This is a genomic window from Stutzerimonas azotifigens DSM 17556 (assembly GCF_000425625.1).
Taxonomy (GTDB): domain Bacteria; phylum Pseudomonadota; class Gammaproteobacteria; order Pseudomonadales; family Pseudomonadaceae; genus Stutzerimonas; species Stutzerimonas azotifigens.
The window spans coordinates 55,080-108,305 of record NZ_KE384412.1 but is presented as its reverse complement, the minus strand read 5'-3'; the positions used below and the strand labels follow the sequence as shown (position 1 = coordinate 108,305).

The window sequence follows — 53,226 nt, the reverse complement described above, 5'->3', positions numbered from 1 at the left end:
CGCAGGCTGCTTTGTCCTTCTCCCCTCGGGAGAAGGTGGCCCGCAGGGCCGGATGAGGGGCGCATTTGCGTGGGAGAGGGGGATGCCTGGTGCTGGTCCGCACCTATCGTACAGGCCCCGGTCGCAGGCAACGCCTGCTCTGGCCTCAGACGAGGCCGTCGAGATAGCGCTCGGCGTCCAGCGCCGCCATGCAGCCGGCGCCGGCCGAGGTGATCGCCTGGCGGTAGACGTGGTCGGCGACGTCGCCGGCAGCGAATACGCCGGGCACGCTGGTGGTGGTGGCATTGCCGTCACGGCCGCCGTTGACCACCACGTAGCCGTCCTTCAGCTCGAGCTGGCGTTCGAACAGCGCGGTGTTCGGCGTGTGGCCGATGGCGACGAACACGCCATCCACGGCGATCTCCTCGGTGCCGCCATCCTGCCGGCGCAGCCGCGCGCCGGTCACGCCTGACGCATCGCCGAGCACTTCGTCCAGTTCGGCATTGAGCTTGAGCACCACCTTGCCTTCGGCGACCCGCTCGCGCAGCTTGTCCTGCAGGATCTTCTCGGCGCGGAAGCTCTCGCGGCGATGCACGAGGGTGACCTGGCTGGCGATATTGGCCAGGTACAGCGCCTCTTCGACCGCGGTATTGCCGCCGCCGATCACCGCCACCGGGCGGTTGCGATAGAAGAAGCCGTCGCAGGTGGCGCAGGCCGATACGCCGCGCCCCATGAAGGCCTCTTCCGAGGGCAGGCCGAGGTATCGGGCGCTGGCGCCGGTGGCGACGATCAGCGCGTCGCAGGTATAGGTGCCGCTGTCGCCGCGCAGGATGAAGGGACGGCCGGCGAAGTCCACCGCATTGATGTGGTCGAACAGGATCTCGGTGTCGAAGCGCTCGGCGTGGGCCTGCATGCGCTGCATCAGGGCCGGGCCGGTGAGGCCGTGCGGATCGCCGGGCCAGTTGTCCACTTCGGTGGTGGTGGTCAGCTGGCCGCCGGCCTGCAGGCCGGTGATGAGCAGCGGCTTGAGGTTGGCGCGCGCGGCGTAGACCGCCGCGCTGTAGCCGGCCGGGCCCGAGCCGAGGATGATCAGGCGTGCATGACGGTCGGACATGGGGCCTCCAGCGGAATAAAAGGGAGTCATCCGGCACTTGGGGAAGGCTTGAGAGGTGGATGACCCCGGAAAACGATGGTTGCAGAGGATAGTGGCGCGACTGCCGCGGCGATAATTTCAATCCTGCATGCCTCCGATAGGCTGTGGCTATGCCTGACGCCGTCGGCGCTTCCGCCCGCCCGGCAAAGCCGGTAAGGTCCGAGCGTTCGTCTCGACTGGAGCTTTCGTATGCCCACCGCCGCCCTGACCGGTCCCGAATGCCTGCGCGAAGGCCTGCGCCTGGTGCTGAGCCCGGGCCTGCGGCTGTTCGTGATCCTGCCGGTGCTGGTCAACCTGATCCTGTTCGGCGGGCTGATCTACCTCGGCGTGCGGCAGTTCGACGGTTGGGTCGACGCCTTCATGCCGTCGCTGCCCGAGTGGCTGGCGTTTCTCGAATACCTGCTGTGGCCGCTGTTCGTATTGCTGGTGCTGGTCATGGTGTTCTTCTCCTTCACCCTGCTCAGCACGCTGATCGCCGCGCCCTTCAATGGCTTCCTCTCGGAGAAGGTCGAGGTGGTGGTGCGCGGCGAGGACGATTTCCCGCCGTTCAGCTGGGCCGAGCTGCTGGCGATGTTGCCGCGCACCTTCGCCCGCGAGGCGCGCAAGCTGGCCTACTACGCGCCACGCGCGTTGGCGCTGCTGGTGCTGTCGTTCATTCCCGGGCTGAACCTGGTCGCCGCGCCGCTGTGGCTGCTGTTCGGCGTCTGGATGATGGCCGTGCAGTACATCGACTACCCGGCCGACAACCACAAGATGAGCTGGCAGGACATGCTCGCCTGGCTGCGCGAGCGCCGCTGGCGCAGCCTGAGCTTCGGCGCGGTGACCTACGCCGCGCTGCTGGTCCCCGGGCTCAACCTGCTGGTGATGCCGGCGGCGGTGGCCGGCGCGACCGTGCTCTGGGTCCGCGAGGGCGGCGGGCAGGCGCTGGCCAGGCGTTGAACCCTCGCCGCGGCAGGGCTCTCTAGATGCTCACCGAACGAAGGAGCATCCCGATGGGCCTCACCGCACTGGCAATCAACTGCACGCTCAAGCGTTCTCCCGCCGAATCTTCCTGCGATCTGCTGCTGTCGCAGGTGCTCGCCGAACTGCACAAGCACGGCGTCGCGGGCGAACGCCTGCGGGTGGCGGACTACGACATCAAGCCGGGCGTCACCTCCGACGAAGGCGAGGGCGACGACTGGCCGATGTTCCGTCAGAAGGTGCTGGCCGCGGACATCCTGGTGCTGGGCACGCCGATTTGGCTCGGCCACCCGTCCAGCCTCTGCCAGCGGGTCCTGGAGCGGCTCGACGCGATGCTCGGCGAGACCGATGGGCAGGGGCGCATGATCGCCGTCGACCGGGTCGCCTGCGTGGCGGTGGTCGGCAACGAGGACGGCGCGCACAACGTCGCCGCCAACCTGTTTCAGGGTCTCAACGACGTGGGTTTCAGCATCCCGGCGGTCGGCTCGACCTATTGGGTGGGCGAGGCGATGCAGGGCACCGATTACAAGGACCTGCCGCAGACGCCGGAGAAGGTGGCGCAGACCACGGCGATGATGGCGCGCCATTGTGCGCACCTGGCCGGGCTGCTCAGGCAGGCGCGCTATCCGGCGGAGTGACCGGCCTGCGTGCGGATGGCGGCGGGTGGGCTTTAGCCCACTCTACCCGGCAGAGTCCCATGGGGCCCATCTCTGGCTGCGCCCCCGTAGGCGCGAGGGGGCGCCGAGTCGTCGCTCGCGAAGGAGCGCAGCGCCGGCATCGAATCCATTCGCGACCAAGGTCGCTCCTACATCCGGTGCCGTTTGCCCATAGGAGGCGTCGCTTCCGCCTCGTGGCCTTCAGCCCAGCGAGGCGGTTTAGCCCCGGCATGACCAGGCGACTGGCAGTGCGTGTTGGCTTCGCTTCGCTCAACCCAACCTGCGCGTCAATGGCGTACCTTCGAAGCGAACCCCGGCCAGGCCGTGGCGCATCAAGGCGCGGATGTTGCGGTGGTCATCGCCGTCGGGCGTGGCCTGCACCGCGCGGTAATGCTCGCCGAACGCCAGCAGCGCCTCTTCGTCGGACAGCCCCTCGAGCCGGGCCAGGCCCAGCGTCTTGCAGGAGCCCGCGTTCTCGCCGGCGGCGTTGTGCACGGCGCCATTGGTGAAGGCGGTGGGCTGGTAGTCGTAGTGGGCCTCGATGAAGGCGAGGGTATCGGCGAACATCGGCTGGCCGTCGCGCAGGCCCTGGCGGAATGTATCGAGCGCGCTCATGCCGGCTTGCCCTTGTCGAACGCCGCCTGCTGCTCGGGCGTGGCTTCCTTCTGGTAGCGGCTTTTCCACTCGGCATAGGGCATGCCGTAGACCGCTTCGCGCGCCTGCTCGACGCTGACGTCCAGCTCCAGGTCGTCGGCGGCGGCCTTGTACCACTTGGACAAGCAGTTGCGGCAGAAGCCGGCGAGGTTCATCAGCTCGATGTTCTGCACGTCCGGCCGGCTGCGCAGGTGCTGGACCAGGCGGCGGAAGGCGGCGGCTTCGAGTTCGGTGCGTTGTTCGTCGTTCATCTCATCGGTCTCGTTGGGCGCAGACGCGCGGATCATAACCTCGCCCATGTGACCGGACCAGCCGCGGAACTTTCCCCCGTGCATCCGCCTCCGGTAGGGAAGGGCGGCCACGCCGCAGCGAGAAGGAGCCACCGATGACGATCGGTCAACGCCACTGGGTGATCGCCGAGGGCTATTTGCCCCCGTTCGGTCCCAACCCGGACGATCCCACCCTGCGCAGCCACGAGTCGGCCTGCATCCTCAACCCCGGCGACCGCGAGGCGCAGATCGAGCTGACGCTGTATTTCAGCGACCGCGAGCCGGCCGGGCCCTACCGGTTGCGGGTGCCGCCGCGGCGCACCCTGCACATGCGCTTCGACGACCTGGCCGACCCGGCGCCGGTGCCGCGCGAGACCGACTATGCCAGCGTGTTCGTCTCGGACGTGCCGGTGGTGGTGCAGCACACCCGGCTCGACGCCCGGCCCCAGGCGCTGGCGCTGATGACCACGCTGGCCTACGGGAGCTGACGCTCAGTCGCGTCCCGCGGCGAGGGTGATCGACACCGACTCGGCGAAGCGCAGGGCGTGCGGCTTGTCGACCTCGACCTCGGCATAGCGCACGGCCGGGTACTGCATCACCAGGTCGAGGATCTCCTGGGTCAGGCGCTCGAGCAGGGCGAAGCGGTTCTCCTCGACGTGGGCGATGATCGCCTTGGTGATGGTGCGGTAGTTGAGCGCGTGCTCGATGTGGTTCTCGCGCGCCGCGTCCACCGCGGGGTAGAGGATGGTCAGGTTGATCAGCACGTCCTGCTTGTTGAGGATCTCTTCTTCCTTGATGCCGATGTAGGTGCGCAGGCTCAGGTCCTTGACGCGGATGCGGGCCATGCCGGGCTCGAGTCGGGGCATGCGGGTACTCCAGTCGATCGGTTCCAGCGGGCATCGCGCCCGCGCGTAGCGGCAGTCTACCGCCCGCGGGCGGAGCAGGCGACGGGTCAGCGCAGGTGACGGCCGCCATTGACGGCCAGGATGCTGCCGGTGAGGTAGGGGATGTCGAGCAGGTAGCGCAGGCTCTGGTAGATCACCGCGGCGCCGGGCTCGAAGCCGAGCAGCGACTTGTCCAGCGCCTTCTGCCGGTAGGCCTCGTCGTCGCCCTCGTTGAACTGGATCAGCGCCGGGGCGATGCCGTTGACCTTGACCCCCGGCGCCAGCCGCGCGGCGAAGGAGAGCGTCAGGTTGTCCAGCCCGGCCTTGCTCGCGGCGTAGGCGATGTGCCGGGTGCTGCCCTTGCGGGTGACGTCGTCGCTGATGTGCACGATGTCGGCCGGGCCGCCGTGCTGCAGCAGCTCGGCGCAATGCAGGTTGATCAGGTAGGGGGCGAGCATGTGCACCTGCACCATCTGCCGGAAGGCTTCGGCGGGGTCGGGCGCGTCCGGCAGCCAGGCCGAGGCGTTGTGCACGATGCCACGCAGGCGCGGCGCAGCGCCTTTGAGCGTGTCGATGAAGGCGAGGATGCCGGCCTCGCTGGAGAAGTCCGCCTGGATCGTCACGGCCCCGCGCTGGCGCAGGCGCTCGACGCCCTCGCGTTCGCGCCGGTAGCTGACGATCACCGGCTGGCCGTCGTCGAGCAGGCGTTCGGCGCAGTACAGGCCGATGCGCTGGCCGGCGCCGGTGATGAGCAGGGGGAGCGAATCGGGCATGAGCGACGCCAGTGTTGTGGAAACGGGCACCGTCGGCGACGGCGGCGCCCGCAGCTTACACCATGTCGTCGCTGGTTTCGGCCACCAGCTCCGGGTGCAGGCGGCGGTGCTGGCGGAACAGGAAGCGCCGCACGCGCTCGGCATCGCGCTCGTCGAAGTCCACCTCGTAGGCGCTCAGGCCGCTGTCGAGATCGCGCACCCGGTGGCCCTCCACCGGCATGGCGTCGCCGTCCGGCAGGGCCAGCATCAGATTGAAGGCTTCCGGCGGCCGGCGGCGCTGAGTGCTGCGCACCAGCACGCCGCTGGGCGAAAGCTCGTGCACGCTGAGCGAGCTCCTGGCGCCGTCGGCATCGAGCAGCGGCAGGGGCTTGTCCAGCGGCAACCGCCAGGCGCGCAACACCGGGCCGCGCTCGTAGATCACCGGGGCGGCGAGCGTCAGGTGCAGGTTGTGGAAGTCGTCCTCGGTCAGTTGCAGCGGGAAGGACAGGCTGTAGGTGTCGAACTGCGCCTGCAGGGCGAGCTCCGCATGATTGGCCATGCGCAGCAGCAGTTCGTTGGCCTGGGGGCCGCCGTCCATCAGGTAGTTCGGTGTGGTCGACGTCGGGCTGCGCCCGTTGCCCGCCATCAGGCTGTTGATGAATTCCAGCTCTTCGCTGGAGAGAATGTTGTCGTCCGCCATACGGGTATCCTTCTCGAGGGCGGTCAATGAAGACAGGCCGCTGTCGACCGATGCGTTCGGCCGACGGCCGCTCCGACATCCCCCGGGGCGGCAGGCGATAGACAACGAACGGCGGAATTGGTTTGCCGCCATGCGTGTGCGGGCGACGGCGCGCGATGCGGCATAATTCGCGCTGAACGAGAGGAGTACCGAAATGAAGATCGCCATTCTATCCGGCACCGTCTACGGCACCGCCGAGGACGTCGCCCGGCATGCGGCCAACTACCTGCGCGCGGCAGGTTTCGAGGCCTGGCACGGCCCGCGCGCCGGGCTGGTGGACATCCTGGCGTTCGCGCCCGATGCGCTGCTGGTGGTGACTTCCACCACCGGAATGGGCGAGCTGCCCGACAGCTTCCTGCCGCTGTATACCCAGATCCGCGACCGCTGCCCGGCCTGGCAGGGCATGCCGGCCGGGGTCATCGCCCTGGGCGACGCCAGCTACGGCGATACCTTCTGCGGCGGCGGCGAACTGGTGCGCGAGCTGTACGCCGAGCTCGGCCTGCGCGAGGTGCAGCCGATGCTGCGGCTGGATGCCAGCGAGACGGTGACGCCGCAGACCGATGCCGAACCCTGGCTCGACGCCTTCGCCGCGGCCGTGCGCGGCTGAGGTTGTCCCGCACGGCCATCAGGCTGGCTGGGAAGGCGACTTTCCGGCCGACGCGCGAGCGCTAGACTCGGCAGGGCACGCCACAAGAACAACACACGAGGTGCCCCATGACCGCTCAGCACAGCTTTCCCGCCGTCAAGGACCTGGTCAGCCCCGAGGAATGGCAGACCCGCGTCGATCTCGCCGCCTGTTACCGACTGGTCGCCCTGCACGGCTGGGACGACCTGGTCTTCACCCACATCTCGGCGAAGATTCCCGGTACCGAGCATTTCCTGATCAACCCCTACGGGATGACCTTCGACGAGATCACCGCCTCGAGCCTGGTGAAGATCGACCTGGTCGGCAACAAGCTGATGGACGGCCCGTACGACATCAACCCGGCCGGCTACACCATCCACAGCGCCGTGCACGAGGTGCGCCACGACGTGGCCTGCGTGCTGCACACCCATACCGCGGCCGGCATCGCCGTGTCGGCCCAGCGCCAGGGGTTGCTGCCGATCAGCCAGCAGTCGCTGTTCGTGCTTTCCAGCCTGTCGCACCACGGCTACGAAGGCGTGGCGCTGAACCATGACGAGAAGGCGCGCCTGCAGGCCGACCTCGGCGAGACCGGCTTCATGCTGCTGCACAACCACGGCCTGATGACCTGCGGCGGCAGCATCGCCGATACCTTCCTGATGATGTTCACCTTCCAGCGTGCCTGCGAGATCCAGATCATGGCGCAGGCCGGCGGCGGCGAGCTGATCCCCATTCCGCAGCCGATCCTCGACGGCGCCCGGGCCATGGCCGCCGCCGTCACCCGCAGCAAGGCCGGCATGGGCGGCGCGCTGGCCTGGCCGGCCTTGCTGCGCAGACTCGACCGGCAGAACCCGGGCTACGCCAACTGATGGCGCTGCCCGGCATCCCGCTGGCCGAATGGCGCGAAGCCGGGCGGACGTTCGCCTTCCACTGGCACCGCGTGCGTTACCGGGAGGCCGGGGAGGGTGAGCCGCTGCTGCTGATCCACGGCTTTCCGACCGCCGCCTGGGACTGGCAGTACCTCTGGCGGCCGCTGGCCGAGCGCTACCGGGTGGTGGCCTGCGACATGCTCGGCTTCGGCGACTCGGACAAGCCGCCCCGGCACGACTACCGGCTGGTCGAGCAGGCCGAGCTGCACCAGTGCCTGCTGGAGCACCTGGGCATCACCGGTCCGGTGCACCTGCTGGCGCACGACTACGGTGACAGCGTGGCGCAGGAACTGCTGGCGCGGCACCGGGAAGGCCGCAGCGCCGTGGCCAGCTGCGTGTTCCTCAACGGCGGGCTGTTTCCCGAGACGCACCGCCCGGTGCTGCTGCAGAAGCTGCTGCTCGGCCCGCTCGGTCCGCTGCTGGCCCGCGGCTTCGGTCGCCGGGGGCTGGACGACGGCCTGAGGAAGGTTTTCGCGCCGCAGCGGCCGCCTTCGGAGGAGGAACTGGAAGGATTCTGGTCGCTGCTGCAGGCCAATGATGGCCCGCAGGTCATGCACCGGCTGATCCGCTACATCCCCGAGCGCCGCCGGCAGCGCGAGCGCTGGCTGGCGGCGATGCGGCAGGCCGGCGTGCCGCTGCGGGTGATCGACGGCGCGCTCGACCCGGTGTCCGGCGCGCACATGGTCGAGCGTTACCGGCAACTGATCGACGAGCCGGACTGCGTGCTGCTCGAGGACGTCGGGCACTACCCGCAGGTGGAGGCCCCCGAGCAGGTGCTCGCGCACTACCTGGCGTTTCGTCAGCGTCTGGCGGGCTAGTCAGGCGTGGGGCCGCGCCCGGGCGAAGGCCTGCAGCTGCGGGTAGAACTGGTGGAAGTCCTCGGTCAGCGGACGGTACAGCTGCTGCAGCTCGGCGAGGCTGCCGGCCAGCCCTTCGGGGCGCGACAGCCGGCGGCTCATGCCGGCCAGCACCGCCTCCAGCACGGCGAAGTCGCGGTAGCTGCCGAGCCAGTCCTGCGCGGCCATCCGCGGCGCGATCAGCGCCAGCCGGCCGGGCAGCTCGGGCGTGTCGGCCAGGGCCCGGTAGACGCGCGCGGTGAAGCCGTCCAGGGGCTCGTCGGCATAGGCGCTCCAGTGCGCGGCCAGGCAGTGGTCGAAGAACAGGTCGACGAGGATGCCGGCGAAACGCCGCCGCCCGGCTGGAAAGCGCGCCTTGGCGCGCAGCACCAGCGGATGGGCGTCGGTGAAGGCGTCGATCCGCCGGTGCAGGCGGATGCCGGCCTCGATGCCTGGGCCCCAGCGGCCGTGCAACGGCCCTTTGACGAAGTCGCCATAGAGGCTGCCGAGCAACTCGTCCGGCCGCGAACCGCCGAGATGGAGATGGGCGAGGTAATTCATGCCGCCAGCATACTCCAAGGGGCGCAGCCGGTGGGCCCGGCGCGCTCCCCGTGGGGTGGGCTTTAGCCCACCAACTGCTGAAAGCCGTGGCCTCTCTGGTGGGCTAAAGCCCACCCTTGTATCTCGACTTGAGGCTCTTCGGAGGCGAGAGTCCCCGACTGATCATCGGGGGAGGAAGTGTAGGTCGTGCCCACCCTAAAGCTTCGAGCTTGTAACGTAGATTGCGCTGCACTCCTCCGCACTCATCCAGTAAGTCCGAACGGTATCCAGAGCCACGAGCTCGCATCGACAAGGTAGGACGGATGCAGTGACGATCAGCCACTTACAGGAGGACATGATGACTAGGGTTGTCGGCATCGACATAGCCAAGCACACCTTCGACATTGCCACCCTGCAGGCCAATGGCAAGTTCCGCACCAAGGCCAAGTTGGCCAACACCCAAAGCGGATTCGAGCTCTTGCAGCAGTGGTTGAACAAGCATGCCGAGCCCAAGGCTTGGGTCGTGATGGAGGCAACGGGTATTTACCACGAAGCCCTCGCTCAGTGGCTGCACAAGCGTGGCTACAAAGTCTGCGTGTTGAACCCGGCCCAGACTGCGCGTTATGCCGGTAGCCAGTTGCAGCGCGTGAAGACCGACAAGGTCGATGCCAAGCTGATTGCCGATTATGGCCTCAGGCATCTGGACAAGCTGCGCTCCTGGGAGCCGGAGAAGCCTGAAATTCGCCGTCTCAGAGCCCTCGTGAAACGCCTCAGGGATCTTCAGGAGTTGGAGCAGATAGAACAGAACCGCCTGGATGTCACCCATGATGCCAAAGCTGTCGCGTTGATCGAATCGATGCTCAAGCACATACGTCAACAGATCCAGGACACGCTGGATGCGATCAAAAAACACTTCGATGACAACGATGACCTCAAAGGGCAGCGAGATTTGCTTACCAGCATCGATGGTATTGCCGACAAAACGGCAGCACTGTTGCTAGCCGAGCTGGGCGATATCCGACGCTTCAAAAGCACTCGAAGCGTTACGGCATTTGCAGGCTTGAATCCCAAGCTGCAGGAGTCAGGGAAGCTCAAGGGCCATGTCTGCATATCGCGAATGGGGTCAGCTTCGTTGCGGGCAGGGCTCTACCTGCCAGCGGTCGTATCCATGACGCACAATGCGGCTATCCGGGCGATGGCCGACCGTATGCGCGCCAAGGGCAAGGCCGGCAAACAGATCGTTTGCGCGGCCATGCGCAAGTTGCTGTGCATCGCTTACGGTGTACTCAAATCCGGCCTGCCATTTGACTCCAAATTGGCCATTGCGAACTGAGATTCAAGACGGTATCTACGCGGAGCGCCGCCCGGCCCACCCTACGCCCACCCCACGCTCACCCTGCGTCGTGAGACCTGGCCGCGGTGCGTCTTCGTGGCGGAGCAGCGAAGCTCAACGGAAAGGTATCGTGCCAGCGTAGGGTGGATGACGGCGAAGCCTCATCCACGCATCGGGTGGGCCGATGCCGGAGGCGCCGTGTGCCGACCCGAATGGCGTCGCCGCGAGGGCGCACCTCCCACAGATGGCCTCCGCCTCTGCCTCAGGCCGCTTCCCGCTCCGCCTCGACCGTCGTTTCGAGGATCACCGCCTCGATCGCCGCCTGCGCCCGGCGTGCCAGGCCGCCGCGATCCAGGCCGCAGCTGTCGATCGGCGGCAGCAGGTGAATCTCCACTTCGGCCACCGGTCTGGCCAGCAGGCGCAGCAGGTGATCGGTCAGCTCGTCTTCGCCGACGAAGGGCGCGATCGGATCCAGGACGCCGTCGCGCCGGTAGCGGATGGCGACCGGCTGCACCGCGGCGCCGGTTTCTATCGCGGCGGCCATCAAGCGTGGGTGGAAGGGCTTGAGCCGGTCGCCGGCGGTGGTGGTGCCCTCGGGAAACACCAGCACGCCGTGACCGAGCCGCAGCTGCTCGGCCAGGACCTGGCAGAGCCGCACGCCGTCGCCTGCGCCACGGCGGATGAACAGGGTGCCGGCCTGCGCGGCCAGCCAGCCGATCAGCGGCCAGCCGCGTACCTCGGCCTTGGACAGGAAGGTCACCGGTGCCAGCTGCCCGAGCAGCGGGATGTCCGACCAGGACACATGGTTGGCCAGCCAGAGCATGGGCCCGGACGGCGCCTCGCCGTACACCGTCACCCGGAAGGGCAGGGCGCGGGCCAGGCGAGCCAGCCACCAGCGGGTCAGTTGGCGGCGGCTGTCATTGCCGGCGTCGAGCCGGCGATAGCGGATCGAGAGTGCCACGGCGAGCACGCCGCCAAGGGCCAGCAGCCCGGCGATGCGCAGCAACCGCCAGGTCAGGCGGAGCCGGCGCATCAGACCGCCGCCTTGAAGTGGCGGGCGTAGCGTGGGCACAGATCGGTGCGGCGCAGCAGGACGAACACGTCGGCGACCTGGAAGTCCGGGTCCCAGCTCGGTTCGCCACAGATCTTCGCGCCCAGGCGCATGTAGGCCTTGAGCAGCGGTGGAACTTCCGCGGTGACGTTGCCGGGCAACTGCAGGTCCGGCAGCGGGTTGCGCGGCACGGCGCGGACCGGGTCGGTGCACAGGTAGCGCTCGCGCAGGCGCTGCATCACCGCCTGGGCCTGCACGCCGCCGTCGCGCATCGGAATGCTGGCGCAGCCCATCAGGTAGCCGTAGCTGCCCTCGTTCAGCACCTCTGCCAGCTCGCTCCACAGCACGGCGATGGTCGCCCCGTTGCGGTAGGCCGGGTCGACGCAGGTCCGGCCGATTTCCAGCACCGGTCCGGGCAGTTGCGCCAGGCCCTGCAGGCTGAATTCCGCCTCGCTGTAGAAGCCGCCCAGCTTAAGCGCCGCCTGGTGGTCCAGCAGGCGCGTGGTGGCGACCAGGGCGCCGCTGGCCAGGTCGCGCACGCCGATGTGGCGGCAGTAGGGATCGTAGGCGTCGCGGTCGAGCTGCTGCTCCTCGCCTTCCAGGCGCGCCTGGTATTCGGCGCTGAAGACCCGGTAGCGCAGCGCCTGGGCCTCGCGCAGGGCGGCCTCGCCCAGCAGGCGCTCGGCCTGCAGCTGACGTGGCGTCGGGGTGGTGTTCGGGGCCGTGATGCTCATGCTCTCTCTCCTGTGACGCCTCGGGGCGTGGCTGGCAGTGCACCGGCGCCGACGGATTGTTATGGTGAGTCGCCGTCCGCAGGTGCAGGCTCAGGCTAGGCAGCCGCAGTGGCATGCCCATGACAGGACGGTGATGCTCTGATGACAGCCATCGAGGAGATTGCCCCATGCCCTGGCACACCCTGCTCGGCCCCGTCCAACGGCGACCGGCCGCCGCCCTCGACGACTGGTTCGACGCCCTGCTCGACGAATGTCCGGCAGCCTCGCCGCTGGAACTGGCGATAGGCGGCGGCCGCCGCGCGAGCACGCCGGGGCTGGCGTTTCTCGCCGGCTACCAGGCCGCCCTGCGTGCGCTCTGGCCGGCGGCGCCGGCCGGCCTCGGCGCCTTCTGCGCCACCGAGGGGCGGCAGTTGCGCCCGGCGCAGCTGCGGACACGGCTCGACGGCCGCCACCTCGACGGCGAGAAGGATTTCGTCACTGCCGGCCCCGCGGCGCAGTGGCTGCTGGTGCCGGCTCGCGACGAGGCGCCCGGTGCGGCCGCGCATCTCGCCGTCGCCGTGGTGCGCGTCGGCGATCCGGGCGTTCGGTTGCTGCCGGGCCCGCCACTGTCGCTGATCCCGGACATCCCGCACGCGCGGCTGCGCCTCGAGCACGCGCCCTGCGAGCGCCTGGCCGGCGACGGCTGGGACGACTACGTCAAACCCTTCCGCACCCACGAGGACCTGTACGTCCTCGCGGCGCTGGTGGCCTGGCTCTACGGCCTGGCGCTGGAGCAGCACTGGCCCGGCGAGTTGCCCCTGCGCCTGGTCGGCCTGCTGTCCGGGGTGGCGGAGGCGGCGCGGCAACCGGCGGGCGCGGCCGCCACGCACCTGCTGCTCGCCGGCCTGGAAGCGCAGCGGCGGGCGCTGGAGCCGGAGGTGGCGACGGCGCTGGCGGCCGGTTCGCCGGAACTGGGGCAACTGTGGCTGCGCGACCGCGGCCTGCTGCTGATGGCCGGCGAGGCCCGCACCCGGCGGCTGGACAAGGCGCTCGCCGAGCTGGGGATTGACCTGCATCAGTAGGCGCCGCGGTGGGCACGGCTACCATTCGGCGCTTCAGCCAGCCGAGGTAGCCATGCGACGAGAGCCCATCGTTCTGTTCGATAACGGGGACCACAAATGCCTGATGTTCGACGATCTGGTCACTGGCGACGGGGTTCAGTCCAACCAGTTCCTGATCGTCGACAACGGCCAGTACCTGCTGCTCGACCCGGGCGGCGACCTGACCTACACGCCGCTGTCGCTGGAGCTGTCCAAGCACATCCCGGTGCAGGAGCTGACCTACATCTTCGCCTCCCACCAGGATCCGGACATCATCGCCTCGTTGGACAAATGGCTGCTGCACACCCGTGCCAAGGTGATCTGCTCCAAGCTCTGGGCGCGCTTCCTGCCGCACCTGACCGCCGGCTACCTGGCGCTGAGCCACGGCATTTCCACCTATGACCGGGTGATCCCGCTCGCCGACGGCGGCGCTGCCTTCCCGCTCGGGCGCAACCGGCTGTACGCGGTGCCGGCGCACTTCCTGCACTCGGTGGGCAACTTCCAGCTCTACGATCCGGTCAGCCGCATCCTGTTCTCCGGCGACATGGGCGCCAGCCTGGTCGAGGACGCCTCGCCGGTGACCGACTTCGCCAGCCACCTGCCGCACATGGAGGGTTTCCACCGCCGCTACATGGCCGGCAACAAGGCCTGCCGGCTGTGGGCGCAGATGGTCCGCAAGATGGACGTCGAGCGCATCGTGCCGCAGCACGGCCGTCCCTTCATCGGCCCCGAGATGGTGACGACCTTCCTCGACTGGATCGAGACGCTGGAATGCGGGCTCGATCTGCTCGGCCCCGAGGACTACCAGCTGCCGCGCACCACGCGCTAGCGGCCGGCGAGTGTTATCGGCCGTTGGCGACGGGAACTCTGCCGGGCGCCGCCGGGCCTATACGCAGCGATTCGTCGCTCGCCGCCGCGCGTTGCGTCGGACGTACCGGGTTCGGCCCTGCTGTATGCTGGGCAGCGGCCATCAACTGGGGGTAACAGGGATTTCATGGATGGACGGGAGTACCGAACGCCAGCCGTTCCAGCCTGCCCGATGAGTGGATACGGGCAGGCGCCCGTGTGCTTGCCGAGCCCCGGGGCATTCTCCGGAGCGCCGTCGTGAAGCTCGCCGGGCCGGTGTATCCCTGGCGCAGCGGCAACCGGTTCCGCCTGCTGGTGGACGGCCCACAGTATTTCCCGGTGATGACCGACGCCGTGCGCGCCGCGCGGCAGCGGGTCGACATCGAACTCTACCTGGTCGAGGACGGCTACTGCGCCGACCACATGGTCGAGGTGCTGTCGGACGCGGCGCGCCGCGGCGTCCAGGTGCGCTGCCTGCTGGACGGCTTCGGCTGCCTGAACCTGAGCGACGGGAAACGCGACCTGCTCAAGGAGGCCGGCGTCGAACTGCGCATCTACAACCCGCTGTCCTGGCGGCTGCGCTTTCGCAACCTGCACCGTGACCATCGCAAGATCCTGCTGGTGGACGGGCGCGTCTGCTTCGTCGGCGGCACCGGCGTCACCGACCAGTTCTGGAACCCGCAGGAGAAGGACGGGGCCTTCTGGCACGAGGCCATGGTGGAGATCCAGGGGCCGGTGCTGCAGGACTGGCAGGAGCTGTTCGAGGCGCAGTGGATGAACTGCCTGCAGCGGCGCATCTGGCAGCTGCCGCTGCCGCAGCGGGCGCCGAACATCCCGCCGACGCCCTGGGGCGAGCGCGGCATGGGGCGCGTCGCCTATGCCGCCGCCCGGCAACACGGCGACGTGCTGCGCAGCCTGGTTCTCAGCGTGGCCCAGGCGCGCCGGCGCGTCTGGCTGACCACGCCCTACTTCCTGCCGAGCCGCAAGCTGCGGCGGATGCTCATCCGCGCGGCCCGCCGTGGCGTCGACGTGCGCCTGGTGCTCACCGGGCGCAACACCGACCATCCGCCGGTGCGCTATGCCGGCCAGCGCTTCTACCCGCGGCTGCTGCGTTCGCCGATCCGCATCTACGAGTACCAGCCGCATTTCTCGCACCTGAAGATGGTGCTGGTCGACGACTGGGTGAGCATCGGCTCCTGCAACTTCGACCACTGGAACCTGCGCTGGAACCTGGAGGCGAACCTGGAAGCGCTCGACCCGGAATTCTGCAGCCAGGTGGTGGACTGCTTCGAGCGCGACATGGCGCTGAGCGAGCGGGTCGACCTGCGGAGCTGGAAGTCGCGCCCGCTGGCCGAGCGGGTCAAGCAGTTCTTCTGGGGCCGGCTCGATCGGCTGGTGATGGGCTTCTTCAACCGCAATGGCTAGGTCTGTTGCCATTTCGTTCGCGGCCGCGCCGAAACGGCAACGGACCCTAATGGAAAAGCGCCGGGCCGCGACTATGGTTATCGGTCCGGACGCGCACATTCATGGACCCTGTGGAGGACGAACCGATGGCCGCCAAGAAGATCCTGATGCTGGTCGGCGACTACGCCGAGGACTACGAAACCATGGTGCCTTTCCAGGCACTGCTGATGGTCGGGCATACCGTGCACGCGGTCTGCCCGGACAAGAAGGCGGGCGATCACGTCCGCACGGCGATCCACGACTTCGAGGGCGACCAGACCTACAGCGAGAAGCCGGGCCACCGGTTCGCGCTCAACTTCGATTTCGATAAGGTGCGTGCCGAGGACTACGACGCCCTGGTGATCCCCGGCGGCCGCGCGCCGGAGTACCTGCGCCTGAACACCCGTGTGCTGGGCCTGGTCAGCGCCTTCGCCGAGGCCGACAAGCCGATCGCGGCGGTCTGCCACGGTGCCCAGCTGCTCGCGGCCGCCGGCGTGCTCAAGGGGCGGGCGTGCAGCGCCTACCCGGCCTGCGCGCCGGAGGTGGAGCTGGCCGGAGGGGAGTTCGTCCAGCTCGAGGTGGACCAGGCGCACACCGACGGCAACCTGGTCACGGCGCCGGCGTGGCCGGCGCATCCGGCCTGGCTGGCGCAGTTTCTCGTGCGGTTGGGGACGCGTATCGAGCCGTGAGCGGCGGCCCCGTCCATCGTTCCTCGCTCGGCGTCCATGCCTCGCGGCCCCTGCGCAACGCCTGCGCTCGGCCTCCTGACGGGGGACTGATCCTGGTTGCCTGTGGGGTTCGTGCACGATCGTAGGGTGGAAAACCGCGAAGCGCTTTTTCACCATGAGCGGCTACGGTCGAACCGCAGTCCCATAGCGGCATAGGTGAGCCGTGCGCACCGTGGAGTTTGATCCCCGGCCAACGGTGGCTTGAACCTATAAAACGAAAAACCCGGCCAAGGCCGAAATGCTGTTCACTTAAGTAATGGACCCTTGGCCTCGGACAGGCCTACGGCCTGCATCGCCGCGAGGGCGCGCCTCCCACAGGGATGTGGTGGATGCCGCAAGCCCGTCGGGAACGGACGCGGCCTCCCACGGGGCTCGGCGGACAACTCCGCTTTTGTGGGAGGCCCGACCTCGGGGCGAGCTTGCCTAAGTGAAGGGCATTACGGCCAAGGCCGGGTTTTTCGCATGGCAGCAAGACTGCTTACTGCACTTCGACCGCCAGGCTTTCGGCGATCTTCTTGCTCCACACGGCCGGGCCGGTGATGTGCACCGACTCGCCGTTGGTGTCCACGGCGACGGTGACCGGCATGTCCTTGACCTCGAACTCGTAGATCGCCTCCATGCCCAGTTCCGGGAAGGCCAGCGTCTTCGAGCCCTTGATCGCCTGGGCGACCAGGTAGGCGGCGCCGCCGACGGCCATCAGGTACACCGCCTTGTTGTCCCTGATCGCCTCGATGGCGATCGGGCCGCGCTCGGACTTGCCGATCATGCCCAACAGGCCGGTCTGCTCAAGGATCTGCCGGGTGAACTTGTCCATCCGGGTGGCGGTAGTCGGGCCGGCCGGGCCGACCACTTCGTCGCCGACCGGGTCGACCGGGCCGACGTAGTAGATGAAACGGCCCTTGAGGTCCACCGGCAGCGGCTCGCCCTTGTTCAGCATGTCCACCATGCGCTTGTGCGCGGCGTCGCGGCCGGTGAGCATCTTGCCGTTGAGCAGCAGGGTCTCGCCCGGCTTCCAGCTCTGCACTTCTTCCGGCGTGACGGTGTCGAGGTCCACGCGGCGCGCGCTCGGGCCGGCTTCCCAGACGATTTCCGGGTAGGCGTCCAGCGGCGGCGCTTCCAGCGCGGCGGGGCCGGAGCCGTCGAGCACGAAGTGCGCGTGGCGGGTGGCGGCGCAGTTGGGGATCATGCACACCGGCAGGGAGGCGGCGTGGGTCGGGTAGTCCTTGATCTTGACGTCCAGCACGGTGGTCAGGCCGCCGAGGCCCTGGGCGCCGATGCCGAGCTGGTTGACCTTCTCGAAGATCTCCAGGCGCAGCTCTTCCAGGCGGTTCTGCGGGCCGCGGGCCTTCAGCTCGTGGATGTCGATCTCGTCCATCAGCGACTCCTTGGCCAGCACCGCGGCCTTCTCCGCGGTGCCGCCGATGCCGATGCCGAGCATGCCCGGCGGGCACCAGCCGGCGCCCATGGTCGGCACGGTCTTGAGCACCCAGTCGACGATGGAGTCGGACGGGTTGAGCATGGCCATCTTCGACTTGTTCTCGGAGCCGCCGCCCTTGGCCGCGACGTCCACTTCGACCTTGTCGCCGGGGACGATCGAGTAGTGGATGACCGCCGGGGTGTTGTCTTTCGTGTTCTTCCGGGAACCTGCCGGGTCGGCGAGGATCGAAGCGCGAAGCACGTTCTCCGGCAGGTTGTAGGCCCGGCGCACGCCCTCGTTGATCATGTCGTCGACGCTCATGGTGGCGCCGTCCCAGCGCACGTCCATCCCGACCTTGATGAAGACGGTGACGATGCCGGTGTCCTGGCAGATCGGGCGATGCCCGGTGGCGCACATGCGCGAGTTGATCAGGATCTGCGCCATGGCGTCGCGCGCGGCCGGCGACTCCTCACGCAGGTAGGCCTCGTGCATGGCCTGGATGAAGTCGACCGGGTGGTAGTAGGAAATGAATTGAAGGGCATCGGCGACGCTTTGAATCAGGTCGTCTTGCTTGATCTCGGTCATGCAGCGCGTCCTCTGTCGGGGCGGAATCGGGAGGCGCGTCGAGCCTGGTCGCTGGCGCGCTCTCCAGGAAAGGGCGCGGCAGTATAGCGCGGGGCGTCGAACGGCACACCCAGCGGCACGGAAGTCAGAATCGCAGGCTAGGTTTCCATGTACAGTGACGATACAGTGATGGCTCATGGCCATATAGAGACGGACCTCATGACCCCGACGCGTGCTTCAGGACATCGGGCAGCGCTCCAGCAGTTGGTGATGAAACGCTTCGGCATGGCGGCAGGCAGCTACGCGCTGGCCCTCCTGCTCACCTGGATCACGGTGCTCGGCGGCTTCTACCAGGCGCCCGTATCCATTGCATGGACCGGCGTGGTGCTGATCGTGGCCAGCCAGTTGGGGTTCCTCTACGTGTTCGCCACCGGCCTCAACCAACGCTTCGAAGACCCCAGCCTGACCGAGGCGCAGGTGCTGGTGGGGCTGCTTTGGCTCACCTTCTTCCTGTCCAGCCTCGGTAGCGTGCGCGGGTCCTTCATGGTCCTGTACATCCTCGTGCTGCTGTTCGCCGTGTTCCTGCGCCCGGCGGTCTTCGCCCGCTACGCCACGCTGGCCTTCCTCAGTTTCGTCGGCCTGAACCTGTGGGATTTCCAGCGGGGCCATCTGCTCAAGCCGGAGATCGCCTTCCTGCAGGCCTGCATCCTGCTGGTGACGCTGGTATGGATGTGCCTGTTCGTCGGCTACGTCTATCGTTTGCGCCAGCGCATGCGGCAGCGACGCATGGCGCTGCAGGCGCACCAGGAGACCCTGCGCGGGATGATGAACCAGCTGCAGAACCTGGCCTCGACCGACGGCCTGACCGGCCTGCACAACCGCCGCCACTTCATCGCCCAGGCGCATGCCGAGCTCAAGCGCCTGCGTCGCGGCCAGCAGAGCGGCCTGGCCCTGATCGACCTGGACAACTTCAAGCGCATCAACGACCTGCACGGCCACGCCGCCGGCGACAAGGTGCTGCAGGCGTTCGCCGGGATGGCTGGCACCTGCCTGCGGGAAACCGACCTGCTGGCGCGCTACGGTGGCGAGGAGTTCGTGCTGCTGCTGCCGGACACCGACCCCGAGCAGCTGGCGACCTGCTGCGAGCGCCTGCGCGAGGCCTTCGCCACCGCCGAGCCGGCGGATGCCGGAATCAGTCGCGGACAACTCAGCCTGTCGATCGGCATGACCCTGCTGCTGCCCGAAGACGACCTCGACCTCGCCCTGCAGCGCGCCGACCAGGCGCTGTATCGCGCCAAGCGTCTCGGCCGCAATCGCTGCGAGGCGGACTGGCTCGCGCCTCGTGCCTGAACTGCGTTGCGGCACCCGTGCCTGGCCGGTCGAGGCCGGCAGCAACCTGCTCGACGCCCTCAATGGCGCCGGCCTGGGCGTGCCCTACAGCTGCCGCGCCGGCCACTGCCAGGCCTGCCTGGTGCGCTGCACGGCGGGCGAGCCGCTGGACGCGCAGCCCGAGGCGCTGACCCCGGAGCGACGCGCGGCCGGCTGGCGGCTGGCCTGCCAGTGCCGGGTGGTCGACGACCTCGCCGTGGAGACCTTCGATCCGCTCCGTGACGGTGCGCCCGCGCGGGTCGCGCGGCTCGACTGGCCGGCGGGCAGGGTGCTGCGCCTGTGGCTCGAGCCCGAGCGCCCGCTGCGCTACCGGCCCGGGCAGCACCTGCTGCTCTGGACCGCGGCAGGCGTCGCGCGGCCCTATTCGCTGGCCAGCCTGCCCGGAGAGGAGCCATGGCTGGAATTTCACATCGACTGCTCGGCGCCTGGCGCTTTCAGCCAGGCCGCGCAGGCCTTGCAGGTGGGTGATGAACTGCGCCTCGGCGCGCTGGCCAGCGGCGCGCTGCGCTACGAGCCGGAATGGGCGGCACAACCGCTCTGGCTGCTGGCCGGCGGCACCGGCCTGGCGCCGCTCTGGGCCCTGCTGCGCCAGGCGCTGGCCGCCGGGCACCAGGGGCCGCTGCGTGTGCTGCACGCCAGCCGCGAGGCACATTACCTGAGCGAGCCGCTGCAGGCGCTGGCCGCCGCTCATGACAACCTGCAGGTCGAGCTGCTGCGGCGCGAGCAACTGGATGCGGCCCTGGCCGTGCCGCGGCTGCAGGCACGCCAGCTGCGCGCACTGGTGTGCGGGCCGCCGGCCTTCGTCGAGGCCTGCAGTCGTCGTCTGTACATGCAGGGGGTGCCGCGCGGGCAGATCCTGGCGGATGCGTTTCTCACACACGCCGAGGCGGGGCAGCGCTAGCGGCGATCGCCGCCGCAGGGAAGCCGGGATGCGGGGGCATCCCGGCCGGAACGCATCAGACCAGCGGGTCGCCGACGCGCAGGATCTTCATGGTGTTGGTGCCGCCGCTGGCGTCGTGATAGCTGTCGCCCTTGGTCAGCACCACCCAGTCGCCCGGTTGCACCACGTTGCGCTTGAGCAGTTCGTCCACCGCGGCCTGGCTGACCTTGTCCGCCGGCAGGGCGGCCGGGTCGAAGGGCACGGTCTGCACGCCGCGGAACAGCGACACGCGCGCCTGCGTCTCGGTATGCGGGGTGAAGGCGTAGATCGGCACCGAGGAGCGGATGCGCGACATGATCAGGGTGGTGTAGCCGCTCTCGGTCAGGCTGATGATCGCCTTCACGCCGGGGAAGTGGTTGGCGGTGTACATCGCCGCCAGCGCGGTGCTTTCGTCGCAGCGACTGAAGCTCTGCCCCAGGCGGTGGCCGGACTTGATGCTGGTCGGGTGCTTCTCGGCGCCGACGCACACGCGCGCCATGGCCTTGATCGCCTCGACTGGGTATTCGCCGGCGGCGCTTTCCGCGGAGAGCATCACCGCGTCGGTGTAGTCGAGCACCGCGTTGGCTACATCGGACACCTCGGCGCGAGTCGGCATCGGGCTGTGGATCATCGACTCCATCATCTGGGTCGCGGTGATCACCACCTTGTTGGCGCGTCGCGAGTGCAGGATGATCTTCTTCTGGATGCCGACCAGCTCGGCGTCGCCGATTTCCACGCCGAGGTCGCCGCGGGCGACCATCACGCCGTCGCTGGCGCGGATCAGGCCGTCCAGCGCCTCGTCGTCGGCCACCGCCTCGGCACGCTCGATCTTGGCGATCAGCCAGGCCTTGGAGCCGGCCTCGTCGCGCAGGCGGCGGGCCAGGTCCATGTCGGCGGCGTCGCGCGGGAAGGAGACGGCCAGGTAGTCGAGCTCGAGGTCGGCGGCCAGCTTGATGTCGGCCTTGTCCTTGGGCGTCAGCGCCGGCGCGGTGAGGCCGCCGCCACGGCGGTTGATGCCTTTGTGGTCGGACAGCGGGCCGCCGATCAGCACCGTGCAGTGAAGCTCGTCGGCGGTGGTGGCGTCGACGCGCATGACCACGCGGCCGTCGTCGAGCAGCAGTTCGTCGCCGACGCTGCAGTCCTTGACCAGGTCCGGATAGTCGATGCCGACCACTTCCTGGGTGCCGGCGTCGCGCGGGTGGGTGACCGAGAAGCGGAAGCTGTCGCCTTCCTTCAGCTCGATGCGCTTGTCGGTGAACTTGGCGATACGGATCTTCGGCCCCTGCAGGTCGCCGAGCAGGGCGACGAAGCGGCCGTGCCTGGCGGCGAGGTCGCGCACCAGCTGGGCGCGGGCGCGGTGCTCGTCCGGCGAGCCGTGGGAGAAGTTCAGGCGGGCGACGTCCAGCCCGGCGAGAATCATCTTTTCGAGCACGTCCGGCGAGCTGCTGGCCGGGCCGAGGGTGGCTACGATCTTGGTACGACGCGAGGTCATGCAGTGACTCCTTGATCTGACTGCCGCGAGGCTACTACGGGCCGAGGGTGTAGTCATGCTCCGCCACGACTACTCTTCGCGCCCGGCGAACATTTGCGCGCGGGGCTGTAGAAGCCGGCCGCGCGGTCGATACAGCGGCAGGAGGATTTCACATGCGTGTATCGATTCTGTTGTTTCTCGCCCTGGCGCTGGCCGGCTGCAGCAGCCGCACCGCGCTCGACCGCCACCTGGATGCGGCCTACGAACGCTACGACGCCGGCGACTGCGAGCGGACCCTGCTGGCACTGTCGCAGGCCGAGCGGCACAGCCGCACCCGCAGCCAGGTGCAGCCCGAGATCTCGCTGCTGCGCGGCCAGTGCCTGGAACGCCAGGGCCTGTACGTCGACGCGGCCCAGACCTACCTGTTCATCCAGTCGCGCTACCCGGCCAGCGAATACGCCTATCGCGCCCGCGCCAGGCTGCAGACGCTGGAGCAACTGGGGCATTATCGTGCCGACGAGCCGGCGGTTGCCCGTCCGGCTAAACCCTAGGGGCTGTTGCCATTTCGTATTTGGCGCGGCAACGCGGCTCGCGACGAAACGGCAACAGACCCTAGCGGCGGAATCCGGCCGTCAAGGAGCAACGGTGCGCACATGGATATTGCTGGCGAGCCTCTGGCCCGCCCTGGCCACGGCCGAGATCTATCGCTGGACCGACGAGCAGGGGCGGGTGCATTTTTCCGAGCGGGCGGCGGCCGGCGCCGAGCGGGTGGAGGTGCGCCCGCAGGTGGTCGAGCAGGACGCGGCCCGCCAGGCGCAGGCGTCCAGGTGGTTCGAGGCGCGCCGCGAGGAACGCCAGGCCCAGGCGCAGGCGGACGCCGAACAGCGGCAGCAACGGGCGCAGGAATGCGCGCAGCTGCGCCAGCGCCTGGAGTGGCTTTCGCAGGGCGGGCGGCATTTCCGTACCGACGCTTCCGGCGAGCGCCACTACTATTCCGAGGAACAGCTGCGCGCCGCGCGCCAGGGCCTCGCCGATCGGATGAACGGTAGCTGCGGCTGACTGGCCGGAACCTCCTCGGGCGGCCATACTCGGTAGTGGCTAGGGGACAGCACGATCATGGCAGAACAGCGTCGCATCGAACGGCACCAGTTGCCGTACTACCTCAAGGTCTTCAACCGGATCACCGACAAGCCACTGGGATTCATCGGCAACCTGTCGGAGAACGGTCTGATGCTCATCAGCCCTTACCCGATGATGGTCGATGCCGTGTTCAGCATGCGGCTGAAGATTCCCGGCCAGGAAGGCCGCCTGCATTGCATCGACTTCCAGGCGCGCTGCATGTGGTCGCGCGAGGACGTGACCCCCGGCAGTTTCGACTCGGGCTTCGCCATGGTCTCGCCGCCGCCCGACATCGCCGACATGTGCACCGCGCTGCAGCACTACTTCAGCTTTCAGCCGAAGATCGTCAACGGCGCCGGCGGGCGTTCGGAATCCTCCCACGTCGGGCGCTAGCCCGCTCGCTCAGAGCGCGCCGGCTTTCTTCATGTCCAGATAGCGGCTGACCAGTTCGGGGCCAAGCGCCTGCGGGCGACTGTCCAGGACCGGGATGCCGCTGCCGGCCAGGCGCTCGAACAGCGCCGTGCGGGCCTGCAGGTAATCCAGCGTGCCGCAGTAGGCCAGGGCGTCCTCGAAGTGCTCGACCGGCTGCTGGCGCAGGCGATCGAGCACTTCCTCGCGCAGGCTCGCCAGCAGCACGCGGTGGTGACGGGCGAGACGCTGCATGGCGCCCGCCAGTTCCTCGTCGTCCTCGTCGCGCAGGTTGCTGAGCACCACCACCAGCGCCCGGCGGCGCTGCCGCGCAAGCAGCTGCGTGACGGCTTCGGTGAAATCCGCCGGCTGGCGGGAACTGTCCAGGTCATAGACGGCATTGAGCAGCGCGCGCAACTGCCCCGGCCCCTTGCCGGGCGCCAGGTAGCGCGGCGCGGGCGTGGCGAAGGTCAGCAGGCCCACCGCGTCGCCCTGGCGCAGCGCGGCGTGGGCGAGCAGCAGGCAGGCGTTGAGGGCGTGGTCGAAGTGCGAGAGTGCGTCGTCCTGGCTGCGCATGCGCCGCCCGCAGTCGAGCAGGAACAGCACCTGCTGGTCGCGCTCGTCCTGGTACTCGCGGGCGATCGGCAGCCGCGCGCGGGCGGTGGCCTTCCAGTCGATCTGGCGCAGGCTGTCGCCTTCGCGGAATTCCCGCAGCTGGTGGAATTCCAGGCCGAGCCCGCGTCGCTGCCGCTGGCGCACACCGAGGCGGTCGAGCCAGGCGTCGAGCCCCTGCAGCCCGGCGCCGTACAGGCGCGCGAAGTCGGGATAGACCCGCGTCTGCCCGGGCAGCGCCAGCAGGCGGCGGCCGCGCCACAGGCCGAGCGGGCTGGGCAGCACCAGTTCGCAGCGTTCGAAGCGGAAATGCCCGCGCGAATGCGGCTGCAGGCGATAGCCGAGGCTCGCCCGCTCGCCGGGACGCAGCGTCACCGCCTGGGGCAGCTGTTCGACCGCCATGCCCGGCGGCGCATGGTCGTGCACCTGCACGATGACCGGCCGTGCGTAGGCGTGGCGCAGTTCCAGCCTGACCTCGGTGTTGCGGCCCAGCGGCAGGTGGCCGGGCAGGTGGCGGATCACCTGGGGGCTCGGCAGCCGGCGCAGGCGCAGGGCGTCGGCCAGGGCCACGGCCAGCAGCGCCAGCAGCAGGGCCCAGCCGAGGCTGCCGAGCACGCCCGGCAGGGCGATGCCGAACGCCGAGCAGACGCCGAGCGGCAGGCCCAGGGCGGCGACGCCCAGCAGCAGGCCGATCAGGCGGGGGGACGGGCTCATGGCCGGCGGCCCGCCGCGGCGTCCGGCCGGCTCACAGGCGGGGTGCCGGGAGCTGGTCGAGCAGTTGCAGCAGGGTCTGGTCGACGCTCCGCCCCTCGATCTCCAGCTCCGGCGCCAGCCGCACGCGGTGCCGAAGCACGGCCAGCGCGCCGCCCTTGACGTCGTCCGGCACCACGAAGTCGCCGCCGCGCAGCAGCGCCCGCGCCCGCGCGCAGCGGATCAGCGCGATGGACGCGCGCGGCCCGGCGCCGAGGGTCAGCCCCGGCCAGTCCCGGGTGGCGCGGACCAGCCGCACGGCGTAGTCGAGCACCTGGTCGTCCACCGGCAGGTCGCTGGCGGCCTGTTGCAGCATCGCCACGTCCTGCGGCTGCAGCAGGTTGCGCAGGGGCGTGACTTCGAGCATGTCGGCGCTGGCCGAGCGGGTCACCTGGCGCACCAGTTCTCGTTCGTCGTCCTGCTCCGGGTAGTCCATGCGCAGCATCAGCATGAAGCGGTCGAGCTCGGCTTCCGGCAGCGGGTAGGTGCCTTCCTGCTCGATGGGGTTCTGCGTGGCCAGCACCATGAAAGGCTGCGGTACCGGCAGCGCGCGGCCCTCGAGGGTGACCTGGCGCTCCTGCATGACCTCCAGCAGCGCCGCCTGGGTCTTGGCCGGTGCGCGGTTGATCTCGTCGGCCAGCAGCAGGTGGGTGAACACCGGGCCGCGGCGCAGTTTGAAGCGTTCGCTCTTGACGTCGTAGACGGCATGCCCGGTGAGGTCGCTCGGCATCAGGTCGGGGGTGAACTGGATGCGCGCGAATTCGCCGTCGAAGCAGCGCGCCAGGGCACGCACCAGCAGGGTCTTGCCGAGCCCCGGCACGCCTTCGAGCAGGACATGGCCGCCGGCGACCAGGGCCGTCAGCACGCCGTCGACCACCGCGCCCTGGCCGATCACCGCCTTGCGCAGTTCCTGGCGCAGTGCCTGGACCAGCTGGATCGCGCGCGGCCGCTGGGCGCCCGGCTCGGAGGGCACGGTTGTGCCTGTGGGTGGGTTCCTTTCGCTCATAGGGCGTTCCTGAGGGTTTGCAGTTGGGCGACCTGGCGGGTGAATTCCACCATGCCGAGCGGTTTGGCGCCGGGCGGGCGCATGGCCTGACCGACGGATGTGGCCGGCAAGCGGCTGAGCCGGGTCAGCGCCTCGAGCCGCGCATCGGCAGGCAGGCGCTCGAAGCCGGGGTGGTGCCGGCGCGCACACTGGGCGATGTCCCGTTGCAGGGTTTCGATCAGGCGCTGCTGCGCGCCGCGTCGGAACAGGAAATCGGCGCTGCCGCGCAGGTGTTCGAACAGCTGCCGGCGCGCCGCCGGCGCCGGCGGATGCACCGGCCCCCGGCGCTGGGCCAGGTGCCAGAGCAGCAGGAGCAGGGCCAGCGAGGCAGCGGCCAGCGCCTGCGGGAAGTGCTCGAGCAGCAGCGAGAGCAGGCTTTCGCGGTCGATTCGGTGCACCAGGCTGACCGCCGTGCCTCGGGTGAGGTAGCCGAGCAGCCAGGCGTGGTCGTAATCGCCGATCTGGTCGTTCCGCCAGATCCAGGCATCGGTCAGCACGGTGATCACGCCTTGCCCGTGCCTGAGCTGCAGCAGGTGGGTCGCGTTGGCGCTGTTGGCCCAGGCATGCGCGCGGCCGTTCGCGTCATAGAGGTGGAAGCCGGTATCGAAGGCGAGGTAGGCCGGCAACTGCTCGCCCTGCCGGTAAAAGCGGGCCAGCTCCGGATAGCGTTCGGGCTTGTTGGTGGCGTCTTCGGGCGGGCCGGCCGTATCGCCTTCGTCGCTGCTCTCGAACTGCTGGATGCCCAGTCGATCGAGCAGCAGGTCGCCGCTGTGGCCCTGGCGTTCGTCCCACAGCCGCTCGGCGACGAAGACCAGCCGGCCGCCGCGTCGCACCCAGTCGAGGACCTGCTCGGTGCGTGCCGGGCCGAGGCCGTCGCGTTCGCCGAGCAGCAGCAGTGTGTGGCCGTCGGCCTGCTCGGGCAGCAGCAGGTCGGGGTGGCGCTCGACGCTCGTCTGCAGGCCGGCGAGAAAGCGCTCCGCCGCGAGGTAGGGGTTCTGCCGCGCTTCCGGCGCCGGGCCGTGATCGACCTGCTGCTCGTAAGGCTGCAGCCGGCCGAGCAGGAACAGCAGCAGCCCGGCGAGGGTGGCCAGGGCGAGGAGGCCGAGCCAGAGGTCGCGCCTCATGCCTGCACGCCCCGGCCGAACAGCCGTGTCCATTCGCTGCAGAGCGGCTCGCGCAGGGCCGTCGGCGGCGCCCGGTGGCCGTAGGCGAGGTTTTGCCAGAGCGTGGTCAGCCGGCCGGCGAAGGCCTGCAGGTCCGGCTCCCGCAATTGCTCCAGGCGGCGCAGCACCTCGCCTTCGGTATCCGACGCGCGCAGCACCACCCGGCGCTGCCGCAGCAGTTCGCTGAGCATGCCGCGGTAGAGCAGGCCCAGGGCCGCGCGCGGGTCGCTGTCCCACAGCCGCGCCGCCTCGGCCGCCGGGTCGGCGGGCAGGCTCTCCGGCGCCAGCTCCAGGCCGAACAGCTGGGCTGGCGGCCGCCCGGCGGCGGGTGCCTGCGCCCGGCGGCGTAGACCGAAGGCCTGTAGCCAGGCGCGGTAGCGCCACAGCAGCCAGCCGACCGACAGCAGCAGCCCGGTCCAGAGCAGCACCTCCAGCGCGAGCGCGACGCCGTCGAGCGACTGCCACAGCCGGTGCAGCCTGCCCAGGCGTTCCAGCAGGCCGGAGCCGTCGTGCTCGTCCTCGGCAGCGGACTCCAGGCGCCAGCGGGTGACGGTCTCGCGGTTCTGAAAGGGCGGCTGTTGCAGCAGTTCGCCGATCCGCTCGCGTGCCTGCGCGCGGCTGAACGCGGGCGCCGCCGCGGACTCGGTGGCGAACGGCGGCTCGCTCTCGGCGGCCTGCAGCAGGCCCGTGCCGCCCGGGCCGGGCAGCAGCAGGCAGAGCGAAGCCAGCAGGATCGGCAGCGCCGCGGCCAGGCGGTCACGCAGGCGGCGGAAGCTCAGCTCGATGTCCCAGGCCTCCAGCTGCGTGCGGCGGTTGAGGTAGAGGCTGAACCCGCAGGCCACGTAGACCGGTTCCCAGACGATCAGCACCAGCACGTAGAGCAGGTTGGACAGGTGCTCGATCCACAGCCAGTCGCTGGTGAGGCCGAGCAGGTCCTGCCAGCTCCAGGCGAGTTCGACCTGCGCCGGCAGCATCAGGTACAGCAGGCCCAGCAGGCCAAGCCAGAGTGCCATCTCCAGGTGCATGCCGACGATCGTCAGCCAGCTGGCCGGGGCGCCGTCGCGTTGCAGCAGCAGCGCCAGCCGTTCGCGCCTGGCCTGGCCGGACAGCTTCTCCAGCTGCTGCACCGGCAGGGCGAAGCTGCGTACCGGGCTGAAGCGCCGCCAGAGCAGGCTCGGCAACAGCTGCGCCTTCAGCTCGCCCGGCAGCGCGCGCAGGCTCTGGCGCACGCCCGGCACCTCGCCGAACAGCGCGCGGGAGAGGATGAAGAGCGGCAGCCGTTCGTACAGCGGCTTGAGCCACCAGAACAGCAGGAATGCCAGCGACGGCTGGTCCCACAATACGAGCGTCAGCAGGCCGTACAGCGGCAGGGTCAGGGCCGCCCAGCTGGCCATCAGCACGCCGGCGTGACGGCGCGCCAGCAGCACGCCGAGGTCGCAGGCCTCCCAGGGCGGACGCGGGCGGATCGCCAGGCTGGCGTCACTCAGGCGCATGTCGCCTCCTGCCCGCCTGGCCGAAGTAGAGCGCGACCAGCAGCCAGAGCAGCCCGCCGACGGCGTATTTCACGCTGGCCGAGGTGTAGGTCATTGACGACCAGAAGGCCTCGACGAAGGCGGCGACGAGCAGCAGCAGGGTGGCGCCGCCGACCAGGCGGACGGCGATGGCCGCCGCCAGGCGCAGCGATTCCAGGCGGGGCAGCTGGCCGGGGCGCAGCAGGCCGGCGCCGAGCTTCAGGCCGGCCGCGCCGGCCAGGGTGATGGCGGTCAGCTCGAAGGCTCCATGGCCGATGACGAACGACCAGAACGGCTCATGGTAGCCGATCGCGGTGAGATGGCCGGCCACCGCGCCGATGGTCAGGCCGTTGAACAGCAGGTAGAAGATCGTCCCGGCGCCCAGTAGCAGGCCGCTGGCGAAGGTCTGGAAAGCGATGCCGATGTTGTTCATCACGTAGAAGCCGAACATCGCCCAGTCGTCCAGCGAACCACGTTCGGCGAAGCGCCCGAGGCGGCGGGCCTCCGGATCGTAGAGTCGCTCCATCTCGCCGATCTGCTCGGCCGGCAGCACGCTGTGCACCAGGTCCGGGAAGGCCAGTACCAGGCCGCCCATGCCCAGCAGGCTGCCATAGAAGAGCAGCGAGGCCAGCAGCACGCTGCGCCATTCGCGCCGCACCAGCTGCGGCAGGCCGGCCAGGAGAAAGCCGAGGAAATCCGCCGCCGGATGGCCGCGGTGACGGTAGAACTGCTGGTGGCCGCGCATGGCCAGCGTCTGCAGGCGGTCGACCAGGTGGCTGCTGTAGCCACGCGCCTGTGCCAGGGCGAGCTGCTGGCACAGGCGCCGATAGGCGGCCGGGAAGGCGGCGCTGGATTCGGGCTCGGCACGGTTGGCTTCCAGCGCCTCCAGGGTGACGGTGAAGGCCTGCCACTCCTGCGCATGGCGACGTTCGAACGACTGCTGCTTCATGCCTGCCCCAGCAGCCCGCGGGCGATGGCGTGGAGGCGGCGTTCGGCGAGGGCGGGCGGCGTACCCAGCGGGGCGGCGAGGATGCCGGCCAGCTCTTCGCGACGCGCGGCGGAGAGGCCGGCATGGCGCTCGCTGAAGGCGATCAGCGCACGCTGTTCGTCCAGCGTCAGGCGTACCGGGGCGGCCTCGGGCGCGACCTCCGGCAGCGCCGGAGGCGCCGCCGGCCGCTCGCGATGCACCACCAGGGTGCCCGCGGCGATGTCACCGAGACGCTTGAACGACGGATGGGCCAGGCAGCTGAGGGCGCCGAACAGATAGCCGAACGGCAGCAGATCGACGAAACGCAACAGGTTGCGCACCAGCGAGGCGCCCCAGCCGACCGGCGTGCCGTCGTCGTGAACCACGCGCAGGCCAAGCCACTGCTTGCCGGGTGTACGGCCCTGGTTGAGCACCTCGAACAGCACCATGTACCACCACTGCACGACGAACAGCAGGATCGCCCCGAAGCCCGCGCCGAACTGCCCGAGCATCGCCAGCAGGGAGCCCAGCACCAGCAGGATGGCGGCGCGCAGGACCAGGTCGATGGCGAAGGCGAGCGCCCGCGGCACCAGCCCCGCCGGCTTGAGCACCAGGTCGATGCCTTCCGGGGTCTCGACGCGGTGGCAGTTGTCGAGCAGGGCGAGGGGAGAGCGGGGCAAAGGCGTGCGTCCTGGCATCACGGGCATCGGGCGATGCTAAGCGCCGGCGACGCGGCGATCAATTCGCCGTCGGGCGGACATCGCAGGCAGTGCGCTGGTGCACAGTCGGCGTGCGATCGACGGTCGCCGAGGCGCGGTACACTGCCCGGGCATTCGACGAGGAGCAGGGCATTGGCCGCGAGCATTTTCTGGTACGACTACGAAACCACCGGCATCTCGCCGCGCCGGGATCGGCCGCTGCAGGTCGCCGGCATCCGTACCGACGAGGCGCTGGAGGAGATCGGCGAGCCGCTGAATCTGTATTGCAAGCCGGCCGACGACGTGCTGCCGCATCCGGTCGCCTGCCTGGTGACCGGCATCACGCCGCGGATCCTGACCGAGCGGGGGCTGTGCGAGGCGGAGTTCATGACCCGCCTGCACGCGCAGATGGCGGTGCCGGGCACCTGTGTGGCGGGTTACAACAACCTGCGCTTCGACGACGAGATGACGCGCTACAGCCTGTACCGCAACTTCTTCGATCCCTATGCGCGGGAATGGCAGGGCGGCAACAGCCGCTGGGACCTGATCGACCTGGTGCGGGCGGCCTACGCGCTGCGCCCCGAAGGCCTGCAGTGGCCGCAGGAGGAGGGCCGGGTGACCCTGAAGCTGGAGCGCCTGACCGAAGCCAACGGGCTTTCCCACCAGCAGGCGCACGATGCGCTGTCGGACGTGCGGGCGACCATCGCCCTGGCCCGGCTGGTTCGCCAGCGGCAGCCGCGCCTGTTCGATTACCTCTATAGGCTGCGCCGCAAGCACGCGGTCTGCGACGAGCTGCGCCTGCTGGAGCCGGTGGTGCACGTCTCGGGGCGGTTTTCCGCGGAGCGTCATTTCCTCTCGGTGGTGCTGCCGCTGGCCTGGCATCCGCGCAATCGAAATGCGCTGATCGTCTGCGACCTGGCGGGACACACGGATGTGCTGCTGAACGAGCCGGCCGAAATATTGCGCGAGCGCCTTTATACCCGTCGTGAGGAGTTGCCGGAGGGCACGCTGCCGGTGCCCTTGAAGTTGATACATGTAAATCGCTGCCCGGTAGTGGCGCCGCTGAAAGTGCTCCGGCCGCAGGATGCCGAGCGCCTGCAACTTGATGTGCCGGCCTGCCTGGGCCGCGCGGAACAACTTCGCGCGCATCGCCCGGACTGGCTGCCCAAGCTCGAGCTCATCTACGGGCGCGACTCGGTAGTTGCCGAGACCGATCCGGACCAGCAGTTGTACGACGCCTTTCTCGATGACCGCGATCGTGCGCTCTGCGAACAAGTGCGCAATTGTTCCAGTGAGGACTTGGCGTGCCGGCAATGGGCATTCAGCGATGCACGCCTGCCGGAGCTACTGTTTCGTTACAGGGCGCGAAACTTTCCGGAGTGTCTTTCCGAGGCGGACAGCCTGGCCTGGTTCGAATTGTGCCGGCGCCGGTTGAGTGGCGAGGAAGTTGGCGCACCGGTCACTGTGATCGAGTTCATGTCCAACGCCGAACAACTGCTGCAAACGGCGTCGATTCAACAGCAGGCGTTGCTGCGCGAGTGGATCGAACATGCCGTGGCGCTTCGGCGGCAGTACCGGCTGGAGTAAGGGCGGAAAGAGACGGCGGCGGAATGGCGGGAGGGAAAGGCGCGTGGCGGCGGCATCGGACGCGCCACGCGTATTGCGATCAGCCGAGCAGGGTGGCCCAGCTTTCCACGGTGTCGGCGCCCCACTTGCCCTTCCATTCCTTGAGCGTCTTGTGGTTGCCGCCCTTGGTCTCGATGGTTTCGCCGGTGTGCGGGTTCTTGTACTGCTTGACGCGACGGGCGCGCTTGCTCGGTGCCGCCTGGGTCTTGCCGCCGCGGCCGCCGGCCTTGCGGGTTTTGCCTTCGGTGTCGAGCAGGGCCACGATGTCCGGCAGGGCTTTCTGATACTGGGCCATGAGCTCGCGAAGTTTGCCTTCGAACTCAAGCTCCTTCTTCAACTTGTCGTCCTGCGACAGGTTCTTCAGGCGCTCCTGCAGTTCCTTGATGGCCTCTTCGGTGGCGCGGTATTCGCTGATGAGTGACATTTGGCGTCCTTGTTTGGAAAAGTTAGAAATCAAGTGCGTCAATCATAGTCACGGCTAGTATGCAAGTAAATATGAATTTGTAGCTTTTGTTTTAGCTAGAACAAAGTCCCGTTATTCCGTCGCTGCTTGAATAACAGCGCGTTTTGCAGGGGCATGGTTTTTAGCGACATGCGGCCGATGGCGGTGGCCGGAACTGTGGTCGGCGGATAGAATCGCCGCTTCCTTAGGGCGGAGTCTCGATAATGCGAACTTTCAGGCTGGTCATCGCCTGTCCCGACGGCGTGGGTATCGTTGCCAAGGTCAGTAACTTCCTCGCCACATACAACGGTTGGATCACCGAAGCCAGCCACCACTCCGACGAGCAGAGTGGCTGGTTCTTCATGCGTCACGAAATACGCGCCGACTCGCTGCCGTTCGACCTCGATGGTTTCCGCCAGGCGTTTTCGCCGATCGCCCGCGAGTTCTCGATGGAATGGCGCATCACCGATTCCGAGCAGAAGAAGCGCGTGGTGCTCATGGCGAGCCGCGAGTCGCACTGCCTGGCCGACCTGTTGCACCGCTGGCACAGCGGCGAGCTCGATTGCGAGATTCCCTGCGTGATCGCCAATCACGATGCGCTGCGCAGCATGGTGGAGTGGCACGGCATTCCGTATCACCACGTGCCGGTCGACCCGGCGAACAAGGAAGGCGCCTTCGGCGAAGTCACCCGGCTCGTCGAGCAGTACCGGGCGGACGTCATCGTGCTGGCGCGCTACATGCAGATCTTGCCGCCGGCGCTGTGCCAGGCCTATGCCCAGCGCGTGATCAACATCCACCACAGCTTCCTGCCATCCTTCGTCGGCGCCAAGCCGTACCACCAGGCGTCGCTGCGCGGGGTGAAGCTCATAGGCGCGACCTGCCACTACGTCACCGAGGAACTGGATGCCGGGCCGATCATCGAACAGGATGTGGTCCGCGTGACGCATCGCGACAGCATCATGGACATGGTGCGCCTCGGCAAGGACGTAGAGAAGATGGTGCTTTCGCGCGGGCTGCGTTATCACCTCGAGGACCGCGTGCTGGTGCACGACAACAAGACGGTCGTGTTCGACTGATTCCACCCGGGAGGGCGCCGATGGCCGACATCCTCGACAAGGCGACCGCCAGCCCGCCGCCCATGCTGGGGCAGGGCTGCCTGCAACGTTACGATCTGGAACGCCTGCCGAGCGGGGCGGGTGCCGCGTTCGAGGACGCCGCCAGGCTCTGGCAGGCCATGCTGGACGAGGCTGCACGGGTCGAGGACGAGGCGGGAGAGGTTTCCCCGGAGGCAGGCGAGAGCAAGAAGCCAAAAGCTGCGCGAGCAAGCTCGCTCCTACAGAAGCGGTGCACACCGTAGCTGCTTTGCAAGTACAACCTGTCGCTCGCCATGCGCTACCGGTAAGGGGAGGGGCCGTCTCTCCTGCACATAAAACAAACCCCCGCACATTGGCGGGGGGTTGTTTGCAGGCTGGCTAGCGCGTTCGTGCGTCAGCGAGCGCTGTTGGCGGCCGCTTCGGCATCGCTCTCGGCCCGTCCGTAGACGTCGTCCAGGCGCTCGATGTCGTCTTCGCCCAGGTAGCTGCCGGATTGCACCTCGATGATTTCCAGCGGGATTTTCCCGGGGTTGGCGAGACGGTGGATGGAGGTCACCGGGATGTAGGTCGACTGGTTCTCGGTCAGCAGGAAGGTCTTGTCGTTGCAGGTCACCTGCGCGGTACCGGAGACGACGATCCAGTGTTCGGCGCGGTGGTGGTGCATCTGCAGCGACAGGCTGGCGCCCGGGTTCACGCAGATGCGCTTGACCTGGAAGCGGCTGCCCATGTCGACCGAGTCGTACCAGCCCCAGGGACGGTAGACGGCGCAGTGGTTCTGGGTTTCGGAACGCTCTTCGGCGTCCAGCTTGGCCACCAGCTTCTTGACGTCCTGCACCTTGTCCTTGTGCGCGACCATCATGGCGTCCTTGGTTTCCACCACCACCACGTCGTCCAGGCCGAGCACGGTGACCAGCTTGCCGTTGCCGTGGATCAGGCTGTTGTGGGTGTCCTCGGCGATCACGTCGCCCTTGATCACGTTGCCGTTCTCGTCCTTCTCGTGGACGTCCCAGATCGACGACCAGGAGCCGACGTCGCTCCAGCCGGCGGACATCGGTACCACGCAGGCGAGGCGGGTCTTCTCCATGACCGCGTAGTCGATGGAGTTGTCCGGGCAGCAGGCGAAGCTGGCCGGGTCGATCAGCAGCTCCTCGCCGTTGCGGTGGCTGCGCTCCAGCGCCAGCGCGCAGTTGTCGTAGATGTCCGGGTCGTGCTTCTTCAGCTCGTTGAGGAAGACGCTGGCGCGGAACAGGAACATGCCGCTGTTCCAGAAATAGTCGCCCGATTCGACGAAGCTCTGGGCGCGCGCCTCGTCGGGCTTCTCGACGAACTGGATCACGCGGTTGACGCCTTCGGGCAGGCCCTTGCGGTCTGAGAGGTCGCACTTGATGTAGCCGAAGCCGGTCTCCGGGCGGGTGGCCGGTACGCCGAACAGCACCATCGCGTTCTTTTCCGCAGCGTTGGTCGCCAGTGCCAGCGAGCGCTGGAAGGCCTTCTGGTCTTCGATCACGTGGTCGGCCGGCAGCACCAGCAGCAGCTCGTCACGGCCTTCCTCGACCAGCTTCATCGCCGCCATGGCGATGGCCGGGGCGGTGTTGCGGCCGAAGGGCTCGAGCAGCAGGCCCTGCACGCTCAGCTTGCGGGCGGCGAGCTGCTCCTTGACGATGAAGCGGTGCTCCTTGTTGCACACCAGCAGGGGCGCCTGCATGCCCTCGAAGGCCAGGCGTTCGACGGTCTGCTGGAACAGCGTCTGCTCGCCGGTGAGGGCGAGGAACTGCTTGGGGAACAGCTTGCGCGAGAGGGGCCAGAGCCGGGAGCCGCTACCGCCTGAGAGAATGACCGGGATCATGCTTGTCTCCTGAATCGTCTGAAGGTCTTCTTCTTTGTTCGTCTGTGATGCCCCATCCGGCATCTCGATCGGTCCGGCCGTGGCTCGGGACGCTCGTCCCGCCTTCACGGCAAAACACTCCCCCGCCCGGGAACGTCCATCCCCGGGGCCGAAGTCGGTCGTCGCCCGTATGCGACTGATCTGAAAGGGAACGCCCGCCGACCGGCGAGGCTTCCGGGTGCCGTCGTGCACGCGGCAAGGGCCTGCAGCGCGCGAGCACCGTGGCCGACACCGACGTTGTCCTGTCGGCTGTCGGGCTGCTGTCCGGGAGTCTTGGGCCGCGCGCGCGACGGCGCCGCGGTGGCCATTGGAGATATCCCTGTCGTCGTGCGGCCGGCGACGGCCGGCCGGTCCTGCATGGCGAACCCGATAACGGAACGAGACAGGGCTCGCGAATGTTTCAGGACCCGAAGCACGTTCATGTGCGACTTCCCTTTCCGGACTGGAATTGTCGGTACGCGCTTATGAGTGCGGGGCCATTCGATAGTTCCCCGGGCGGAGCGTCCGTCCGGCCGGACGAGCGGGTGAAGCGTGTTTCACTTGCAAAGAGTGGGGTGGGTTGAGTCACGGCAGAGAGGAAGCCCTACAGACGGCCGCGTTGGGCTTCGCTTCGCTCAACCCAACCTACGAGCCCGGAGTCGTCTTCTTGCGTGGTCTCGACCGAAATCTCCGCCTGAAAGCCTGCTCCCGCAGGTGTATGGCGCGCGCGACCACAGGCAGCGCCGGGGTACGCTTTTCCCTTCTCCCCGCGGGAGAAGGTGGCCCGCAGGGCCGGATGAGGGAGAGGTTCGCGAGCAGGCTCGCTCCTACGGAGGCCGCAGCCCTCACGACGACCGCCCGAGCCGGCCTCATGAAGCCATGGGTCGGCACACAGCGACGAAACCCAACAGGCGAGGTGCCGTTGGGCTCGAGAGGTCAGGCGGGCGGGGCATCCCTGAGGAATACCAAGTGATCGTCGCGGGAATGCTCGGCGCTGAAGCGATAACCGTCGTAGCCGAAGTCCTTCAGCGCCGCGGGATCGGTCACGCGCTCCTTGATCACGTAGCGCGCCATCAGTCCGCGCGCCTTCTTCGCGTAGAAGCTGATGATCTTGTACTGGCCGTTCTTCAGGTCCTTGAAGTCGACCTGGATCAGGCGCGCCTTCAGGGCGTTGCGCTTGACCGCGCCGAAGTACTCGTTGGATGCCAGGTTGAGCAGTACGTCGTCGCCCTGGGCCTGCAGCGCCTCGTTCAGCCAGCCGCTGATGCGTTCGCCCCAGAAGGCGTAGAGGTCCTTGCCGCGCGGGTTCGGCAGGCGCGTGCCCATTTCCAGGCGGTACGGCTGCATCAAGTCCAGCGGTCGCAGCACGCCGTACAGGCCGGACAGCATGCGCAGGTGACGCTGGGCGAAGTCGAAGTCGTGCTCGGAAAAGTCCTCGGCGTGCAGGCCGGTATAGACATCGCCCTTGAACGCCAGCAGCGCCTGCCTGGCGTTCTGAGTGGTGAAGGGTCGGCTCCAGCTGTCGTAGCGCGCCACGTTGAGCGCGGCGAGCTTGTCGGAGAGGTGCATCAGCTCGCCGATCTGCGCCGGGCTGTAGGCGCGCAGCACCTCGATCAGCGCCTGGGCGTCGTCCAGATGTTCCGGCTGGGTCGCACGGTCCGTGACGGGCGGGGTCTCGTAGTCCAGCGTCTTCGCCGGGGATATCACCATCAGCATGTATTGTCTCCAGAAGTGGCCGGCGGCGATTCTAACAGGGGCCGCTTCCCGGGCGCGGCAGGGTGTGCTTGACCTTGCCACCGGGACAGGGTGCAAGCTGAGCTCCACGCAGCATGAGGACCTTGCCGATGACCGACTGCAACCACGCCCACTGGCGCCCCTCCCACGACTACCGTCCGCTCGAGCGTCAGGCCGAACGGCGGACCTGGGCGGTGGTGGTGCTGACCGGCGTGACCATGGTGGCGGAGATCGTCGCGGGGACCCTGTTCGGTTCCATGGCGTTGCTGGCCGACGGCTGGCACATGGCCTCGCACATGGTCGCCATCGGCCTGGCGGCGCTGGCCTACCTGCTCGCGCGGCGCTATGCCGACGACCGGCGCTTCGCCTTCGGCACCTGGAAGATCGAGGTCCTGGCCGGCTTCGCCAGCGCGCTGCTGCTGGTGGTCGTGGTGGTGGGCATGCTCGGCGAATCGCTGTGGCGGATGCTCGAGCCCGCGCCGATCGCCTACGACCAGGCGCTCTGGGTGGCGATCATCGGCCTGCTGGTCAACCTCGCCTCGGCCTGGCTGCTTCGCGATCAGCACGACCATCATCATGGCCACGACCACGACCACGACCACGACCACGACCACCACCATGACGCGTATGCCGACCACCCGGCCGCCCCCCGTTCCGGCGGCCGGGACCTCAACCGGCACGCGGCCTTCATCCACGTGCTGACCGACGCGCTGACCTCGGTGGCGGCCATCGTCGCGCTGCTGGGCGGGAAGTTCTTCGGCTGGGCCTGGCTCGATCCGCTGATGGGCGTGATCGGCGCGCTGGTGATCGGTTTCTGGGCCAAGGGGCTGCTGGTCGAGACGGCCAAGGCGCTGCTCGACCGGGAGATGGACGACCCGCTGGTCGAGCGCGTGCGCGATCGCCTGGAGCGGATTCCGGACACCGAAGTCACCGACCTGCACCTCTGGCGAGTGGGCAAGGCGCAATACACCTGCATCCTCAGTCTGGTGACCCACCAGGGGCATTCGCCCGACCGCTACAAGGCCGCGCTGGCCGAGTTCGACGAACTGGTGCACATCACCGCGGAGGTCAACCTGTGCCGCGAGCCGGCGCATGGGGGACAAACAATCTAGCGAGCCTCCAGGGGCTCGCCAACAGGTTTCTTCAGGCTGACGGAAAAAAGCGTCATCGGGCAGAAAAGTCTTTTGCCTGTCATCTTTTTTGCGGTATTACCGAAGGCAGACCGCCGAACCCTGCGACACAGGTGGCGGCCTCGGGACGCTCCGAACCCACTGGCTTCCCAGCCCGCTCACCTTGTCCTCGGCGGTTCAACGCGGCGTAGCGTGCACGCCGCTGCCAGGCCAAAGAAAAGGTGATCGCGAATGGATGACTACGGCAGTTCCCGCTCGACCAAGCCCACGCTCTACGTCCTCGACACCAACGTCCTGATCCACGACCCCAACGCGCTGCTCAACTTCCAGGAGCACCAGGTCGCCATCCCGATGACCGTGCTCGAGGAGCTGGACAAGCTCAAGACCGGCAAGCACACCGTCGCCGCCGAATGCCGGCAGGCCATCCGCCTGATCGACAAGGTGCTTGGCGAGGCCACGCCCGAGGAGGTGGAGGAGGGCGTGCCGATCCAGCGGGGCAAGAACGGTCCGTGCGGCAGCCTGTCGATCCTCATGAGCAAGCGCGCGCAGCCGGCGACCTGGCTGCCCGAGGACCTGAACGACAACAAGATCATCAACCAGGTGGTCGAGCTGAAGACCCGGCGCAGCGGCACGCCGGTGGTGCTGGTGACCAAGGACATCAACATGCGGCTGAAGGCGCGCGCCTGCGGGGTCGCCGCCGAGGACTACCACACCGACCAGCTGATCGACGACGTCGGCCTGCTGTCGCGTGGCTACCACAACCTCTCCGGCTCCTTCTGGGACCGCGTGAGCAAGGTCGAGACGCGCCAGACCCACGGCCGCACCTGGCACCGCGTGCAGCTGACCGACAACCTGCCGGCTTTGCACATGAACGAGTTCATCCTCGACGAGCAGAACTTCGTCGGCTGGGTGAAGGGCATCCGCGGCGACGAACTGCTGCTGCTCGACCTGCACCAGGAGCCGCTGCTGCACCAGGAGGCCTGGGGCCTGCGGCCGCGCGACATCTACCAGGCGCTGGCGCTGTTCGCGCTGCTCGAGCCGGACATCCACCTGGTCAACCTCAGCGGGGCGGCGGGCTCCGGCAAGACCATCCTGGCGCTGGCCGCGGCCATCGAGCAGAGCATGGTCAGCAAGCGCTACCGGCGCATCATCGCCACCCGCAGCGTGCAGGGGCTCGACGAGGACATCGGCTTCCTCCCCGGCACCGAGGCGGAGAAGATGGAGCCCTGGCTCGGCGCCATCACCGACAACCTCGAGGCGCTGCACATGGAGGACGAAAGCACCCACGGCAGCGTCGACTACATCCTCAGCAAGGTGCCGCTGCAGTTCAAATCGCTGAACTACATCCGCGGGCGCAGCTTCCAGCAGAGCCTGATCCTCATCGACGAGTGCCAGAACCTCACCCCGCACCAGATGAAGACCATCATCACCCGCGCCGGCAGCGGCTCGAAGGTGGTCTGCCTCGGCAACCTGGCGCAGATCGACACACCCTACCTGTCGGCCACCAGCTCCGGCCTCACCTACCTGACCGAGCGCTTCAAGGATTTCCCCCACGGCGTGCACATCACCCTGCAGGGCGTGCCGCGTTCGGTGCTCGCCGAATATGCCGAGGCGCATATGTAACAAGGCGAAAAGCCGACAAGAGCGCTTGAGGCTGGACGAGGGGGAGGGTTTCATTTCCTCCAGCCTCCAGCCTCCAGCCTCCAGCCTCCAGCCTCTATCGGTTAGACTGCTGGGCCCCAACGACTGATCAAGGTTTAGCGATGCTGACCCATCTCGATGCCCAGGGCCGCGCCAACATGGTCGACGTTACCGAAAAGGCTGTGACCGCCCGCGAGGCGGTGGCCGAGGCGCGGGTGCGCATGCTGCCTTCGACCCTGGCGATGATCCAGGCTGGCGGACACCCGAAAGGCGACGTCTTCGCGGTCGCGCGCATCGCCGGCATCCAGGCGGCGAAGAAGACCCACGAACTGATTCCGCTCTGCCATCCGCTGCTGCTGACCAGCATCAAGGTCGAACTCGAGCCGCTGGGCGAGGATGCCGTACGCATCGTCGCGCGCTGCCGGCTGGCCGGCCAGACCGGCGTCGAGATGGAGGCGCTGACCGCGGCCAGCGTGGCGGCGCTGACGATCTACGACATGTGCAAGGCGGTCGACCGCGGCATGACCATCGAATGCGTGCGGCTGCTGGAGAAATCCGGCGGCAAGACCGGGCACTGGGAGGCCGAGGCATGATCCGCATCCAGTATTTCGCCCGCTACCGCGAGGCGCTCGGGCGCGACGGCGAGACCCTCGAGTGGACCCCGGCACTGGCCACCCTGAACGACGTTCGCCGGCAGTTGCTCGAGCGGGGCGGGGCCTGGGACGTGCTCGCCGAGCAGAACATCATGTGCGCCCGCAACCAGGACCTGTGCGGGCTGGACGAGCCGGTCGCCGACGGCGACGAGCTGGCGTTCTTTCCCACCGTGACCGGGGGCTGACATGGGCATACGGGTACAGCCCCAGGCCTTCGACGCCGGCGTCGAACTCGGCGCCCTGCATGCGGCCAACCTCGGGGTCGGCGCGGTGGCGGTCTTCGTCGGCTACGTGCGCGACTTCAACGACGGACGCGAGGTGGCCGGGATGTTCCTCGAACACGCCCCCGGCATGACCGAGAAGGCACTGGAGCGGATCGTCGCCGAGGCGCAGGCGCGCTGGCCACTGCTCGGCGTGGAAGTGATCCACCGGGTCGGCGAACTGGAGCCCGGCGCGCCCATCGTCTTCGTCGGCGTGACCAGCGCGCACCGCGACGCGGCCTTCGACGCCTGCCGCTTCGTCATGGACTACCTGAAGACCCGCGCGCCGTTCTGGAAGAAGGAAGACACCCCCGACGGGCCGCGCTGGGTCGAAGGCCGCACGAGCGACCAGCAGGCGGTCGAGCGCTGGCAGCGCTGAGACCTCAGCCGAAGCTGAGGGCCAGCTTGTAGAACAGCAGGGAGAACATGCTCACCGCACCGACCGTGAGCAGGGCGATGCCCCAGGGACGATCGCGGAAGTTGAAGCCTACGCCGAGGATGACGAAGCCGGCGACGATCATCAGCAGCAGCTTGAGGAAGGGTTCCATACGGTTCTCCTTGCCGGGTGAGCTTCTACTCTGGGCCCGGCGGCCCTTTTCTTTATTGAGTCAGATCAGGAGAAGGGGTTCGCATCGGTTCCGGAATCGGAAAAAGGCGCGCCTGCGCTGGAGGGTGGGCTGAAGCCCACCCTCCAACAGCCAGGCCATGCCCCTGTGGGGGGGGGGGGCGGGCGGCGTTCCGCTTCAGCCCACCAATCCCTTCCGAGCCTTCTGCTCGCGCCATGAACCTTCAGCAAAAACGGTGGCCCCTAAACGAAAAAGCGAAGCCGGCGCTTCGCTTTTTCGTTTCCGAATCCTCAGTCCCTTCGCCCGCGTGGCACCGGCTTGAGCAGCTCCGCCGGTGGCATCTCGCAGCTGATCTTGCGTCCGAGCAGCTCTTCGATGGGCGGCAGGGCGAAGGCGTCGTCCTCGCCGGCGAAGCTGATCGAGGTGCCGCTGGAGCCGGCCCGGCCGGTGCGGCCGATACGGTGCACGTAGTCGTCCGGGACTTCCGGCAGGGTGAAGTTGATGACGTGGCTGATACCCTCGACGTGGATGCCGCGGCCGGCGACGTCGGTGGCCACCAGCACCCGGATCTTGCCCTCGCGGAAGCCCTCCAGCACCTTGATGCGCTTGTGCTGCGGCACGTCGCCGGACATCTGCGCGGCGCTGACGCCGTCCTTGGTCAGGCGTTCCTCGATGCGGCGCACTTCGTCCTTGCGGTTGGCGAAGACCATCACCCGGGTCCAGTCGTTCTGCGTGATGAGGTTGTACAGCAGCCTGTACTTGTCGCTGGAGGCGACCGCGTAGACGTGCTGCTCCACCGTGTCGCTGGCGACATGCTCGGGCTCGATCTCGACGATCGCCGGGTCCACCGTCCACTGCTTGGCGAGGTTCATCACGTCCTCGGTGAAGGTGGCGGAGAACAGCAGGGTCTGGCGCTCGCCCTTGTAGGGCGTCTGGCGGATGATCTGGCGTACCTGGGGGATGAAGCCCATGTCGAGCATGCGGTCGGCCTCGTCGAGCACCAGCACCTCGACCATGTCCAGGTGCACCTCGCCGCGCTGGTTGAAGTCCAGCAGGCGGCCGGGGGTGGCCACCAGGATGTCGCAGAAGCGCGACTCGAGCTGCTTGAGCTGCTTGTCGAAGTCCATGCCGCCGACGAAGCTCATCACGTTCAGCGGGGTGTACTTGGTCAGCGCCAGGGCGTCGTTGGCGATCTGCACCACCAGCTCGCGGGTCGGCGCGATGATCAGCGCGCGCGGCTCGCCCATGTAGCGCTCCTTCGGCGGCGGCGTGGTGAGCAGCTGGGTGATGGTGGAGATGAGGAAGGCGGCGGTCTTGCCGGTGCCGGTCTGGGCCCGGCCGATGGCGTCCTGGCCCTTGAGGGTGAAGCCCAGCACCTGTGCCTGGATCGGCGTGCAGTAGGGGAAGCCGAGGTCGTGGATGGCATGCATCAGGCGCGGGTCGAGGTCGAAGTCGTGAAAGCGCGTCTTGCCCTCCATCGGCTCGACCACGAAGTCCTCGATCGACCAGGCCGGCTCCGCCGGTACCTCGCGCCGCGGACGTTTCGCCTTGCGCTCGGGCTTCGGCGTCCGTGCGGCGGTGGCTGCCGCGTCCTCGGTCGGCGCGGGGCGCTCGGGGCGAGTCTGTTCTTTCCGGTCGGTTGCGGCGGGTGAGGGGTTGGGGGCGGGAGTCGTTTCCGGGGCTTCGCTGGCGCCGAACAGCTTCTTGAGTGCTTTGAGCACGGCTTTCTCTTCATCGATCGAAATTGGTCGCGCGCCAGTGTAATCCAAGAGCGGGGCGCGGCGAAGCACCGCACCGCGCCGCCGCGCCCGCCAGGGGCCGCTTCAGTCGAGGCGTTCGCCGAGCCAGGCGGCGATGTCGGCGATTTCCTGCGGGACCACCTCGTGACCCATCGGATATTCGTGCCAGCGCGCCGGGACGCCCCAGGCCTGCAGGCGCTCGTAGGCGGCGCGGCCCATCGCCGTCGGCACCACCTGGTCCTGGGTGCCGTGCAGGCACAGCGCCGGACAGTTCGTCCGCGCCGGTTCGAGCGTGAGTTCCTCGCCGAAGGTCGGGGCGTAGGTGGACAGCGCCATCACCCCGCCGAGCGGGCCCTGCCAGCGCAGGTAGGCGGCATGCAGCACCACCGCGCCGCCCTGCGAGAAGCCGGCGAGCACGATGCGCGCCGGGTCGATGCCGCCGTCGCGCTGCGCCTCGGCCAGGCCGATCACGGTCTGGGCGGAGGTCTCGAACTGTCCGTGGTCGATCGCGCGGGCCGGCGCCATCGCCAGGATGTCGTACCAGCTCGGCATCGACCAGCCGCCGTTGATGGTCACCGGCCGGGTGGGCGCCTGCGGCAGCACGAAGCGTGTGGTCGGCAGGTTGCGCTGCAGCAGCTGGGCGACCGGCTCGAAATCGTGCCGGTCGGCGCCCAGGCCGTGCAACCAGATGACGCAGGCATCGGCGGTGCGGGACGGTTCGATGATCAGGGGTGAAGTCATGTCGGCTCCAGTTCAGGGCGGCATGCATCGCTTTGGGGCATGCGTGAGGGCGGTTATGAGCGCTGAAGGTTACCGTTTTACCCCGTCGGCGACCAAACGGGGCAGCCGGCACGGTAGCGGTGCGGCGGCAGACCCGTCGGCCAGCGCTGCCGGCCGTGCTCGATGGCGGCTGGTACGCCGCTTGCTAGACATGCCCTGCACGCCGGACCGGGCCAGTGGACACTGGGCGGACGGCGAGAGTTTCGCGGGAGGAAACGCGTGTCGATCAAGCTTCGACCGCGGGGGTGAGCCGGCGTTTTACCGTTCGTCGCGCAGCAACTAGACTCCACGCAGGTTTGCGCGCCGGCGTTCGCAAAGGACACCCCGGGACGAGTCGACGCGCCGATCCTCTCCGCGAGAATAAAAATACACTGGAGGTATCGATGAAGATGAAATCCACACTGGCCGTGCTGTCCACTGCAGCGGTGCTCGGTATCAGCGAGCTGGCCCAGGCGGGTGCGACCCTGGATGCGGTGAAGAGCAAAGGCTTCGTGCAGTGCGGCATCAGTGACGGCCTGCCGGGCTTCTCCTATGCCGACGCCGAGGGCCAGTACAAGGGAATCGATGTGGATGTGTGCCGCGCGGTCGCCGCTGCGGTATTCGGCGACGCCAGCAAGGTGAAGTACAGCCCGCTGACCGCCAAGGAACGTTTCACCGCGCTGCAGTCCGGCGAAGTCGACATGCTGTCGCGCAACACTACCTGGACCAGCTCGCGCGACGCGGCCATGGGCCTGAATTTCACCGGCGTGACCTACTACGACGGCCAGGGCTTCCTGGTGAACAAGGAGCTCGGCGTCAAGAGCGCCAAGGAGCTCGACGGCGCCACGGTCTGCATCCAGGCCGGCACCACCACCGAGCTGAACCTGTCCGACTACTTCCGCGCCAACAACCTCAAGTACACCCCCATCACCTACGACACCTCCGACGAAAGCGCCAAGTCGCTGGAGTCCGGTCGTTGCGACGTGCTGACCTCCGACCAGTCGCAGCTGTACGCCCAGCGCATCAAGCTGGCCGACCCGGACGCCTACGTGGTGCTGCCGGAAGTCATTTCCAAGGAGCCGCTCGGTCCGGCCGTGCGCCAGGGTGACGAGGAATGGTTCGACATCGTGCGCTGGTCGCTGTTCGCCATGCTCAACGCCGAGGAACTGGGCGTCGATTCGAGCAACGTCGAAGAGACCGCCAAGAGCACCAAGAACCCCGACGTCGCCCGTCTGCTGGGCGCCGAAGGCGAGTACGGCAAGGATCTGAAGCTGCCCAAGGACTGGGCGGTGCAGATCGTCAAGCAGGTTGGCAACTACGGCGAGATCTTCGAGCGGAACATCGGCTCCGGCAGCGAGCTGAAGATCGAGCGCGGCCTCAATGCCCTCTGGACCAACGGCGGCCTCCAGTACGCACCGCCGGTGCGCTGACCGCCAGGCCGCCCCGTCTGCGGGCGGCCCTGACATTCCGTTGAAGACGCAACCGGCACAGTCTCTGTGCTGGTTGCGTTGCGTGGGGGCTTTTGATGCGTACTACCCTTGACGCCACGCCCGCCCGACGTTCGCTGCTCAGCGACCCGAAGGCGCGTGCCTGGCTGTTCCAGATCGTTGCAGTCGTCGCGGTGGTCGCGTTCGGCTGGTACCTGTTCCACAACACCCAGACCAACCTCGCCCACAGGGGCATCACGTCCGGCTTCGGCTTCCTGAACAACGCGGCGGGTTTCGGGATCTCCCAGCACCTGATCGACTATTCGGAAAGCGACAGCTACGGCCGCGTGTTCTGGATCGGCCTGCTCAACACCCTGCTGGTGAGCGTGATCGGCATCGTGCTGGCGACCATCCTCGGCTTCATCCTCGGGATCGCCCGGCTGTCGTCGAACTGGCTGATCCGCCAACTGGCCACCGTCTATATCGAGATCTTCCGCAATATCCCTCCGCTGCTGACGATCTTCTTCTTCTATTTCGCGGTGCTGGCGCCCCTGCCGGGCCCGCGCAACAGCATCTCGCTGTGGGACGCCTTCTTCCTCAACAACCGCGGCCTGCAGATGCCGGCACCCTCGGCGGGCGAGGGGCTGTGGCCCTTCCTCGTCGCCCTGGCGATCGCCGTGGCCGGCGTGCTGCTGCTGTACCGCTGGGCGCGTGCCCGGCGGCATGCCACCGGCGAGCGCTTCCCGGTGCTGTGGAGCAGCGTGGCGCTGCTGATCCTGCTGCCGGGGCTGGCCGTGCTGGTCGCCGGCCAGCCGTTCAGCTGGCAGGTCCCGGAGCTGCAGCGGTTCAACATCCGCGGCGGCTGGGTGATCATCCCGGAGCTGGTGTCCATCGTCATGGCGCTGTCGATCTACACCGCCGCCTTCATCGGCGAGACGGTGCGCGCCGGCATCCAGTCGGTGAGCCACGGGCAGACCGAGGCCGCCAGCTCGCTCGGCCTGCGCTCCGGGCAGACCCTGCGCCTGGTGGTCGTCCCGCAGGCGCTGCGGGTGATCATTCCGCCGCTCACCAGCCAGTACCTGAACCTGGCGAAGAACTCCTCGCTGGCCGCCGCCATCGGTTATCCCGACATGGTCTCGCTGTTCGCCGGCACGGTCCTCAACCAGACCGGCCAGGCCATCGAGACCATGGCGATCACCATGAGCGTGTATCTGGCCATCAGCATCAGCATCTCGCTGCTAATGAACTGGTACAACAAGCGCATCGCCCTGATCGAGCGCTAAGGAAGGCAGCATGACGTCACATACCTTCAAGCCCGATCTGCCGCCGCCCTCGACCAGTGTCGGGGCGCTCGGCTGGGCGCGGGCCAACCTCTTTTCCTCCTGGTACAACACGCTGCTGACGCTGCTCGGCCTCTATCTGGTCTGGCTGATCGTGCCGCCGCTGGTCGACTGGGCCCTGCTCAAGGCCGACTGGAGCGGCAGCACGCGTGCCGACTGCACCCGCGAGGGCGCCTGCTGGGTGTTCATCCAGACCCGCTTCGCGCAGTTCATGTACGGCTTCTATCCGGCGGAGCTGCGCTGGCGGGTCGACCTGGCGGCGATCCTGGCCATCGTCGGGGCGGCACCGCTGTTCCTCAAGGCGATGCCGCACAAGGTGCGCTACGGCATCGGTTACCTGATCGCCTATCCGCTGCTGGCCTACTGGCTGCTGCACGGCGGCTTCCTCGGCCTGGACACCGTGCCCACCACCCAGTGGGGCGGCCTGATGCTGACCATCGTCATCGCCGCGGTCGGCATTGCCGGCGCGCTGCCGCTGGGCATCGTGCTGGCCCTGGGGCGGCGCTCGGACATGCCGGCGATCCGGGTGATCTGCGTGACCTTCATCGAGTTCTGGCGCGGCGTGCCGCTGATCACCGTGCTGTTCATGTCCTCGGTGATGCTGCCGCTGTTCCTGCCGGAGCAGATGAACCTCGACAAGCTGCTGCGGGCCATGCTGATGGTCGTCTTCTTCGAGGCGGCCTACGTCGCCGAAGTCGTGCGCGGCGGCCTGCAGGCCATTCCCAAGGGGCAGTACGAGGCGGCGGCGGCGATGGGCCTGGGCTACTGGCGCAGCATGGTCCTGGTGATCCTGCCGCAGGCGCTGAAGCTGGTCATCCCGGGCCTGGTCAACACCTTCATCGCGCTGTTCAAGGACACCAGCCTGGTGATCATCATCGGCCTGTTCGACTTCCTCAACAGTATCAAGCGCGCGACCACCGACCCGGCCTGGCTCGGCATGTCGACCGAGGGCTATGTGTTCGCCGCGCTCGTCTACTGGATTTTCTGTTTCGGCATGTCCCGCTACTCCATGCACCTGGAGCGCAAGCTGGACACCGGCCACAAGCGTTAGGAGCCACCATGAACGAACCTCTCAAGCAAGCGGCCGCGTCGCAGCCGGCCATCATCATGGACAGCGTGCACAAGTGGTACGGCCAGTTCCATGTACTCAAGGACATCAACCTGCAGGTGACCGCGGGCGAGCGCATCGTGCTCTGCGGCCCGTCGGGCTCGGGCAAGTCGACCACCATCCGCTGCCTCAACCGGCTGGAGGAACACCAGCAGGGGCGCATCGTGGTCGACGGCCACGAGCTGACCAGCGACCTCAAGCAGATCGAGGCGATCCGCAGCGAAGTCGGCATGGTGTTCCAGCACTTCAACCTGTTCCCGCACCTGACCGTGCTGCAGAACTGCACCCTGGCGCCGATGTGGGTGCGCAAGATGCCCAAGCGCGAGGCCGAGGAGATCGCCATGCGCTACCTGGAGCGCGTGCGCATCCCGGAGCAGGCCAGCAAGTACCCCGGCCAGCTCTCCGGCGGCCAGCAGCAGCGCGTGGCGATCGCCCGCGCGCTGTGCATGAAGCCGAAGATCATGCTGTTCGACGAACCCACCTCGGCGCTCGACCCGGAGATGGTCAAGGAAGTGCTTGACACCATGATCGGCCTGGCCGAGGACGGCATGACCATGCTCTGCGTGACCCACGAAATGGGCTTCGCCCGCACCGTGGCGAACCGGGTGATCTTCATGGACAAGGGCGAGATCGTCGAACAGGCCGCCCCGGACGCGTTCTTCACCAACCCGCAGAACGAGCGGACCAAGCTGTTCCTGGGGCAGATATTGCATTGATAGAGAAGCCGCTGGAGGCTGGACGGCTGGACGGCTGGCGCGCGTCTGGGCCGCAGCGAGTACCAGCCGGTGATGATTGCCGTCGGTTTTCAGGTCTTGAGGCTTGACAGCCCCTTGGGATAACCCAACCTGTCAAGCCTTCAAGCCTTCAAGCCTTCAAGCCTTCAAGCCTTCAAGCCTTCAAGCCTTCAAGCCTGCTTAGCCTCCACGCCCGCGATGGGCTAGAATGCACGGCCCCACGCCATCCCCCTTCCGAGGCTGTTCCGACGATGTTGATCCTGCGCGGCGCTCCCGCTCTTTCTGCCTTCCGTCACGGCAAACTGCTGGCCCAACTGACCCAGAAGGTGCCCGCGGTTCGCGGCCTGTACGCCGAGTTCGCTCACTTCGCCGAGGTCTCCGGTGCGCTGGGGGAGGGCGAGCAGCAGGTGCTCGCCCGGCTGCTGAAATACGGCCCGAGCGTGCCGGTGCAGGAACCGGCCGGCCGTCTGCTGCTGGTGGTGCCGCGCTTCGGCACCATCTCGCCCTGGTCGAGCAAGGCCACCGACATCGCGCATAACTGCGGCCTGGGCCGGATCCAGCGGCTCGAGCGCGGCATCGCCTACTACCTCGAGGGCGAGCTGTCGGAGGCCGACGTCGCCGAAGCCTCGGCGCTGCTGCACGATCGCATGACCCAGCTGGTGCTGGCGCGCTTCGAGGACGCCGCCAATCTGTTCAGCCATGCCGAGCCCCGGCCGCTGACCGCGGTGGACGTGCTCGGCGGCGGGCGTCCGGCGCTGGAGTGGGCTAACGTCGAACTCGGCCTGGCGCTGGCCGACGACGAGATCGACTATCTGGTCAAGGCCTTCCAGGGGCTGGGCCGCAACCCGCACGACATCGAACTGATGATGTTCGCCCAGGCGAACTCCGAGCACTGCCGGCACAAGATCTTCAACGCCAGCTGGGACATCGACGGCGAGGCGCAGGACAAGTCGCTGTTCGGCATGATCAAGAACACTTACCAGATGCACGGCGAAGGCGTGCTCTCGGCCTACAAGGACAACGCCGCGGTGATCGTCGGCCAGGAGGCCGGGCGCTTCTTCCCCGATCCGGCCAGCGGCCAGTACGCCGCCAGCCGCGAGCCGGTGCACATCCTGATGAAGGTCGAGACGCACAACCACCCGACCGCCATCGCCCCCTTTCCCGGCGCTTCCACCGGCTCCGGCGGCGAGATCCGCGACGAGGGCGCGACCGGCCGCGGCGCCAAGCCGAAGGCCGGCCTGACCGGCTTCACCGTCTCCAACCTGAACATCCCCGGCTTCGAGCAGCCCTGGGAGAAGCCCTACGGCAAGCCCGAGCGCATCGTCACCCCGCTGGATATCATGATCGAAGGCCCGCTCGGCGGCGCCGCGTTCAACAACGAGTTCGGTCGTCCGGCGCTCAACGGCTACTTCCGCACCTTCGAGCAGTCGGTGCGGACGCCGCGCGGCGAGGAAGTGCGTGGCTACCACAAGCCGATCATGCTCGCCGGCGGCATGGGCAACATCCGCGAGGGCCACGTGCAGAAGGGCGAGATCTCGGTCGGCGCCAAGCTGATCGTGCTCGGCGGCCCGGCGATGCTGATCGGCCTCGGCGGCGGCGCGGCCTCGTCGATGGCCACCGGCGCCAGCGCGGCGGACCTGGATTTCGCCTCGGTGCAGCGCGACAACCCGGAAATGGAGCGTCGCTGCCAGGAAGTCATCGACCGCTGCTGGCAGCTCGGCGAGCAGAACCCGATCAAGTTCATCCACGACGTCGGCGCCGGCGGCCTGTCCAACGCCTTCCCCGAACTGGTCAGCGATGGCGGCCGCGGCGGCCGCTTCGAGCTGCGCAACATCCCCAACGACGAGCCGGGCATGGCGCCGCACGAGATCTGGTGCAACGAGTCGCAGGAGCGCTACGTGCTGTCGGTCGACGCCGCCGACTTCGAGCGCTTCAAGGCCATCTGCGAGCGCGAGCGCTGCCCCTTCGCGGTGGTCGGCGAAGCCACCGCCGAGCCGCACCTGACCGTCTCCGACAGCCACTTCGGCAACGATCCGGTGGACATGCCGCTGGAAGTGCTGCTCGGCAAGCCGCCGCGCATGCACCGCAGCGCCGTGCGCGAAACCCTGCCCGGCGACGATTTCGATCCCGCGCAGGTGGAACTGGCCGAGGCCATCTCGCGTGTGCTGCATCATCCCGCGGTGGCCAGCAAGAGCTTCCTGATCACCATCGGCGATCGCAGCATCACCGGTCAGGTGGTGCGCGACCAGATGGTCGGCCCCTGGCAGGTGCCGGTGGCCGACTGCGCGGTGACCGCCACCAGCTACGACGTCTATACCGGCGAGGCGATGGCGATGGGCGAGCGCACGCCGCTGGCATTGCTCGACGCGCCGGCCTCCGGGCGCATGGCGATCGGCGAGACGCTGACCAACCTGGCCGCCGCGCCGATCGGCAAGCTCGGCGACATCAAGCTGTCGGCCAACTGGATGGCCGCCGCCGGCCACCCGGGCGAGGATGCGCGCCTGTACGACACCGTGCGCGCGGTCGGCATGGAGCTGTGCCCGGCGCTCGGCATCACCATCCCGGTGGGCAAGGACTCGATGTCCATGAAGACCCGCTGGAACGAGGCGGGCACCGACAAGAGCGTCACCTCGCCGCTGTCGCTGATCGTTTCCGGCTTCGCCCCGGTCAGCGACGTGCGCGGCACCCTCACGCCGCAGCTGCGGCTGGACAAGGGCGAGACCGACCTGATCCTCATCGACCTCGGCCGTGGCCAGCAGCGCATGGGCGGCTCGATCCTCGCCCAGGTCTACGGCCAGCTCGGCCGCCAGGCGCCGGACGTCGACGACGCCGAGGACCTCAAGGCCTTCTTCGCCGTGGTCCAGGGCCTCAACGGCGACGGCAAGCTGCTCGCCTACCACGACCGCTCCGACGGCGGCCTGCTGACCACCGTGCTGGAGATGGCCTTCGCCGGGCACTGCGGGCTGAACCTGAACCTCGACGGGCTGGTGCACGGCCGCGAGGAAATCGCCGCGCTGCTGTTCAACGAGGAACTCGGCGCCGTGCTGCAGGTGCGCCAGGACGACACCGAGGAAGTGCTGGCGCAGTTCAGCGCCGCGGGTCTGGCCGACTGCGTCACGGTGCTCGGCCAGCCGGTCAACAACGGCCACGTGCGCATCCTCTTCGAGGACCAGGAAGTGTTCGCTGCCGACCGCCGCGAATTGCAGCGCCAGTGGGCCGAAACCAGCTACCGCATCCAGCGCCTGCGCGACAACGCCGAGTGCGCCGACGAGGAGTACGAGCTGCTGCTGGACGAGGAGAACCCCGGCCTGACGGTCAAGCTTGGCTACGACGTCAACGAGGACGTCGCCGCGCCCTACATCAAGACCGGCGTGCGGCCGCAGGTGGCGATCCTCCGCGAGCAGGGCGTCAACGGCCAGACCGAGATGGCTGCGGCCTTCGATCGTGCCGGCTTCGCCGCGGTAGACGTGCACATGAGCGACATCCTCGCCGGGCGCGTCACCCTCGACCGCTTCAAGGGCCTGGTCGCCTGCGGCGGCTTCTCCTATGGCGACGTGCTCGGTGCCGGCGAGGGCTGGGCCAAGTCGATCCTGTTCAACAGCCGCGCCCGCGAGGCCTTCAGCGCCTTCTTCGAGCGCAAGGACAGCTTCGGCCTGGGCATCTGCAACGGCTGCCAGATGCTGTCGAACCTGCACGAGCTGATTCCGGGCAGCGACATGTGGCCGCACTTCGTGCGCAACCGTTCGGAGCAGTTCGAGGCGCGCGTGGCCATGGTGCAGATCCAGGAGTCGCCGTCGATCTTCCTGCAGGGCATGGCCGGCTCGCGCATGCCGATCGCCATCGCCCACGGTGAGGGGCATGCCGAGTTCGAGAGCGAGGAAGCCCTGCTCGAGGCCGACCTGTCCGGCTGCGTCGCGGTGCGCCTGGTGGATACCCACGGCAAGGTCACCGAACGCTACCCGTCCAACCCCAGCGGCTCGCCGCGCGGCATCACCGGCCTGACCACCCGCGACGGCCGGGTGACCATCATGATGCCGCACCCGGAGCGGGTGTTCCGCGCCGTGACCAACTCCTGGCGCCCGGATGACTGGCAGGAAGACGGCGCCTGGATGCGCATGTTCCGCAACGCGCGGGTGTGGGTCGGCTGAACCCGGCAAGGCTTACCCGCCGCCCGAATGTGCCGGACCTCACGGTCCGGCACATTGCCGAGGGGCAGGGCGAACGCTTTCCGTGCGCAAGGTCCAAGGATTCACTGCGGCCCGTATTTACTTGTCATCGCGTTATGGCAAATTGATGCCGCACGCCGCAGGCTCTGACCTGTTGGCACCCTCGACTTGGAGACCTCGATGTACAAGCTGTGCTTCTATGTGCCGGAATCCCATCTGGAAGATGTCAAGAAGGCAGTGTTCGCCGCCGGTGCCGGCCGTATCGGCGCCTATGACAACTGCTGCTGGCAGGTGCTCGGCCAGGGCCAGTACCGTCCGCTCGAGGGCAGCCAGCCCTATCTCGGGCAGCTCGGGCAGGTGCAGAAGGTCGCCGAGTGGAAGGTCGAGCTGGTGGTCGCCGACGAACTCATCCACGACGTGGTCAAGGCCATGAAGAAGGCCCATCCCTACGAGACACCGGCGTTCGACGTCTGGCGTCTGTCCGACATGAAGTTCTGATGTCCGGCTGAACGCCTGCCATTCGTTGGGCTTCGCCGCTGCGCGGCTCAACCCAACCTACGGCGCCACGCCACAACCGGTAGGTTGGGCTGAGCACAGCGAAGCCCAACGAACTCCTCATCCAGCACCGGCAAGAGCATCGCCCCGAGGGCGGGCCTCCCACGAAAGCAGACGGTGCCCACCGAATCCTGCGGGAGGCGCGCGCTCGCGGCGACATCTCAGCCG

The 53,226-nt window shown here is 68.1% G+C and carries 53 protein-coding genes; 30 read left to right on the top strand and 23 right to left on the bottom strand.

Going from position 1 to position 53,226, the window contains the following annotated elements:
* Nucleotides 1–145: 145 nt before the first annotated feature.
* Nucleotides 146–1,123 carry a thioredoxin-disulfide reductase gene (trxB, locus tag H610_RS0116120; RefSeq protein WP_408055000.1) on the bottom strand — a complete coding sequence of 326 codons (978 nt, stop codon included), beginning with the start codon at nucleotides 1,121–1,123 and terminating at the stop codon, nucleotides 146–148.
* Between the two features lie 198 nt (nucleotides 1,124–1,321).
* Here trxB and cysZ point away from each other — a divergent pair, with 198 nt between their 5' ends.
* Both cysZ and H610_RS0116110 read left to right on the top strand, forming a co-directional pair.
* Nucleotides 1,322–2,071 (top strand): sulfate transporter CysZ, encoded by a 750-nt coding sequence (gene cysZ, locus H610_RS0116115; protein ID WP_028240638.1) that lies wholly within the window; start codon nucleotides 1,322–1,324, stop codon nucleotides 2,069–2,071.
* Nucleotides 2,072–2,124: 53 nt separating this feature from the next.
* On the top strand, nucleotides 2,125–2,730 hold the full coding sequence (locus tag H610_RS0116110; RefSeq protein WP_028240637.1) for a flavodoxin family protein: 606 nt from the start codon (nucleotides 2,125–2,127) through the stop codon (nucleotides 2,728–2,730).
* Between the two features lie 288 nt (nucleotides 2,731–3,018).
* Here the strand turns inward: H610_RS0116110 and H610_RS0116105 are convergent, their stop codons facing one another.
* Together H610_RS0116105 and H610_RS0116100 are read right to left on the bottom strand one after the other, a co-directional pair.
* A complete protein-coding gene (locus tag H610_RS0116105; RefSeq protein ID WP_028240636.1) occupies nucleotides 3,019–3,363 on the bottom strand; it encodes a HopJ type III effector protein in 345 nt (114 codons plus the stop codon).
* Entirely contained in the window at nucleotides 3,360–3,653 is a 294-nt protein-coding gene (locus H610_RS0116100; protein WP_028240635.1) for a DUF1244 domain-containing protein, read from the bottom strand. The genes H610_RS0116105 and H610_RS0116100 overlap by 4 nt, the downstream gene beginning before the upstream one ends.
* A 134-nt stretch (nucleotides 3,654–3,787) precedes the next feature.
* Here H610_RS0116100 and H610_RS0116095 point away from each other — a divergent pair, with 134 nt between their 5' ends.
* On the top strand, nucleotides 3,788–4,159 hold the full coding sequence (locus tag H610_RS0116095) for a sensory rhodopsin transducer (protein ID WP_028240634.1): 372 nt from the start codon (nucleotides 3,788–3,790) through the stop codon (nucleotides 4,157–4,159).
* A gap of 3 nt (nucleotides 4,160–4,162) precedes the next feature.
* Here the strand turns inward: H610_RS0116095 and folX are convergent, their stop codons facing one another.
* The 3 genes from folX to H610_RS0116080 form a co-directional block, all read right to left on the bottom strand.
* Nucleotides 4,163–4,537, bottom strand: a complete 375-nt coding sequence (gene folX, locus H610_RS0116090; protein ID WP_028240633.1) for a dihydroneopterin triphosphate 2'-epimerase — start codon at nucleotides 4,535–4,537, stop codon at nucleotides 4,163–4,165.
* 86 nt (nucleotides 4,538–4,623) lie between these two features.
* A complete protein-coding gene (folM, locus tag H610_RS0116085; protein WP_028240632.1) occupies nucleotides 4,624–5,328 on the bottom strand; it encodes a dihydromonapterin reductase in 705 nt (234 codons plus the stop codon).
* Between the two features lie 55 nt (nucleotides 5,329–5,383).
* On the bottom strand, nucleotides 5,384–6,007 hold the full coding sequence (locus H610_RS0116080) for a hypothetical protein (RefSeq protein ID WP_028240631.1): 624 nt from the start codon (nucleotides 6,005–6,007) through the stop codon (nucleotides 5,384–5,386).
* 193 nt (nucleotides 6,008–6,200) lie between these two features.
* Between H610_RS0116080 and H610_RS0116075 the strand changes: the two genes are divergently transcribed.
* The 3 genes from H610_RS0116075 (at nucleotide 6,201) to H610_RS0116065 (ending at nucleotide 8,415) form a co-directional block, all read left to right on the top strand.
* Nucleotides 6,201–6,653, top strand: a complete 453-nt coding sequence (locus H610_RS0116075) for a flavodoxin (RefSeq protein WP_028240630.1) — start codon at nucleotides 6,201–6,203, stop codon at nucleotides 6,651–6,653.
* 107 nt (nucleotides 6,654–6,760) lie between these two features.
* Complete coding sequence (locus tag H610_RS0116070) at nucleotides 6,761–7,537, top strand: class II aldolase/adducin family protein (protein WP_028240629.1); 777 nt, start codon at nucleotides 6,761–6,763, stop codon at nucleotides 7,535–7,537.
* Nucleotides 7,537–8,415 carry an alpha/beta fold hydrolase gene (locus H610_RS0116065; RefSeq protein WP_028240628.1) on the top strand — a complete coding sequence of 293 codons (879 nt, stop codon included), beginning with the start codon at nucleotides 7,537–7,539 and terminating at the stop codon, nucleotides 8,413–8,415. Before H610_RS0116070 ends, H610_RS0116065 begins: the two co-directional genes overlap by 1 nt.
* Here the strand turns inward: H610_RS0116065 and H610_RS0116060 are convergent, their stop codons facing one another.
* Nucleotides 8,416–8,994 carry an acyl carrier protein phosphodiesterase gene (locus tag H610_RS0116060; protein ID WP_028240627.1) on the bottom strand — a complete coding sequence of 193 codons (579 nt, stop codon included), beginning with the start codon at nucleotides 8,992–8,994 and terminating at the stop codon, nucleotides 8,416–8,418. It lies immediately after the preceding gene.
* Nucleotides 8,995–9,301: 307 nt separating this feature from the next.
* Between H610_RS0116060 and H610_RS0116055 the strand changes: the two genes are divergently transcribed.
* Nucleotides 9,302–10,306 carry an IS110 family RNA-guided transposase gene (locus H610_RS0116055; RefSeq protein ID WP_236614313.1) on the top strand — a complete coding sequence of 335 codons (1,005 nt, stop codon included), beginning with the start codon at nucleotides 9,302–9,304 and terminating at the stop codon, nucleotides 10,304–10,306.
* A gap of 262 nt (nucleotides 10,307–10,568) precedes the next feature.
* Here the strand turns inward: H610_RS0116055 and H610_RS0116050 are convergent, their stop codons facing one another.
* The gene (locus tag H610_RS0116050) at nucleotides 10,569–11,339 is read right to left on the bottom strand and encodes a lysophospholipid acyltransferase family protein (RefSeq protein ID WP_028240625.1); all 771 of its coding nucleotides are present in this window, start codon (nucleotides 11,337–11,339) and stop codon (nucleotides 10,569–10,571) included.
* On the bottom strand, nucleotides 11,339–12,091 hold the full coding sequence (gene olsB, locus H610_RS0116045; RefSeq protein ID WP_028240624.1) for an L-ornithine N(alpha)-acyltransferase: 753 nt from the start codon (nucleotides 12,089–12,091) through the stop codon (nucleotides 11,339–11,341). Before olsB ends, H610_RS0116050 begins: the two co-directional genes overlap by 1 nt.
* 167 nt (nucleotides 12,092–12,258) lie before the next feature.
* Here olsB and H610_RS0116040 point away from each other — a divergent pair, with 167 nt between their 5' ends.
* From H610_RS0116040 to H610_RS0116025, 4 genes are all read left to right on the top strand, one after another.
* Nucleotides 12,259–13,152, top strand: coding sequence for an acyl-CoA dehydrogenase middle domain-containing protein (locus tag H610_RS0116040; RefSeq protein WP_028240623.1), 894 nt, complete (start codon nucleotides 12,259–12,261; stop codon nucleotides 13,150–13,152).
* A 52-nt stretch (nucleotides 13,153–13,204) separates the two neighbouring features.
* The gene (locus H610_RS0116035) at nucleotides 13,205–13,999 is read left to right on the top strand and encodes an oxygen-binding di-iron domain-containing protein (RefSeq protein ID WP_028240622.1); all 795 of its coding nucleotides are present in this window, start codon (nucleotides 13,205–13,207) and stop codon (nucleotides 13,997–13,999) included.
* Nucleotides 14,000–14,274: 275 nt separating this feature from the next.
* On the top strand, nucleotides 14,275–15,441 hold the full coding sequence (locus H610_RS0116030) for a phospholipase D-like domain-containing protein (RefSeq protein WP_028240621.1): 1,167 nt from the start codon (nucleotides 14,275–14,277) through the stop codon (nucleotides 15,439–15,441).
* Between the two features lie 125 nt (nucleotides 15,442–15,566).
* Entirely contained in the window at nucleotides 15,567–16,148 is a 582-nt protein-coding gene (locus H610_RS0116025) for a DJ-1/PfpI family protein (RefSeq protein ID WP_028240620.1), read from the top strand.
* Between the two features lie 517 nt (nucleotides 16,149–16,665).
* Here H610_RS0116025 and H610_RS0116020 read toward each other — a convergent pair.
* Nucleotides 16,666–18,189 carry a fumarate hydratase gene (locus tag H610_RS0116020; protein WP_028240619.1) on the bottom strand — a complete coding sequence of 508 codons (1,524 nt, stop codon included), beginning with the start codon at nucleotides 18,187–18,189 and terminating at the stop codon, nucleotides 16,666–16,668.
* 198 nt (nucleotides 18,190–18,387) lie between these two features.
* On the opposite strand from H610_RS0116020, the gene H610_RS0116015 reads away from it, so the two are divergent.
* The gene (locus H610_RS0116015) at nucleotides 18,388–19,518 is read left to right on the top strand and encodes a GGDEF domain-containing protein (protein ID WP_028240618.1); all 1,131 of its coding nucleotides are present in this window, start codon (nucleotides 18,388–18,390) and stop codon (nucleotides 19,516–19,518) included.
* On the top strand, nucleotides 19,511–20,458 hold the full coding sequence (locus tag H610_RS0116010) for an iron-sulfur-binding ferredoxin reductase (protein ID WP_028240617.1): 948 nt from the start codon (nucleotides 19,511–19,513) through the stop codon (nucleotides 20,456–20,458). Before H610_RS0116015 ends, H610_RS0116010 begins: the two co-directional genes overlap by 8 nt.
* Before the next feature lie 55 nt (nucleotides 20,459–20,513).
* Here H610_RS0116010 and pyk read toward each other — a convergent pair whose 3' ends face one another.
* Nucleotides 20,514–21,968: a pyruvate kinase gene (pyk, locus tag H610_RS0116005; RefSeq protein ID WP_028240616.1), complete on the bottom strand. Its 1,455-nt coding sequence runs from the start codon at nucleotides 21,966–21,968 to the stop codon at nucleotides 20,514–20,516.
* Between the two features lie 152 nt (nucleotides 21,969–22,120).
* On the opposite strand from pyk, the gene H610_RS0116000 reads away from it, so the two are divergent.
* The 3 genes from H610_RS0116000 to H610_RS24050 all read left to right on the top strand — a co-directional run bounded on the left by H610_RS0116000 (nucleotide 22,121) and on the right by H610_RS24050 (nucleotide 23,459).
* Entirely contained in the window at nucleotides 22,121–22,498 is a 378-nt protein-coding gene (locus tag H610_RS0116000; protein WP_028240615.1) for a tetratricopeptide repeat protein, read from the top strand.
* Between the two features lie 94 nt (nucleotides 22,499–22,592).
* The gene (locus tag H610_RS0115995; RefSeq protein ID WP_028240614.1) at nucleotides 22,593–23,006 is read left to right on the top strand and encodes a DUF4124 domain-containing protein; all 414 of its coding nucleotides are present in this window, start codon (nucleotides 22,593–22,595) and stop codon (nucleotides 23,004–23,006) included.
* 57 nt (nucleotides 23,007–23,063) lie between these two features.
* Nucleotides 23,064–23,459 (top strand): PilZ domain-containing protein, encoded by a 396-nt coding sequence (locus H610_RS24050; RefSeq protein WP_051231805.1) that lies wholly within the window; start codon nucleotides 23,064–23,066, stop codon nucleotides 23,457–23,459.
* A 9-nt stretch (nucleotides 23,460–23,468) separates the two neighbouring features.
* Here the strand turns inward: H610_RS24050 and H610_RS0115985 are convergent, their stop codons facing one another.
* From H610_RS0115985 to H610_RS0115960, 6 genes are read right to left on the bottom strand one after another with little or no spacing between them, the layout of a single operon-like run.
* Entirely contained in the window at nucleotides 23,469–24,800 is a 1,332-nt protein-coding gene (locus H610_RS0115985) for a DUF58 domain-containing protein (RefSeq protein WP_028240613.1), read from the bottom strand.
* A 31-nt stretch (nucleotides 24,801–24,831) separates the two neighbouring features.
* Nucleotides 24,832–25,842, bottom strand: a complete 1,011-nt coding sequence (locus H610_RS0115980) for an AAA family ATPase (protein WP_028240612.1) — start codon at nucleotides 25,840–25,842, stop codon at nucleotides 24,832–24,834.
* Entirely contained in the window at nucleotides 25,839–27,005 is a 1,167-nt protein-coding gene (locus tag H610_RS0115975) for a DUF4350 domain-containing protein (protein ID WP_028240611.1), read from the bottom strand. Before H610_RS0115975 ends, H610_RS0115980 begins: the two co-directional genes overlap by 4 nt.
* A complete protein-coding gene (locus tag H610_RS0115970) occupies nucleotides 27,002–28,537 on the bottom strand; it encodes a DUF4129 domain-containing protein (RefSeq protein WP_028240610.1) in 1,536 nt (511 codons plus the stop codon). Before H610_RS0115970 ends, H610_RS0115975 begins: the two co-directional genes overlap by 4 nt.
* Nucleotides 28,524–29,504, bottom strand: a complete 981-nt coding sequence (locus H610_RS0115965) for a stage II sporulation protein M (protein WP_028240609.1) — start codon at nucleotides 29,502–29,504, stop codon at nucleotides 28,524–28,526. Before H610_RS0115965 ends, H610_RS0115970 begins: the two co-directional genes overlap by 14 nt.
* Nucleotides 29,501–30,220, bottom strand: a complete 720-nt coding sequence (locus tag H610_RS0115960) for an RDD family protein (protein WP_051231803.1) — start codon at nucleotides 30,218–30,220, stop codon at nucleotides 29,501–29,503. Before H610_RS0115960 ends, H610_RS0115965 begins: the two co-directional genes overlap by 4 nt.
* 153 nt (nucleotides 30,221–30,373) lie before the next feature.
* Here H610_RS0115960 and sbcB point away from each other — a divergent pair, with 153 nt between their 5' ends.
* Entirely contained in the window at nucleotides 30,374–31,807 is a 1,434-nt protein-coding gene (gene sbcB, locus H610_RS0115955) for an exodeoxyribonuclease I (RefSeq protein WP_028240607.1), read from the top strand.
* A gap of 79 nt (nucleotides 31,808–31,886) precedes the next feature.
* Here sbcB and mvaT read toward each other — a convergent pair whose 3' ends face one another.
* Nucleotides 31,887–32,270: a histone-like nucleoid-structuring protein MvaT gene (mvaT, locus tag H610_RS0115950; RefSeq protein ID WP_028240606.1), complete on the bottom strand. Its 384-nt coding sequence runs from the start codon at nucleotides 32,268–32,270 to the stop codon at nucleotides 31,887–31,889.
* Between the two features lie 242 nt (nucleotides 32,271–32,512).
* Between mvaT and purU the strand changes: the two genes are divergently transcribed.
* Nucleotides 32,513–33,364: a formyltetrahydrofolate deformylase gene (purU, locus tag H610_RS0115945; RefSeq protein WP_028240605.1), complete on the top strand. Its 852-nt coding sequence runs from the start codon at nucleotides 32,513–32,515 to the stop codon at nucleotides 33,362–33,364.
* Between the two features lie 20 nt (nucleotides 33,365–33,384).
* A complete protein-coding gene (locus H610_RS25830) occupies nucleotides 33,385–33,645 on the top strand; it encodes a hypothetical protein (protein ID WP_043238784.1) in 261 nt (86 codons plus the stop codon).
* Nucleotides 33,646–33,776: 131 nt separating this feature from the next.
* Here H610_RS25830 and H610_RS0115935 read toward each other — a convergent pair whose 3' ends face one another.
* Together H610_RS0115935 and yaaA are read right to left on the bottom strand one after the other, a co-directional pair.
* Entirely contained in the window at nucleotides 33,777–35,228 is a 1,452-nt protein-coding gene (locus tag H610_RS0115935) for a mannose-1-phosphate guanylyltransferase/mannose-6-phosphate isomerase (protein ID WP_028240604.1), read from the bottom strand.
* A gap of 954 nt (nucleotides 35,229–36,182) precedes the next feature.
* Nucleotides 36,183–36,962 carry a peroxide stress protein YaaA gene (gene yaaA, locus H610_RS0115930; protein WP_028240603.1) on the bottom strand — a complete coding sequence of 260 codons (780 nt, stop codon included), beginning with the start codon at nucleotides 36,960–36,962 and terminating at the stop codon, nucleotides 36,183–36,185.
* A 128-nt stretch (nucleotides 36,963–37,090) separates the two neighbouring features.
* Between yaaA and dmeF the strand changes: the two genes are divergently transcribed.
* The 5 genes from dmeF (at nucleotide 37,091) to moaE (ending at nucleotide 41,043) form a co-directional block, all read left to right on the top strand.
* Complete coding sequence (gene dmeF, locus H610_RS0115925; protein WP_028240602.1) at nucleotides 37,091–38,092, top strand: CDF family Co(II)/Ni(II) efflux transporter DmeF; 1,002 nt, start codon at nucleotides 37,091–37,093, stop codon at nucleotides 38,090–38,092.
* A 249-nt stretch (nucleotides 38,093–38,341) separates the two neighbouring features.
* Entirely contained in the window at nucleotides 38,342–39,733 is a 1,392-nt protein-coding gene (locus H610_RS0115920) for a PhoH family protein (protein WP_028240601.1), read from the top strand.
* A gap of 140 nt (nucleotides 39,734–39,873) precedes the next feature.
* Complete coding sequence (moaC, locus tag H610_RS0115915; RefSeq protein WP_028240600.1) at nucleotides 39,874–40,344, top strand: cyclic pyranopterin monophosphate synthase MoaC; 471 nt, start codon at nucleotides 39,874–39,876, stop codon at nucleotides 40,342–40,344.
* Nucleotides 40,341–40,589, top strand: coding sequence for a MoaD/ThiS family protein (locus H610_RS0115910; protein WP_028240599.1), 249 nt, complete (start codon nucleotides 40,341–40,343; stop codon nucleotides 40,587–40,589). Before moaC ends, H610_RS0115910 begins: the two co-directional genes overlap by 4 nt.
* Nucleotide 40,590: 1 nt before the next feature.
* A complete protein-coding gene (gene moaE, locus H610_RS0115905; protein ID WP_028240598.1) occupies nucleotides 40,591–41,043 on the top strand; it encodes a molybdopterin synthase catalytic subunit MoaE in 453 nt (150 codons plus the stop codon).
* 4 nt (nucleotides 41,044–41,047) lie between these two features.
* Here moaE and H610_RS25825 read toward each other — a convergent pair whose 3' ends face one another.
* From H610_RS25825 to H610_RS0115890, 3 genes are all read right to left on the bottom strand, one after another.
* Nucleotides 41,048–41,212 (bottom strand): membrane protein, encoded by a 165-nt coding sequence (locus H610_RS25825; protein ID WP_028240597.1) that lies wholly within the window; start codon nucleotides 41,210–41,212, stop codon nucleotides 41,048–41,050.
* Nucleotides 41,213–41,520: 308 nt separating this feature from the next.
* Entirely contained in the window at nucleotides 41,521–42,951 is a 1,431-nt protein-coding gene (gene rhlB / locus H610_RS0115895) for an ATP-dependent RNA helicase RhlB (protein WP_028240596.1), read from the bottom strand.
* Nucleotides 42,952–43,053: 102 nt separating this feature from the next.
* Complete coding sequence (locus H610_RS0115890) at nucleotides 43,054–43,710, bottom strand: alpha/beta hydrolase (protein WP_028240595.1); 657 nt, start codon at nucleotides 43,708–43,710, stop codon at nucleotides 43,054–43,056.
* A gap of 422 nt (nucleotides 43,711–44,132) precedes the next feature.
* Here H610_RS0115890 and H610_RS0115885 point away from each other — a divergent pair, with 422 nt between their 5' ends.
* From H610_RS0115885 to H610_RS0115860, 6 genes are all read left to right on the top strand, one after another.
* Nucleotides 44,133–45,158 carry an amino acid ABC transporter substrate-binding protein gene (locus H610_RS0115885; protein WP_028240594.1) on the top strand — a complete coding sequence of 342 codons (1,026 nt, stop codon included), beginning with the start codon at nucleotides 44,133–44,135 and terminating at the stop codon, nucleotides 45,156–45,158.
* 95 nt (nucleotides 45,159–45,253) lie between these two features.
* Nucleotides 45,254–46,438 carry an amino acid ABC transporter permease gene (locus tag H610_RS0115880; protein ID WP_028240593.1) on the top strand — a complete coding sequence of 395 codons (1,185 nt, stop codon included), beginning with the start codon at nucleotides 45,254–45,256 and terminating at the stop codon, nucleotides 46,436–46,438.
* Nucleotides 46,439–46,448: 10 nt separating this feature from the next.
* A complete protein-coding gene (locus H610_RS0115875) occupies nucleotides 46,449–47,546 on the top strand; it encodes an amino acid ABC transporter permease (RefSeq protein ID WP_028240592.1) in 1,098 nt (365 codons plus the stop codon).
* A gap of 8 nt (nucleotides 47,547–47,554) precedes the next feature.
* Entirely contained in the window at nucleotides 47,555–48,319 is a 765-nt protein-coding gene (locus tag H610_RS0115870) for an amino acid ABC transporter ATP-binding protein (RefSeq protein ID WP_028240591.1), read from the top strand.
* Between the two features lie 269 nt (nucleotides 48,320–48,588).
* Nucleotides 48,589–52,485 (top strand): phosphoribosylformylglycinamidine synthase, encoded by a 3,897-nt coding sequence (gene purL, locus H610_RS0115865; protein ID WP_028240590.1) that lies wholly within the window; start codon nucleotides 48,589–48,591, stop codon nucleotides 52,483–52,485.
* 198 nt (nucleotides 52,486–52,683) lie between these two features.
* A complete protein-coding gene (locus H610_RS0115860; protein ID WP_028240589.1) occupies nucleotides 52,684–53,001 on the top strand; it encodes a Nif3-like dinuclear metal center hexameric protein in 318 nt (105 codons plus the stop codon).
* Nucleotides 53,002–53,226: the final 225 nt, after the last annotated feature.

Excerpts from the sequence above, each read along its gene's own strand:
- trxB (WP_408055000.1), bottom strand. The coding sequence starts at position 1,123 with ATGACTCCCTTTTATTCCGCTGGAGGCCCCATGTCCGACCGTCATGCA.
- cysZ (WP_028240638.1), top strand. The coding sequence starts at position 1,322 with ATGCCCACCGCCGCCCTGACCGGTCCCGAATGCCTGCGCGAAGGCCTG.
- H610_RS0116110 (WP_028240637.1), top strand. The coding sequence starts at position 2,125 with ATGGGCCTCACCGCACTGGCAATCAACTGCACGCTCAAGCGTTCTCCC.
- H610_RS0116105 (WP_028240636.1), bottom strand. The coding sequence starts at position 3,363 with ATGAGCGCGCTCGATACATTCCGCCAGGGCCTGCGCGACGGCCAGCCG.
- H610_RS0116100 (WP_028240635.1), bottom strand. The coding sequence starts at position 3,653 with ATGAACGACGAACAACGCACCGAACTCGAAGCCGCCGCCTTCCGCCGC.
- H610_RS0116095 (WP_028240634.1), top strand. The coding sequence starts at position 3,788 with ATGACGATCGGTCAACGCCACTGGGTGATCGCCGAGGGCTATTTGCCC.
- folX (WP_028240633.1), bottom strand. The coding sequence starts at position 4,537 with ATGCCCCGACTCGAGCCCGGCATGGCCCGCATCCGCGTCAAGGACCTG.
- folM (WP_028240632.1), bottom strand. The coding sequence starts at position 5,328 with ATGCCCGATTCGCTCCCCCTGCTCATCACCGGCGCCGGCCAGCGCATC.
- H610_RS0116080 (WP_028240631.1), bottom strand. The coding sequence starts at position 6,007 with ATGGCGGACGACAACATTCTCTCCAGCGAAGAGCTGGAATTCATCAAC.
- H610_RS0116075 (WP_028240630.1), top strand. The coding sequence starts at position 6,201 with ATGAAGATCGCCATTCTATCCGGCACCGTCTACGGCACCGCCGAGGAC.
- H610_RS0116070 (WP_028240629.1), top strand. The coding sequence starts at position 6,761 with ATGACCGCTCAGCACAGCTTTCCCGCCGTCAAGGACCTGGTCAGCCCC.
- H610_RS0116065 (WP_028240628.1), top strand. The coding sequence starts at position 7,537 with ATGGCGCTGCCCGGCATCCCGCTGGCCGAATGGCGCGAAGCCGGGCGG.
- H610_RS0116060 (WP_028240627.1), bottom strand. The coding sequence starts at position 8,994 with ATGAATTACCTCGCCCATCTCCATCTCGGCGGTTCGCGGCCGGACGAG.
- H610_RS0116050 (WP_028240625.1), bottom strand. The coding sequence starts at position 11,339 with ATGCGCCGGCTCCGCCTGACCTGGCGGTTGCTGCGCATCGCCGGGCTG.
- olsB (WP_028240624.1), bottom strand. The coding sequence starts at position 12,091 with ATGAGCATCACGGCCCCGAACACCACCCCGACGCCACGTCAGCTGCAG.
- H610_RS0116040 (WP_028240623.1), top strand. The coding sequence starts at position 12,259 with ATGCCCTGGCACACCCTGCTCGGCCCCGTCCAACGGCGACCGGCCGCC.
- H610_RS0116035 (WP_028240622.1), top strand. The coding sequence starts at position 13,205 with ATGCGACGAGAGCCCATCGTTCTGTTCGATAACGGGGACCACAAATGC.
- H610_RS0116025 (WP_028240620.1), top strand. The coding sequence starts at position 15,567 with ATGGCCGCCAAGAAGATCCTGATGCTGGTCGGCGACTACGCCGAGGAC.
- H610_RS0116020 (WP_028240619.1), bottom strand. The coding sequence starts at position 18,189 with ATGACCGAGATCAAGCAAGACGACCTGATTCAAAGCGTCGCCGATGCC.
- H610_RS0116015 (WP_028240618.1), top strand. The coding sequence starts at position 18,388 with ATGACCCCGACGCGTGCTTCAGGACATCGGGCAGCGCTCCAGCAGTTG.
- pyk (WP_028240616.1), bottom strand. The coding sequence starts at position 21,968 with ATGACCTCGCGTCGTACCAAGATCGTAGCCACCCTCGGCCCGGCCAGC.
- H610_RS0116000 (WP_028240615.1), top strand. The coding sequence starts at position 22,121 with ATGCGTGTATCGATTCTGTTGTTTCTCGCCCTGGCGCTGGCCGGCTGC.
- H610_RS24050 (WP_051231805.1), top strand. The coding sequence starts at position 23,064 with ATGGCAGAACAGCGTCGCATCGAACGGCACCAGTTGCCGTACTACCTC.
- H610_RS0115985 (WP_028240613.1), bottom strand. The coding sequence starts at position 24,800 with ATGAGCCCGTCCCCCCGCCTGATCGGCCTGCTGCTGGGCGTCGCCGCC.
- H610_RS0115980 (WP_028240612.1), bottom strand. The coding sequence starts at position 25,842 with ATGAGCGAAAGGAACCCACCCACAGGCACAACCGTGCCCTCCGAGCCG.
- H610_RS0115975 (WP_028240611.1), bottom strand. The coding sequence starts at position 27,005 with ATGAGGCGCGACCTCTGGCTCGGCCTCCTCGCCCTGGCCACCCTCGCC.
- H610_RS0115970 (WP_028240610.1), bottom strand. The coding sequence starts at position 28,537 with ATGCGCCTGAGTGACGCCAGCCTGGCGATCCGCCCGCGTCCGCCCTGG.
- H610_RS0115965 (WP_028240609.1), bottom strand. The coding sequence starts at position 29,504 with ATGAAGCAGCAGTCGTTCGAACGTCGCCATGCGCAGGAGTGGCAGGCC.
- H610_RS0115960 (WP_051231803.1), bottom strand. The coding sequence starts at position 30,220 with ATGCCAGGACGCACGCCTTTGCCCCGCTCTCCCCTCGCCCTGCTCGAC.
- mvaT (WP_028240606.1), bottom strand. The coding sequence starts at position 32,270 with ATGTCACTCATCAGCGAATACCGCGCCACCGAAGAGGCCATCAAGGAA.
- purU (WP_028240605.1), top strand. The coding sequence starts at position 32,513 with ATGCGAACTTTCAGGCTGGTCATCGCCTGTCCCGACGGCGTGGGTATC.
- H610_RS25830 (WP_043238784.1), top strand. The coding sequence starts at position 33,385 with ATGGCCGACATCCTCGACAAGGCGACCGCCAGCCCGCCGCCCATGCTG.
- H610_RS0115935 (WP_028240604.1), bottom strand. The coding sequence starts at position 35,228 with ATGATCCCGGTCATTCTCTCAGGCGGTAGCGGCTCCCGGCTCTGGCCC.
- yaaA (WP_028240603.1), bottom strand. The coding sequence starts at position 36,962 with ATGCTGATGGTGATATCCCCGGCGAAGACGCTGGACTACGAGACCCCG.
- dmeF (WP_028240602.1), top strand. The coding sequence starts at position 37,091 with ATGACCGACTGCAACCACGCCCACTGGCGCCCCTCCCACGACTACCGT.
- H610_RS0115920 (WP_028240601.1), top strand. The coding sequence starts at position 38,342 with ATGGATGACTACGGCAGTTCCCGCTCGACCAAGCCCACGCTCTACGTC.
- moaC (WP_028240600.1), top strand. The coding sequence starts at position 39,874 with ATGCTGACCCATCTCGATGCCCAGGGCCGCGCCAACATGGTCGACGTT.
- H610_RS0115910 (WP_028240599.1), top strand. The coding sequence starts at position 40,341 with ATGATCCGCATCCAGTATTTCGCCCGCTACCGCGAGGCGCTCGGGCGC.
- moaE (WP_028240598.1), top strand. The coding sequence starts at position 40,591 with ATGGGCATACGGGTACAGCCCCAGGCCTTCGACGCCGGCGTCGAACTC.
- H610_RS25825 (WP_028240597.1), bottom strand. The coding sequence starts at position 41,212 with ATGGAACCCTTCCTCAAGCTGCTGCTGATGATCGTCGCCGGCTTCGTC.
- H610_RS0115890 (WP_028240595.1), bottom strand. The coding sequence starts at position 43,710 with ATGACTTCACCCCTGATCATCGAACCGTCCCGCACCGCCGATGCCTGC.
- H610_RS0115885 (WP_028240594.1), top strand. The coding sequence starts at position 44,133 with ATGAAGATGAAATCCACACTGGCCGTGCTGTCCACTGCAGCGGTGCTC.
- H610_RS0115880 (WP_028240593.1), top strand. The coding sequence starts at position 45,254 with ATGCGTACTACCCTTGACGCCACGCCCGCCCGACGTTCGCTGCTCAGC.
- H610_RS0115875 (WP_028240592.1), top strand. The coding sequence starts at position 46,449 with ATGACGTCACATACCTTCAAGCCCGATCTGCCGCCGCCCTCGACCAGT.
- H610_RS0115870 (WP_028240591.1), top strand. The coding sequence starts at position 47,555 with ATGAACGAACCTCTCAAGCAAGCGGCCGCGTCGCAGCCGGCCATCATC.
- purL (WP_028240590.1), top strand. The coding sequence starts at position 48,589 with ATGTTGATCCTGCGCGGCGCTCCCGCTCTTTCTGCCTTCCGTCACGGC.
- H610_RS0115860 (WP_028240589.1), top strand. The coding sequence starts at position 52,684 with ATGTACAAGCTGTGCTTCTATGTGCCGGAATCCCATCTGGAAGATGTC.